Origin of the sequence: Desulfovibrio legallii, assembly GCF_900102485.1 — a bacterium.
Lineage (GTDB): Bacteria > Desulfobacterota > Desulfovibrionia > Desulfovibrionales > Desulfovibrionaceae > Desulfovibrio > Desulfovibrio legallii_A.
This window is the reverse complement of the sequence record NZ_FNBX01000005.1, coordinates 57,672-113,467: the sequence shown is the minus strand read 5'-3', so window position 1 is coordinate 113,467 and position 55,796 is coordinate 57,672. Positions and strand designations below refer to the sequence as shown.

Below are 55,796 nucleotides of genomic sequence, written 5' to 3'. Positions count from 1 at the left end.
AAAAACTTTTCTCTGCCCAGGCGGCGCGCGGGGTGGAGGGGTGTGCTTAAAGCCGCGCGCGGGCGTAAAAGCTGCAGAGCCGTTTTACTTTGAATTTGTCGTGGCGCGGGAGCAGCCGCGCGCCGTGCAGGCGTAAGCGCAAGGCATCTGCGCTGGTAAGCGCCGGAACGCGCGGGGCGTAGACCTGAGAATGCCTATGCTCAAAGGAAACCTGTTCCAGGAAAAGGGGGCGCGGGAGGCGACCCTTTTTCATAAGGATCCCTCCCCCGCAAATCCCGTGAGATAGTATCCTATGAAAAAAGTAGTTATCCATACGGACGGTTCCTGCCTGGGCAATCCTGGGCCCGGCGGCTGGGCGGCAGTGCTCTGCCTGGAGGACGCGGGGCCGCGCAGGGAGCTTTCGGGCGGCTACGCCCGCACCACCAACAACCGCATGGAAATTCTGGCGGTGGTGGAGGCCCTTGCGGCCTTGAAGGAACCCTGCGCAGTGGAGCTGTTTACGGATTCGCAGTATGTGCGCAACAGCGTGGAAAAGCGCTGGCTGTGGGGCTGGCAGAAAAAAGGCTGGATCAAGGCGGACAAAAAGCCGGTGCTCAATGTGGATTTGTGGCAGCGTCTGCTGCCCCTGCTGGAGCGGCATCAGGTGCGCTTCCACTGGCTGCGGGGCCATGCCGGCCACACGGAAAACGAGCGCTGCGACGTGCTGGCCCGCACCCAGGCCGGGCGGCGCGATCTCCCGCCGGACGTCGGGTATGCGGTGTAAGGTCGGGCTTTGCCGTGGCGTGTGTTGGGGCTTTGGGCCTGTGGCGGGCTTTGCGGCGCCGCGTTTTAGCGCAGATTAACGTTGAGAATATGCATTCTCAACGTTAATCTGCGCGCGCGTTCCGCGCATGTAACAGCGCAACTAAACTGCGCTTGCGCCTGTACGGCTGGCGTCTGCGCATACCACCGCCAGGGCATTGCAAAATTGAAATGCCCTGGACGGTTAGGGCAGAATGTTTCAGGAAGGTTTGATGGAAGAGCTTTCGTTTGCTGCAATCTGGAGCGCGCTGGGCCGGCCTTTGCTGCGTTTGCTGCTGGGGCTGGCCTTTGGGCTGCTGGTGGCCAATCTGCTGGAAGCCTTGCGCTGGACGCGGCATCTGGCCCGCCTGGCCGCGCCCTTGGCCAGGATGGCGCATTTGCGCGAAGTGGCGGGCGCGAGCTTTTCTCTGGCCTTTGTTTCTCCGGCGGCGGCCAACGGTCTGCTTTCGCAGAGCCATCAGCGGGGCGAAATTTCCGATCGGGAGCTCATGTTGGCCAATCTGTTCAACAGCCTGCCCGCCTACCTGGTACACACGCCCACCATTTTTTTGCTGACCTGGCCTGTGCTGGGCTTCCCCGCGCTGATTTATGTGGGCCTGACCCTGCTGGCCGCGGCCGGGCGCACGGGCCTTACCGTGCTGCTGGCCCGGCGCCTGCTGCCCGTGCCGCCGGCGGGCTGTCTGGTCTGCACGCAAGGGGAAGGCGGCCCCACGGATTGGCCCGCGGCCCTGCGCAAGGCCTGGCGGCGGTTTTTGCGCCGCCTGCCCAGGCTGGTCTGTTTTACCGCGCCCATCTATGTGCTTATGTACCTTTTGCAGCGCTATGGCTTTTTTGACCTGGCCGAGCAGTGGCTGGCCGCGCACATGGGCTGGCTGGATTTCCTCAAGCCGCAGGCCATGGGCATCATCGTGCTGCACCTGGCGGCGGAGCTAGGCGCGGCCCTGGGCGCGGCAGGCAGTGTGCTGCATACCGGCGGCCTGACGGCGCGGGATGTGGTGCTGGCCCTGATGGTGGGCAATATTCTCTCTACCCCCATGCGGGCCATCCGGCACCAGTTCCCGTCCTATGCGGGCTTTTTTCGCCCTGCGCTGGCCCTGCGGCTGATCCTGGCCAATCAGGGCCTGCGCGCCGCCAGCATGGCCCTGGTGACCGTGCTCTATTATTATGCCGGGCGGGCCTGAGCGCAGGCCTTGGCTGGGCGGCTGTAGTTTTTATAAATTTAATAAAATAAGAATATTATGATAGATGTGAGGAGCCTGTGAACACAGAACCCCTGACCGCAACGGCTTTGCCGCAGCCCAAGGTGCTGCGGCCGGAACACACGGGCGCGCGGGTGACCGTGCTGGTGCAGCCTGAGGAAAGCCTGCTTTCCCTGCCCCGGCCCAAGACGGCGCGGCAACTGCTGCAAGCCCTTGGGCTGGCTGAGGAGACCGCCCTGGTGGCCCGCGACGGCCAGCTGCTGACGCCGGACAGGCGCATCTGGCCGGGGGATGCCCTGCTGGTGCGCAAGGTTACGTCTTCCGGTTAGGGCAGATTCCCTTTGAGAATCTGCATTCTCAAAGTTTACGGTACGCCCATTTTGGCGCTTGCCAGCGCAAAAACATTGCGCTTACGCCTCACGGCGGGCGTCTGCTTACGCAGCTCGCTACGGCATTGCAAAATTGAAATGCCGTGGCGTTTTTGTCGGAGCAGCCGGCTTTGCCTGTCGAGGTGGGGCGCAACGAAGGCGCTGGGGGGCAAAGGCGGGCCGGTTTGCCGGAAGCCATGCGTAAACAAGGCCGGTGCGCTACGGGGCTTGCCGCACAGGCCGCATGCCGACGCGCCTTTGCGGCGGACGGTTTGCGCGCGCAGCCCTGCGCGGTTTTCGAGCTTATTCCGAATTTGCGCGGTTGCGGAGCGCCCGGCCCATCCATTGCCGCAATTGCTCCAGATCCGCCTGCTGCGTTTTTTCCGAAGCCTCCAGTAAAATGCGCAGATGCGCAACTTCCTGTTCCAGGGCCTGAGGCGGCGTGTTGTTCTGCGCCTGAGCGGGGGCTTGCGGTATTGCGGGCAGGCGCTCCGCCAGCAGCCGCAGGATGGCGGCGATGGCCTCCACGGCCACGGTCTGTCGCTCCAGCAATTGCAGCGCAGCCGCGGGGAATGCCGTAGCGGGCGGTTCCGGGGCGGCTGTAAGCGCCGCGGGGGACACGGCAAGCGCATTGCGGGCAAAGCGGGCCTGCAGGGCCTCCTCCACGGCCGCGGCCGTGCGGGATTTCTGCATCTGCTCCAGAATGGCGGCAATGACCTCCAGGGTCTCGCGGCGGTAGCGGCGTCGCCGCCCTTCGCCCACGCTGGGAATATAGGCGGCAAAGCGCTTGCAGTAGTAACGGGTGGTGGATTCCGGCAGGGAAAAATGGCGTGAAATATCCGCAATGCTCAACAGGCTTGCCGTTGCCGTGGCTTTGCGCGCCATACGTCCCCCTTGCGCCAGCGGTATTGCCCGTTTTCGCCCTACTGTCGGCCTTGCGGCACGGTATGCAGAACGCACCTGGATTACGCTGCTGCGTTTTTGAAAAACGTAAGCAAAAAGCTGTGCCTTGGCAAGCAGGAGGCCTTATTTTTTGCAGCTTGCTGTTGTTGGCGCTTTTTTCGGCTGCAGGCGGCATCCTGCGCCGGACGCAGTCGCGCAGCCGGGCTGCGTTTGCGCCCTTGCGCATATTGCCAGCGCGCAGGTTTCTTGTGCCCACGTTTTTTGCCTGAAAAAGATTGCGTTGTTGCTCTGGCGGCGAGCCCGGCGCAGCGGGTTGCCGCCCATGCGCGACGCGCCTGTGGTTTTGCGCTTTTGACGCGCCGGTGCGGCGTGCGGGGCAAGGATGCCCTGGGGGAAACGGCGTGGGGGGAGATCAGCGCACTACACGCCGCACGGAGATGAGCCTGCTGCGCCAGTAGGGAATATCCAGGTTTTCCATGCGCACTTTTTCGCCCTGACGGGGGCTGTGGATGAAGGAATTGCCCCCGGCGTAGATGCCCGTGTGCAGGCCGCGGGGGCTGGAGCCCGTGCGGAAGACCACAATGTCGCCAGGCCGCACCTGTTCGCGGGGTACGGGCTGCCCTACCCTGGCCTGGTCCACAGTGATGCGCGGCACTTTGACGCCGTTTTTGTTGTACACCCACCAGATAAGGCCGGAACAGTCAAAGCCTTTTTGCGGGGACGCGCCGCCGGAGCGGTAATTTTTGCCCATCTGGGCATACGCGGTGCGCACGACGCCCCTGGCGGCCTCTGGCGTGGGGCCTGTGTCCACATTCCGGCCCAGCAGACCGCAGCCGCTTAGCAACAGCGCACTGAGCCCCGCCGCTGCAGCGGAGCGCGCCAGTTTGGCAACCGCGTTTCTGTTCATGGCTCTTCCCTTCCTTTGCGTTATGCCCGCGGGGCCCCTTTCCCCGCCCCGGTCTCCGCCTGTTCCGTTTGCGACACGCCCTTCTGGCGGTCTGAAAGCCCCGCTCCCCCTGCGCACCTTGCGCAACCGGGCTGCGCTTGCGCCTTTGCGGCTGTGTCCGCCGCTGTCGGAGCATGGCGCTTGCTGTTGCCCCGCGTGCCGTTTCCCGCCGCTTGGCGCTGTGGCGGTCCGGCTTGCGTTTAGCGTCCTGGTTCCCCCGCATGGCGTCCCCAGTTGCCGCGCCCTGCGCTTAGTCTCGGCCCTGCGCCGGGCTGCTTGTTCACTGCGGCATTGCCCCGCAGTTGTCCCTTGCCGCACGGCACTGCGGGCGAAGGCCGTTGTGGGACAAAGCTCACGTCGTTTTTTTGACGACATCGCTTTTATGACAGATATAGCAATTCTCGTGCCGTGCTTTTTGCCTCTGGGAGACAGTCCTTCTTCCTATAAGCACCCCCTGGAGAAAAAGGTCAAGGGGCATTTTTCTAGAGTTTTGATATAGAAGTTGCAGAAACAAGGTGCGGTCCCCTCGCGCGCCGCATTGCTGCTGTAGCTTGCATTGTTTCTGCGGTCATATTTTTTTGAACCCTTCCTTTGCAACGACATTGCTGCGGTTGCGGCTCCCCGTATCCATTTTTTGTGGTGCGGCGGAACTTGGCCGAACGCCGTAATGGCCATAGGTTCCAGCGGTCTTTTGTGCGGGACGGGCCCCGCCCTGTTGCGGCAATGCAGTGTGGTCAGGCGGCGCGGGGCGGAATCCGGCCCGCGTGCGGGCAGCCCTCGCCGTGCCCGCGGGCAGTCAGTTTTCGGCATCAGGTTTTTTGCTTTCAGGACGTTTTTGCGCAATGGCAGCCGCAGGCCCCTGCAGCGGCCGTTGTTCTTTCCTGCATGGATTGCGTTGACTGCGACGCAAAAAGCCCCTGCGGCATGCCGCAGGGGCTTTGGCGTCAGGCTTGAGGTTTGGGCTTTGCCCGTGGCGTATGGCGAGCCTGTTGGCGTGCAAGGGCTTGCGCGCTGCGCAGCGGCGCGGTCCGCCGCTCTTGCTTGCGCTGTCTGATCCTTTGTCGTCTGCGTTGCGGGTATTTCGACGCGCCTTTTGCCGCCGGCTCTGCCCTATTTGGCGGGGTTTTTGAGGGCCATGTCAAGGGCGTCTTTGAAGAGATCCAGCGGCAGTGCCCCACGCACGACCATGTTGTTGACCAGGAAATACGGGGTGCCTTCCACGCCCAGTTTTTGCGCGTCTTCCTGATCTTCGGTCAGGATGGTTTTCACCTTTTTGCTGTGCAGATCTTTGGAGAGGCGCTTCATGTCCACGTCCAGCTTTTCGGCGGTCTTTTTCAGGAAGGCCTCGCCTTCCGCCACCAGCTGATCGCGGTTGGCGAACATGGCCCGGTAGAAGGCCCAGGCCTTATCCCCGCTCTGCAGGGAGATGGCCGTAAAATAGCCCGCGGCGGCTGCGCCCGGCCCTTTTTCATCCAGGGGCAGGTTTTTGAAGACCAGGCTCACGTCCTTGCCGTATTCGCGCAGCAGGGCATCCAGCGTGTGGGAAGCCTGCTGGCAGAAGTGGCAGGTAAAATCGGAAAAGGCCACGATCCGCACCTTGGCGTTGGCGGGGCCCAGGACCGGGCGGTCGGCCGTGCGCACGCTCTTGGGAGTTTTCATGTCCTCGGCCCACTGGGCCTCCATGCTCCGCTTGCGGCGGAGGTTGGAGCCCTGCTGGGCAATGTCCAGGACAGATTCGCTGTTGCGCCGCAGCACGTCCATCACCAGGTCCGGACGCTCCTGAAAGATTTTTTCCAGCGCCTGGGCCAGATTTTCATCGCTGAGGGGCGCGGCTTCCGCCGTCGGGCCGCACAGCAGCGCCGCCGTAACGGCGGCGGCCAGCGCCGTTGATTTTAACCACTGCATGCTTACTCCGCTCTGTTGCTTTGTTCTTATTTTTCTGCCGCTTCCCAGTGAGCGGCGCTCATTGTTCTGTAGGGCCTTCGGGCGACGCTGTCCAGCCTCCTTTGCGGAGCGCAGCGGTTGCCTTTGGGCCGGCAGCGCTTGCGCGTTTGCCCTGCGGCGTCTGCCGTGGCCGTATGGCCGGCAGGCCTCGCGCTGCGCCGCGCCCGCTGCCGGGCGCTGTTGTCTTGGTGGAAGGCCCCGCGCTCGTCCTGGCGTGTCGGGCTCTGTTGCCCGCAGGCCAGGCGGACAAGGCTTGCGCCATTGCGGCGAGCGCCAGCCGTTACAGCTATGGCAGCGCCGGGGTTGGCATCTGCTCAGGGCAACCGTGGACGCGCTTGCCCTGGTCTTGCCCCCCTCCCCTTCAGGGCTTTGCGCCCCTCGGGCTGGCGGCCTCGCCTTCAAGGCGGCTTTGGGTAACGGCGTCCTCCAGCTTGAAGATCAGTTCGTCCAGATCCACGGGTTTCATAAGATAGCCGAATGCCCCTTGGCTCATGGCCTGCACGGCCAGTTGCATGTCTGCGTGCCCTGAAAGCAGGATGACTTTAGTCCGCGGCCATTGGCTGTGAATGCGCTGGAGTGCGGCCATGCCGTCCAGCACGGGCATTTTTACATCCATGACCACCAGTTCAAAAGCCCCCTTGGCCATCATATCCAGGGCTTCCTGGCCATTGCCCGCCGCTGCGCAGGTATAGCCCCGCTTGCCCAGGCGCTTGGTCAGGATGCGGGTCACGTCGGGTTCGTCATCAACCAGTAAGATGCGTTCGGTCCCCATACTTGCTCCAGGTGCTGCTTCCTGTGGTTTCGTGCACGGCGCGCCAGTGTCGGACGGGCTGGCCGCGCCCCGCTCTTGAGCCTGTGTTCAGCCGCATGGCAGTGTGCGGCCTGTGCAGGTTTCCCGTTTGTGTCGCATGCCTCTGCGGCCCGGCACTGCGGCGTGTGTTGCGCGTGTATTGGGTCTGTTGTTTTGTACGCACAATGCCCTCTTTCAGCAAGGCCCCTTGCTGCCGCAGCCGGGCGGGGCTTGTGGCGGGCGGCCCGCGACCGCACTGCTGTTGGGCTGCTCCCTGCCCTCATCTGAACGAGCAGCATTGGCCTGCGCGCGATGATTTTTTGGTTTTGCAGGCGGCTCTGCCTTATACTTGTTCTGGGGGGCCTATTGTTCTGTTCAGTGCGCTTTGCGTTGCCTTTTTTGGGGGGCAGGCCTTGACGAATGCGCTTCTCTCTTCTACAAAGATTGTGTCCTGAGCTTTCTGGTTTCACGTGAAACCGGGGCGATGCAGGGTTTCACGTGAAACCAGAAAGCTCAGGGTTTTGATGGAGTGCTAATTTTTCTCTATGGTTATGTTGTGCGCAGCGTTGCCGGCAACACTGCGCACGAGCGGAATCCGTGTCCAGTCTTTTCACAGTGCGGCTGTCAGGCTCCGTGCCGCGGCCAGGAGGAATGCATGGCGCGCATTATTTCCATCGCCAACCAAAAAGGCGGCGTGGGTAAAACTACCACGGCCATCAATCTCTCCGCGGCCCTGGCTGTCATGGAAAAAAAGGTGCTGCTGGTGGATTGCGACCCCCAGGCCAACAGCACCAGCGGTCTGGGCCTGCAGCAGGAAAATCTGCACGGCGACCTCTACGGCACCTTTTATGAGCCGGAAAAGGTGCGCTACAGCATTGCCAAGACCCGCTCGCCTTTTCTGGACATCCTGCCCGCCAGCACCAATCTTGTGGCTGTGGAGCTGGAGTTGGTGGACAAAATGGCGCGGGAATTTTTTTTGGACGAGTGCCTGAAGCCCCTGCACCAGGAGTATGACTATATTCTTCTGGACTGCCCGCCTTCGCTGGGCCTGCTCACCCTCAATGCGCTCTGCGCCGGACGGGAGCTGCTCATCCCCTTGCAGTGCGAATTTTTTGCCTTGGAAGGAATTGTCAAGCTGCTGCAAACCTTTGAGCAGGTTAAAAAGCGTCTGAATCCCGATCTGCGCCTGCTGGGCGTGGTGCTCACCATGTACGATACGCGCAACCGCCTGACCCGCGAAGTGAAGAACGAAGTGCGGCGGTGTTTCCCCGACCATTTGTTTGAGACGGTCATTCCGCGCAACGTGCGCCTTTCGGAGGCCCCCAGCCACGGCAAATCCATTATCCACTATGATATTAAGTCTAAAGGGGCGGAAGCATACCTGGGGCTGGCCAAGGAAGTCGTGCTGCGTCGCCCTGCTGCGCAAAATCCTGTTCTGCAGTAATGGGTATGTCGCATCTCTGTGAACTTTAATGTTTTTTGACTATTTGTCCGCAATGCGTTGCGGTTTTTACAGGTTCTGGCGTTGCCCCCAGCGCGGGCGCTGACCAGGAAAAGAGCCCAGCTGTTTGGGGCTCGCAGTCGCAAACGCAATGCGCTAGCTGCTCACCGGCAGACGCGGGCCAGGAGCCATGTGCGGGGTGTCCGCGTCCAGATCAGGCCAGCCTTGCGCCGTGGCGGCGGCCTGGGGGCGCAGCCTCAGCAGTGGGGCGTGCTGTGCTCCAGCGCCCGATGGTCGCGAAAGTGCTTCTGGCGGATGGTGGTGCCGCAGGCCCGGCAATGAAAAACCAGCAGCCCGCCGATGTTGGCGTTGGTCAGCACAAAAGGCTTGGCCGGATCCGCGCGCCAGTCTTCCGTGGCGGCGCCGCAGTGGGGGCAGGCCACGGCAGGATCGTAGGGATAGCGAAAATCCCAGGTCCGCAGCAGCTCATCAAAATCGGCCAAAGGGCCAGGGGCCTGCTCCGGCGCAGCGGGCTGTTGCGGCGCGGAAAGCGCGGCGGCCTGCGGCTCCAGGCGACGCCAGAGATCCCAGGGCACCAGAACGTATTCCACCTGGCCCTGAGCGTCAGTAACATAACGAAGCGCGTCTTTATCCGGCATGGTTTCGCATCCTTGTTGGGTATGGGGCATAACTTGACGCGGGGCGCGGAAGAATGTCAAGGCCCTGGCGGCCGGTGCGCCGGAGAAACAAAAACGCATTGCGATAGTGCGCATACAGCAGCGGCCTGCACGGATAAGCGCATAATTCTGGCATGTTGCCGATATGCCTCCGGCCCCGTTTTTTTGTGGGGCAAGGCTGCGGCAGAGGTCGCAAACAATGCAGAGAGCGGAGGATCAGCCATGAGCGGCAGCGGTAAAGGACTGGGACGGGGCCTGGACGCCCTTTTTGCCGGATCGGCGGTGCAGCAGGAAAGCGAGGGCCCCGTCGCGGAGGTGGCGCTCAAGGATCTGCACCCCAATCCGCACCAGCCCCGACGGCGGTTTGACGCCGACGGACTGCAGGAGCTGGCCGCGTCCATCCGGATGCAGGGCATTATTCAGCCTTTGCTGGTGCGGCCTTTGCCCGGCGGCAAGGGGTATCAGATTGTGGCTGGCGAACGGCGCTGGCGGGCCGCGCAGCTGGCCGGGCTGGAGCGCGCGCCCGTCTATGTGCGGCAGATGTCGGAAAAAGAGGTCATGGCCGCGGCGTTGATTGAAAATCTCCAGCGCGAAGACCTGAACCCCATGGAAGAGGCCGAGGCCTTGCAGGCCCTGCGCCAGGCGCTGGACCTGACCCTGGAGGAACTGGCCGCGCGCCTGGGCCGCAGCCGTCCTTCAGTGAGCAATGCCTTGCGCCTTCTGCAGCTGAGCCGGGAAGCGCGGCAGGATTTGGAGGAAGGACGCCTTACCGCCGGGCACGCCCGCTGCCTGCTGGGCGTGGATGCCGCGGAAGCCGCGGAAAGCCTGCGCTGTCGCATTGTGGAGCACAACCTCACCGTGCGCGAGGCCGAGGAAGCCGCAGCCTATTGGCGCGGGCACAACGCCCTGCCCTGGGATGCTGCAGCGCCAGCGCCCGCCAGCGCCCCGGCCCCCCGCGCAGCGCGCAAAAAAAGTCAAGAAATAAAGGTGTTGCAACAGAACCTTTGCCGCAGCCTGGGCTGCCGGGCCAGAATCAGCGGGGACGAAAACGCCGGGCGCATTGCCCTGCCCTACTCCAGCCGGGAAGAGCTGGACGCCCTGCTGCTGAAGCTGGGGCTGACGCCGGGGCAGGAAGGCAGCGACGAGTAACCAGCCCGCGCGCCGACAGAGGCATGCGCGGGCTGGCGGCAGCTGTGCAGCACGAATGTCGCAGGCCAGGTTATGTGCCTTGGGTCTGACTTGAGATGCGATCGCTGATCCCCGCTGGGTTATTTGGGGGCAGGAGACATCATAGAAACGTTTTTTGACTTTAACTTTTTTTCAAAAAAAACTAAGGAATCATAAAACGTCATAGAAAATATGCTTTCAAAGCAATGTGTTGGAGGTATTTGTATCCCGTTGTGCTGGGCGTGGAGGATATCTAACAGTTCTTTACAAAATTCTATAAACGTCCCTGGTTTTTTTAGACCCCCACCCCAATCTGGCCAGTAGCAGGTATGCAAGTCTTCAACAAGATATACACCATTGTTGTTCAGCAAGGGAAACAAATACAAGAAAGAATTACGCATATCGTGCATTTTATGACTGCCATCGTCAATAACTATATCCGGTCTGCCAAATTCTTCAATAAGACTCTGTAAAAATTTTTTATCAGACTGATCCCCTATACGTACTTTATGGAATCTATTATCAAATTTAACGCAGCTCGGGTCAATGTCAATGCCAACAATGGTCGCCAGGGGGCCGAAATAGCGTGTCCACAAATCCAGCGATCCGCCTTTGGACACGCCAATTTCAAAAAATACTATTGATTTATTGATGTATTCGTGGAAATGGCGTTCATAAGCCGGGAAATAGTATTTCCATTTGTGAATAAGATTCCCTTTGTTTGAAAGAAAGTTTTCCCAAAGCATCTTGTTCCCTCCTTAGATTTTTCTTAGCCAGAGGCAAAAATGAAAAGTTTTCTCAGCGCCGCATGACCAGCACAAGCCCTGCCAGCATGCACGCCAGGCCCAGAGCCCGTCGCCCGTCCAGCGGCACAGAGGGAAGGCCGAACCAGCCAAAGTGGTCAATGACCGTGGCCATAAACAGATTGCCGAGGATCATGGCCACGCCCGTGGCCAGCGCGCCGATGCGCGGCACGGCCAGCACTGTGCTGAAGACCATACAGGCCCCCAGCACGCCGCCCACCCACTGCCAGGCGGGGGTTTCCGCCAGGCGCAGCACCTGCCCCTTGCCCAGAGCGAAACTCATAAGGCCCAGAAAAACGGCCCCCACGGTAAAGGAAATAAAGCTGCTTTCCAGCGTGCCCACGGTGCGGGCCAGGGCCGCATTGATGGGGGCCTGCAGGGCCACCATGCAGCCGGCAAAGATCATCAGGGCAAGGGTGGGCAGCATGGCGGCCTCCTGGCAATGCGCGTTGCGTGCGGCAAACGCCGCTCAGAATGCAGTCCCTTAGGCATTTCAGCCTTGAAATGCCCTGGCGGCTGCGCGCGCAGCCGCCCGCCGTGGCGGCGTAAGCGCACTGTATTTGCGCTGGCAAGCGCCGAAACGAGCGGCCCGCAACCTTTGGGCATGCCTGTTCTCAAAGTTAATCTGATCTAGAACCTGCGCAGGCTCTTCGGCGGGCACAGCCGCCCGGACCGCAGCGCGCCGCCACGGCGGGCGCGGCGGCAGCCGGGACGCCGCAGCGCAGAAGCCTGCACTGGCCTGATCCCCCCTGAAACGCCCTGATGCCTGCGCAAGGCGGGCACCCCGCAGGCTTACCGCGCAAAAGCCCTGGCAAACGCTGCGGGGCGCGTTCTGCCGGCCATTGCAGCGGCGCTCCTCAAGGGCCCCCTATGCGCTGGCAAGGGGCAGCGGCCCGAACGTCGCCTCATAGCGCTGGCGGAATTGCTCCGGCGTGTAGCTGTGCTCCTGGGTGCCCAGCTTTTCCAGCGCAAAGCTGGCGCTTACGGAACCGAGCCTGGCGGCCTCCGGCATGGAAAGGCCGTGGGTCAGCCCTTTGAGCAGGCCTGCGCGGTGGGCGTCGCCCGCGCCGGTGGGGTCCTGCACGGCGTCGCAGGGCACGGCCGGAATGCGGGTTTCCGTGCCGTCCGCGCCGCGCACCACGGCCCCGTCCGCGCCCAGGGTGGTCACCAGCCAGAGGGTGCGCCCCACCAGCTCGTCCTCGCTCTTGCCCGTGGCCTTGCAGATCATGTTCAGTTCATAGTCGTTGGTGATGCAGGCAAAGGAGCCTTCAATGGCGGCCAGCAGGTCCGCGCCCGAAAGCACGGGCAGCTGCTGCCCCGGGTCGTAGATGTAGGGCACGCCTTTTTCCCGGAAAAAGCCGGGCAGGCGGCGCATGTCCTCCACATTGCCGGGGGAGACGATGGCCATGTCCTTGTCCGGATCCAGATCGGGGAAGGCGTAGCGGGCGGGCAGGGCCATGGCCCCAGGGTAAAAGCCCGTGATCTGGTTGCTGTTGAGGTCTGTAGTAATGTAGCAGAGGGCCGTGAAGATGTCGTCCTCCCGGCGGATGCCCTCCAGGGGGAGGCCCAGCTGCTGCAGCGCTGCGGCATAAGGGCCGAAGTCCCGGCCGGCGGCGGAAACAATGACCGGCTTTTCGCCCAGCAGGGCCAGGGAATAGGCTATGTTGCCCGCGCAGCCGCCCCGCCGTTCGTCCATGGCGTCCACCATAAAGCTCACATTGATCATGTGCAGCTTGTCCATGAGAATATGGTCCTGAAAATTGCCGGGAAAGGTCATAATGCGGTCAAAAGCCAGCGAACCGGAAACGTAGATGGACATGGGCGCCTCATTGACAAAAGGACAAAGGTTAAGCGGCATTATGCCAACGGCCTGCTGTTGCGGTCTATCCAGCGCAAAAAAGGTCTGAGCCCGTCTTCCAGGGGCAGGGCCACCACGCACGGCAGCTGGTAGGGGTGCTCCTGGCGCACAAGGGCCATAACGTCCGCAAAAGCCGCACGGCTTACCTGGGCCAGCAGCAGGCACTCTTCGGCCTCCCGCACTTTGCCCTGCCAGCGGTATACGGAGAACGCGCCGGGCAGCACGTTGGCCCCGGCGGCCAGGCGGCGCTCCACCAGCAAACGGGCCAGGCGCAGGGCCGCATCCTTTTGCGGTACGGTCACATAGACAAGATAGGACACGCGCGCCTCCTGCGGCATCTTACACGGCGCGCGCGGAAAAACCAAGGGGTTGCGGGCCGTCGGAAGCAGCCGTCCGCGGCAAAGCGCACCCTTCCCTGTGCCGGCGCGGCGCATCCCTTTGCGCGGGGATCGGAAGGCCGTTGCGGCTGAAGGCCTCCCGCCAGGGCCGGCCCGCCCCTTGCGAGGCGTGCGCGCCTGTGGCATAGCAGGCGCATGAGTACAAAAAATGAGCGCAGGGAGCGGGCGGCGCGTACGCTTGCGGCCCTGCAGGCGCGCTACCCTGCGCCCCACACCCACCTGGACGCGCGCAACGCCTGGGAACTGCTGGCGGCCACGGTGCTGGCCGCCCAGTGTACGGACGCGCGGGTCAATACCGTGACCCCGGAGCTTTTCCGGCGCTGGCCGGACCCCGCCGCTCTGGCCGAGGCCGCGCCTGAGGAGCTGGAAGAAGTCATCCGGCCCACGGGCTTTTACCACAGCAAGGCCAAAAACCTGCTGGGCGCGGCGCGGCGGATCAGAGACCACTTCGGCGGCGCAGTGCCGCAGACCCTGGCCGAGCTGGTGACCTTGCCCGGCGTGGCGCGCAAGACGGCCAACGTGGTGCTGTTCGGGGCCTTCGGCATCAACGAGGGCCTGGCCGTGGACACGCACGTCAAGCGCATCTGCTATCGCCTGGGCCTTACGGACGCCACAGACCCCGTGGAGGTGGAGCGAGACCTTATGGCCCTGCTGCCGCGTGAGGAATGGGGGGATTTCAACCACCGTATGGTCTGGTTCGGCCGGGAGGTCTGCGCGGCGCGCAAGCCCCTGTGCGGCCAGTGTCCCCTGGCAGCTTTCTGCCCCCGGCGGGAGCCCCCGCGCGCGGGCGGCAAGGCAGGGCGCGCCCGCGCCGGGGCCTGATTTTTTTGGGGCAAAGCCCCTGGGGCGGCTTAAGAAAATCGCGGCCTTGCCGATGAGCTTTACAAGCTAACATCTGAACCTTCCCCTTGCGGAAGGTTTCAGGCCGCCGCCCGGCGCAGCCGGCATGCGGCGGCGCAACCCGCAAAGTTCCGGCCGCAGCGGCTGCGCGCGGCCACAGCGCGCCGCACGCGCAATGCTCCAGCACGGCACACAGGATGGGACGCCATGTCGCAGAACAGCTTGCTCAACGTCAGCAACAACGAACTGGAAATCATAGAATTCCTCATTGACGAAAAGCAGCCCGACGGCAGCGCCTACAGCGGGCACTACGGCATCAATGTGGCCAAGGTGCTGGAGATTATCCGCCTGCCCAGCATCACCAGCGTGCCCAGCAAGCACGATCCTTCCGTGCTGGGCACCTTTAACCTGCGGGGCAAGGTGCTGCCCCTGCTGGACCTTGCCGCCTGGCTGGGCAAGGAAATGGCCACGCGAGAAAACGCCAAGGTCATTGTTACGGAGTTCAGCGGGGTGCAGGCGGCCTTCCTGGTCTCTTCCGTCACCAGCATCCACCGCATGACCTGGGACCGCATTGAGCCGCCCAACCGCTATGTGCAGAACTACTCGCGCGAAAGCATCACCGGCGTGCTGCGCATCCAGGACCGCGTGCTCTTTATTCTGGATATGGAAAAGATCCTGGCCAATCTGGACAGCAGCCTGGACATGTCCAAGGTGGAGCTGGACAGCAGCCCCGTGGAAGGGGCCGGGCAGTTCCATCTGCTGGTGGCGGACGACTCCAGCTCCCTCCGGCACATCATCCGTTCCTCGCTGGAAAAATCCGGCTTTCAGGTCACGGCTGTGGGCAGCGGCCGCGAGGCCTGGGAATTTCTGCAGAAAACCCAGGCCGAGGCTCAGGCGCAGGGCAAGGAGCTTACCGACCTGGTCCACCTGGTGGTCTCGGACATAGAAATGCCCGAAATGGACGGGCACATGCTTACGGCCAAAATCAAGGAAGCCCCGGGCATGCACAACCTGCCGGTTATTCTGTTCTCGTCCCTCATCACTGAGGCCCTCTACGCCAAGGGGGTCAAGGTGGGGGCGGACAAGCAGGTCTCCAAGCCCGATCTGCCCGGCCTCAGCACCATCATCCGCGAGCTCATCGCCCAGAAGCTGCACAAATAGGGCATTTCAACTTTGAAATGCCCTGGCGGCTCGTGAGCAGACGCCCGCTGTGGAGGCGTAAGCGCAATTTATTTGCGCTGTTAAGCGCCGAAACGGGCGTGCCCTGAACTTTGAGAATGCATATTCTCAAAGTCAATCTGCTCTAGCGGGCGCGTCACCGCCCTTTTTCGCCAAGCCGTGCTGTCGCGTCCCGTGCCGTTGCCAACGGTGCGGGACGCGCAGTTTGTGGCGCGCAAGATAAAATTGTTTTGCTTTGGGGGTAGAAATACAATTTTGTATTAAAAAAAATCTGGAGCAATATTTTTATATATTAAAAACAGATGGATATGATATTTTCCGACTTGGCATGCGGCTTGCTTAAAAAGCGCATCGGCGCACCGCGACCCATGGGGGCCGGGCGCGTACACCCCGTGTTCCCAGGAGGAAAACAATGGTTAAAAAAATGTTGGCAATGCTGGCGCTTGCCCTGACGCTCTGCAGCGCTGCCGGCGCGCGCGCCGCAGATACCATCAAGGTGGGCATTCTGCACTCGCTTTCCGGCACCATGGCCATCAGCGAAACCACGCTCAAGGACGCCATGCTCATGCTCATCGACGAGCAGAACAAAAAAGGCGGCCTGCTGGGCAAAAAGCTGGAGCCCGTGGTGGTGGACCCCGCCTCCAACTGGCCCCTGTTTGCAGAAAAAGCCCGCGAGCTGCTGAGCAAGGACAAAGTGGCCGTGGTTTTCGGCTGCTGGACCTCTGTTTCGCGCAAGTCCGTGCTGCCCGTGTTTGAGGAGCTCAACGGTCTGCTCTTCTACCCCGTGCAGTATGAGGGCGAGGAATCCTCGCGCAACGTCATCTACACGGGCGCCGCGCCCAACCAGCAGGCCATCCCCGCCGTGGATTATCTGATGAACGACCTCGGCGTGAAGCGCTGGGTGCTGGCCGGCACGGACTACGTCTTCCCCCGCACGGCCAACAAGATTCTGGAAGCCTACCTGACCTCCAAGGGCGTGAAGAAGGAAGACATCCTCATCAACTACACGCCCTTCGGTCATTCAGACTGGCAGTCCATCGTGGCGGAGATCAAAAAGTTCGGCAGCGCCGGCAAAAAGACGGCCGTGGTCTCCACCCTCAACGGCGACGCCAACGTGCCCTTCTATAAAGAGCTGGCCAACCAGGGCGTTTCCGCCGCGGACATTCCGGTCATGGCTTTCTCCGTGGGCGAGGAGGAGCTTTCGGGCATCGACACCAAACCCCTGGTGGGCCACCTGGCGGCCTGGAACTACTTCATGAGCGTGGACACGCCCGCCAACAAGGAATTTATCAAGAAGTGGCACGCCTACATCAAAGACAACAAGCGCGTGACCAACGACCCCATGGAAGCCCACTACATCGGCTTCAACCTCTGGGTCAAAGCCGTGGAGAAGGCCAAGAGCACGGACGTGAACAAGGTGCTTAAGGCCATCGTGGGGCTGGAAACCCCCAACCTCACCGGCGGCATGGCCAAGGTGCTGCCCAACCACCACCTCACCAAGCCCGTGTTGATCGGCGAAATCCAGGCCGACGGCCAGTTCCAGGTGGTCTGGGAAACGCCCAAGGTGGTGCCCGGCGACGCCTGGTCCGACTACCTGCCCGGTTCCAAAGACCTGGAGGCGGACTGGACCGACCCCATCAACTGCGGCAACTACAACGTGAAGACCAAACAGTGCGGCGGCGCTTCCAAGTAAGGCCGCAGGCCCAAAGCTCATAGAGCCTCCAACCCGCAACCCGGGGGCCGACCCCGACCCGCGTCGGCCCCCGGCTTCCCCTTCGGCGTCCCCTCCGGCCCCGTGCCGGACGACCCCCCCGGGACAAGGATATGTTTATGCGCGCGGTGCTGTTCTTCCTTTTTCTCACCCTGTGCGGTCTGCCCCTGGCCATGCCGCCGTCCGCCCTGGCGGCGGACGCGGAGGCCGGAGCCGCGGCGTCGACTCCCGTCGCGGCTCCGGCGCCGCACCTCTCCCCCGCTGCCGCCGCCCTGCCGCCGGACCTGGTCCGCGCTCTGACGAGCCCCAAGGTCATGGACCGCGACAAGGCGCTGGATCTGCTGGGCGCGCTGCCCCTGGACCTGCAGGACCGCCTGCTGCGCGCCCTGCTCCACGGCCGCCTGCTGGCGGCGCCGGAAAGCGGCGAGCTTTTTGTGGCCGAGGGCGAGGCCGCCCGGCCCCTGCTCGCGCCGGAAGCCGCCCCCCGCCCCGCTGAGGGCCTGCGCCGCGTGGGCACCAGCAACCGCCAGCGCCAGCGCATGACGGATCTGCTCAACGCCCGGTCCCTCACCTCGCCCGACGTGCAGCGCCGCCGCGCGGCCGCGGCCGCGCTGATGGAAAACGCCGTCCCGCCCCTCAAGGCCCCGGCCCTGCAGGCCCTGCTGGCCGCAGAAAAAGACGCGCCCACCCGCGCCAGCCTGGAGGCCGCCCTGGCCCTGCTGACGGCGGCGGATCAAGCCGCCGCACCCGCCGATCTGCTCCGGGCCGTGGCGGCCCTGGATGCCAGCGGCGCGCCCACGGCGATCAACGCGCTCGGCAGCCTGGCGGAACATGCGGACCCGGCCGTGGCCAAGGCGGCGCAGGAGGCCCTCTACGGCCAGCGCGTGGCCGCCCAGTGGGGCGGATTTTTTGAAATGCTCTTCTTCGGCCTGAGCCTGGGCTCCATTCTGGTGCTGGCGGCCATTGGCCTGGCCATCACCTTTGGCGTCATGGGCGTCATCAATATGGCCCACGGCGAGTTCATCATGCTGGGGGCCTACACGGCCTGGGGCATGCAGCAGCTCCTGCCGGGCAGCCCCGGCCTGGCCCTGCTGCTGGCCGTGCCCGCGGCCCTGCTGGTCAGCGGGGGCATGGGCGTGCTGCTGGAGCGCACGGTCATCCGCTTCCTCTACGGGCGCCCCCTGGAAACCCTGCTGGCCACCTTCGGCGTGAGCCTGGTGTTGCAGCAGGCCGTGCGCAGCGTGTTTTCGCCCCTCAACCGGGCGGTGCAGACTCCGGACTTCATGAGCGGCGTGTGGCAGCTTACCCCGCACTTTGCCCTGACCTGCAACCGGGTCTATATCATGTTCTTCTGCCTGGGCGTTTTTGCCTGCATCCACGCGGCTATGCACCGCACCCGGCTGGGGCTGGAAGTGCGCGCTGTTTCGCAGAACCGGCCCATCGCCCGCTGCATGGGCGTGCGCGCCGCGCGGGTGGATGCCCTGACCTTCGGCCTGGGTTCCGGCGTGGCCGGCATGGCTGGCGTGGCCCTGAGCCAGGTTTCCAATGTGGGCCCCAATCTGGGGCAGGGCTACATCATCGATTCCTTCATGGTGGTGGTCTTCGGCGGGGTGGGCAACCTCTGGGGCACGCTGACGGGGGGCCTGGCCCTGGGCGTGGCCAACAAATTCCTGGAACCTGCGAGCGGGGCCATGCTCTCCAAAATTATCATCCTGGTCTGTCTTATCCTGTTCATCCAGAAGCGGCCGCGCGGGCTCTTCCCGCAGAAGGGCCGGGCGGTGGAGGCCTGATATGGGCGCGCTTGCTTCTTCTCTGAGCGTCACCGTCGCCCCCGCGGCCCCGCAGGATCCCCTGCCCCGCGAAGGCCTGTTCAACCGCTCTACCCGCACGTTCCTGCTGCTCACCGCGCTTTTTGCCCTGGCGGTCTGCGGCGGCAGCCTGCTGCCCCAGGGCAGCGCCCTGCATGTGCCGGGCTATATGGTCACCCTGCTGGGCAAGTACCTGACCTACGCCCTGCTGGCCCTTTCCGTGGATCTCATCTGGGGCTACATGGGCGTGCTCAGCCTGGGGCACGGGGCCTTTTTCGCCCTGGGCGGCTACGCTTTCGGCATGTATCTCATGCGCCAGATCGGGGCGCGCGGCGTGTACGGCAACCCGGATCTGCCGGACTTTATGGTCTTTCTCAACTGGAAGGATCTGCCCTGGTTCTGGACCGGCAGCGAATATTTTCTTGTGGCGGCGCTTCTGGTCATTGCGCTGCCCGGCCTGCTGGCCTATGTTTTCGGCAGGCTGGCCTTTGGTTCGCGCGTTTCCGGGGTCTATTTCTCCATCATGAGCCAGGCCATGACCTACGCCCTCATGCTGGCCTTTTTCCGCAACGAGATGGGCTTCGGCGGCAACAACGGCCTTACGGACTTCAAGTCCCTGCTGGGCTTTGACATCCAGACCGACGGCATGCGCACGGCGCTCTTCGCCTGTTCGGCGTTGGCCCTGATGGCGGCCTACTGCCTGTGCCGGGCCGTGACGGCCTCGCGCCTGGGGCGGGTCTGCGTGGCCATCCGCGACGCCGAGGACCGCACGCGCTTTCTGGGCTACCGGGTAGAGCGCTTTCAGGTGGCCGTATTTGCCCTTTCCGCCGTGTTGGCGGGCGTGGGCGGCGCGCTCTATGTGCCGCAGGTGGGCATCATCAATCCCGGCGAGTTCTCGCCCCTCAACTCCATTGAGGTTGTGGTCTGGGTGGCCCTGGGCGGCCGGGGGCGGCTGTACGGCGCGGTGCTGGGGGCCATTGCGGTCAACGCCTTCAAAACCTGGTTTACGGGCGTGTTGCCGGAGGTCTGGCTGTTCGCCCTGGGCGGGCTGTTTGTGCTGGTCACCGTGTTTCTGCCTCAGGGGCTTGCGGGCCTGCCGGCACAGGTGCGCGCCCGGCTGCGCCGCCACGCGCCTGAACCCCTTTCCCCCACCGGCGCAACAGGCCAGGGAGGCGCGGCATGAAACCGACACGAGATTATTTGCAGGGCCGCAGCCTGGAAGAGGTGGCTGCGGCGGCCAGGGCCTATGAGGCCAGCCACGCCCCTTTTGACAAACGCCCGCTCAAGGCGCGCGTGCAACCCCCGCGCGCCATGCTGGAAAAGCCGCGCATCGCCCTGTACCTGGAGCGCATCAGCGTGAGCTTTGATGGCTTCAAGGCCCTCAACGACCTCACTTTTTATGTGGACGAAGGGGAGCTGCGCTGCGTCATCGGCCCCAACGGCGCGGGCAAGACCACCATGATGGACGTCATCACGGGCAAAACCCGGCCCGATGCGGGCACGGCCTGGTTCGGCAGGGACTGCAATCTGCTCCAGATGGACGAGGTGTCCATTGCCCAGGCGGGCATCGGACGCAAATTCCAGAAGCCTTCGGTTTTTGCGGCCCTTACCGTGGCGCAGAACCTGGAGCTGGCCCTGGCGGGGCGCAAGAGCGTCTGGGGCGCATTCCTCGCGCGGCTCAGCGGCGAGCAGCGCGACCATCTGGAGGAAGTGCTCACCCGCATCCGCCTTACGGAGCAGGCCCGCACGCCTGCGGGCAGCCTTTCCCACGGGCAGAAGCAGTGGCTGGAAATCGGCATGCTGCTTATGCAGAAGCCTCGGCTGCTCCTCCTGGACGAACCCGTGGCGGGCATGACCCCGGAAGAAATGGACCGCACCATTGAGCTCCTGCACGAGCTGGAAGGCAAGCAGAGCATCATGGTGGTGGAACACGACATGGAGTTTGTCCGGGCCATTGCCCACAAGGTCACGGTGCTGCACCAGGGCAGCGTACTGGCCGAGGGCAGCATGGAAGCCATGCAGAACCACCCCGCCGTGGTAGAGGCCTACCTGGGCGAACCCTTGGAGTAATAGCCATGCTGCAGATAGAAGGACTTAATCAATATTACGGCTCCAGCCACATCCTGCGGGACGTGAATCTGGAGGTGGCGGCCGGTTCCTGCGCCTGCCTCATGGGGCGCAACGGCGTGGGCAAGACCACGCTTTTGCAGTGCATCATGGGCGTACTGCCCGCGCGCTCCGGTCATATTTTCCTGGAAGGGAAGGACTTGCTCCCGCTGCCTGTGGAGCGCCGCGCGGCCCTGGGCATAGGTTATGTGCCTCAGGGCCGCCAAATTTTCCCCTTGCTTACCGTGCGGGAAAACATGGAGCTTTCTCTGCCCATGCGCCGGGACGGGCTGCGCAGCATCCCGTCCTTCATTTTCGACTTTTTTCCGGTACTGGGCGAGATGCTCCACCGCCGGGGGGGCGATCTTTCCGGCGGCCAGCAGCAGCAGCTGGCCATTGCCAGGGCCCTGGTCCTGGAGCCGCGCCTGCTTATTCTGGACGAGCCCACCGAGGGCATTCAGCCCAATATTGTGCGTGACATCGCCGAAACCATCCGGCGGCTCAATGCGGAGATGGGCCTTACAGTGCTGCTGGTGGAGCAAAAGGTGCCCTTTGCCCGGCGCATGGCCGACGCCTACATGATTATGGACCGCGGCCACATTGTGGCCCAGGGGAGCATGCAGGGCCTGGACGCGGCTACCGTCAAGGCGTTCCTGAGCGTCTGAGGCCACGTCGTGCGCTCTCCCCTCCCCCCCGCGTCCGCCGTCTGCCGCGCCGTCGCGCCCGGAACGCCGGACGGCAGCGGCCACGCCTTTGGGCCCGATCGGCGCTGGAGCGCCGGGCTGGATCTGACCTTCAGCGTGCGCCAGGCCCGCAGCGTGCTTACCGAAATGGCTTTTCACGGCCCTCTGCGCGTGCAGCGGCCCTTTTACCCGGAAGGGCCGCTGCCGCAAACAGGTCTGGCCGAACCCTGCCACTGCTGCCTGCTGCACCCGCCGGGGGGGCTGGTGAGCGGCGACGAGCTCAGCATCACGGCCCTGGTGGCGCCGGGGGCCCACGCCCTGCTCACCGCGCCCTCGGCCACCAAGTGTTACGCCGCCGACGCCTGCCAGGTGCCCCATGCCCAGCGCGCGACCTTGCGGGTGCGCGGCGGCCTGCTGGAGTGGCTCCCGCGCGAGACCATCGTTTACGACGGCGCGCGGGCCGAGCTGTCGACGGATATTGCGCTGGACGCCGCGGCCCGCTGCCTGGGCTGGGAGGCTCTTTGCCTGGGGCGCGCGGCAGCCGGGGAAATGTTTACGCGCGGTCGCCTGCGGCAGCGCCTGAGCCTTTGGCGCGGGGGACGCCCCCTGCTGCATGAGGCGCTGGACCTGACGGCCGGAGAAGACCTGCAGCACGGCCCCTTCGGCCTGCAGGGCCAGGCCGTGTGCGCCACACTGTTCGCCGTGGGACGGGCGGGGGCGGATGGCGGCCCCGGCCCGGACCAGGAGGCGCTGGCGGCGGTCTGCGCCCGATTGCAGGCAGGGCTGACCCCGGAAAACCCCTGCACGCCCCAAACCGCCGACGGCCGGCCCGGTCCCGGTTTTGCCGCCGCGCTGACCCCGGCGTCGGGGCGGGCCGGGGCCACCCTGCGCCAGGGCGTGCTGCTGTTGCGCTACCTGGGGCCGGATATGGAGGCGGCGCGGCGGCTGTTTTTTCAGGCCTGGGCCCTGCTCCGCCCGGTGCTGGCGGGCCGCGCGCCCTGCCCGCCGCGCGTCTGGGCCGGAGCGTTCTGATTTCTTCCCCACCCGGCCAGGGTACGCCCGGCGCGTTGCCCGAGAGGAAAAAGTTTTTTGAAGGGGTGGGGGTGTGGGGGCGGGGGAACTTTTGTCCACAAAAGTTCCCCCGCCCCCACAAAAAAACGAAAAATAACAAAACTCTCCCGTCAAGGAGGCGTTATGGAACTGCTGCCCAGAGAGAAGGACAAACTTTTGCTGTTCACGGCCGGGCTGCTGGCGGAGCGGCGCAAGGCGCGCGGCCTCCGGCTCAATTATCCTGAGGCGGTGGCCTACATCAGCATGGCGGTGCTGGAGGGCGCGCGGGACGGCAGGAGCGTGGCCGAGCTTATGGGTTCGTGCCGCAACCTGCTCAGCCGCGAGGACGTGATGGAAGGCGTGCCTGAGATGGTTCGGGAGGTGCAGGTGGAAGCCACGTTTCCCGACGGCACCAAGCTGGTCACCGTGCACGATCCCATTTTGTAGCAAGGAGAGGGTGCAATGATCCCTGGCGAATATGTGTTGGCGGCGGACGAGGTAGTCTGCAACGCCGCGTCCGCGGGGCGCGAGGTGGTGCTGGAGGTGGCCAATACGGGCGACAGGCCCATTCAGGTGGGTTCGCACTACCATTTTTTTGAGGTCAACCCCGCGCTGGTTTTTGAGCGTGAGAAGGCGCGCGGCATGCGGCTGGACATTCCCGCCGGCACGGCTGTGCGGCTGGAGCCGGGCCAGAAGCGCACGGTGCGCCTGATCCCCTATGGCGGCCTGCGGCGGGTGTACGGCTTTCGGGGGCAAATCATGGGGCCGCTGGAGGACGCGGCCGGGGAGGAGCAGGCATGATCCGCATACCCAGAAGTCAGTACGCCGAGCTGTACGGCCCCACTACGGGGGACCGCATCCGCCTGGCGGACACGGATCTGTGGATTGAGGTGGAGCGCGACCACACGGTGCCCGGCGAGGAAGTCTGCTTCGGCGGGGGCAAGGTTATCCGCGACGGCATGGGCCAGAGCCAGCGCGGCAACGCTGAAGGGGCCATGGATACGGTCATCACCAACGCCGTCATTCTGGACGCGGCCCTGGGCGTGATCAAGGCGGATCTGGGCATCCGGGACGGGCGCATTGCCGGCATCGGCAAGGCGGGCAATCCGGACGTGCAGCCGGACGTGGACGTGATCATCGGCCCCGGCACGGAGATCATTGCCGGGGAGGGCTGCCTGCTCACGGCGGGGGGCATGGACGCGCACGTGCACTTTATCTGCCCGCAGCAGGTGGAGGAGGCGCTGGCCAGCGGCATTACCACCATGCTGGGCGGCGGCACGGGCCCGGCCACGGGCACCAACGCCACCACCTGCTCGCCCGGGCCCTGGCATCTGGAGCGCATGCTGGCCGCCACAGACCTGCTGCCCATGAATTTCGGCTTTCTGGGCAAGGGCAATGCCGCCCTGCCCGAGGCCCTGCGCGAACAACTGGAGGCCGGGGCCTGCGGCCTCAAGCTGCACGAGGACTGGGGCAGCACCCCGGCGGCCATCGACAACTGCCTGAGCGTGGCCGACGAGTACGACGTGCAGGTGGCCATCCACACGGACACGCTCAATGAAGCGGGCTTTGTGGAGGACACCCTGGCCGCCTTCCGGGGCCGCACCATCCACACCTACCATACGGAGGGCGCGGGCGGCGGGCATGCGCCGGATATCCTGCGGGCCTGCTCCCTGCCCAACGTGCTGCCCTCGTCCACCAATCCCACCAGGCCCTATACGGTGAACACCGTGGACGAGCACCTGGACATGCTCATGGTCTGCCACCACCTCAATCCCTCCCTGCCGGAGGACGCCGCCTTTGCGGATTCGCGGATCCGGCGCGAAACCATTGCCGCGGAGGACATTCTGCAGGATATGGGCGTCATTTCCATGATTTCTTCGGATTCCCAGGCCATGGGGCGGGTGGGCGAGGTCATCATCCGCACCTGGCAGACGGCCCACAAGATGAAGGTGCAGCGCGGCCCCCTGCCGGAAGACAAGGATCACGGCAACGATAACTTCCGCGTGCGGCGCTACCTGGCCAAATACACCTGCAATCCGGCCATTGCGCACGGCCTGGCCCACGCCGTGGGTTCCGTGGCGCCGGGTCTGCTGGCGGATCTGGTGCTCTGGAAGCCGGCCTTTTTCGGGGTCAAGCCTTTGTTGGTGATCAAGGGCGGGCAGATAGCCTGCGCCCCCATGGGCGACGCCAACGCCTCCATCCCCACGCCCCAGCCCATGCACAGCCGCCCCATGTTCGGGGCCCTGGGGCAGGCGGCGGCCGCGGCCAGCCTGAGCTTTGTTTCCCGCGCCTTTATGGAGAACGGCGGGGAAGGACGGCTGCGCGAGCTGGGCCTGCTGCGCGGGCTTTCGGCCTGCCGGGGCACGCGCGCCCTGCGCAAGAGCGATATGCTCCTCAACAGCGCCACCCCGGCCTTGTCCGTGGATCCGCAGACCTATGAAGTGCGCGCCGACGGCGAAATCCTGACCTGCCCTCCGGCGGAGGTTCTGCCCATGGCGCAGCGCTATTTTCTGTTTTAGGGCATTGCAACCTTGCAATGCCCTGCGGCTGCGTGAGCAGACGCCGGTTGTTGCGGCGTAAGCGCAATGCATTTGCGCTGTTAAGTGCAGAAACGAGCGTGCCGTAACCTTTGAGAATACATATTCTCAAAGGTAAGCCGCTCTGGGGGGCAGCGGCAGGGATGACAGAGAGGGCGCGCGTTCGCAGGTTGCCCCAGGCCGGGGTACGCCCGTCGCACAGCCTGAGGAAGAAATGCTTTTGAAGGAAACAATCCCACTGAAGGAGCGCTTCCATGCTGGAGTTTACAGAGAATCTGGGCCACCGGGAAGATCTGCAGCCCACGGAGCAGGTTACGCTGACCTATGAGCAGCGCGGCAAGTGCCGACAGCGGCTCCGGCTGGACAGCGGCCAGGAGGCGGGGCTGTTTCTGCAGCGGGGGCAGGTGCTGCAGGAAGGGGACGTGCTGCGCGCGGGCGAAACGCTGGCCGTGGTGCGCAATGCCGCGGAGCCGGTGGTGACGGCCGTGGCCCCCAACTGGGAAACCCTGGCGCGGGCCTGCTACCATCTGGGCAACCGCCACGCGCCCCTGCAGCTGGGGCACAAGTGGCTGCGCTTTACGCCGGACCATGTGCTGGAGGAGCTGGCGGAAAGCCTGGGCCTGCGCCTGCGGCGGGAAGAGGCGGCCTTTGTGCCGGAGGGCGGGGCCTATGGCGGGCGCCACAGCCATGCCTGAAGCCGATCCGGCCGCGGAGGCGGCGGGCGCGTGGGCCGGGCCGGATCCTGCCCTGCTGCCGCTGCTCTATCTGGCCGGGCAGACCTTGCCTGTGGGCGGCTTTGCCTGGTCTCAGGGGCTGGAGTCCGCCGTGGAGCTGGGCCTGGTGCGCGACGCGGCGGGCCTGGGGCGGTGGCTCAAGGGCGTGCTGCGCTACGGCCTTGCCCGCAACGATCTGCCGCTGCTGCTGCGGCTGCACCGGGCGGCGCTGGCCGGGGACGCGGCGGGGCTGGCCTTTTGGAACGACCGGGTGCTGGCCGGCCGCGAAAGCGCGGAGCTCTGGCAGGAGGAAGCGCAGATGGGCCGGGCCCTGCGGCGGCTGCTGACGGATACGGGTCTGCTGCCGTCGGGATGCCCGCCAGCGCGGGACACGCCTGCCCCGTTGCGGGTGTGGCCGCCGCTGGTGGCTTTGCCCGAAGAGACGGGCTATACGGCCTGTTTTGCCGTGGCGGCGGCTTTGCTGCAGGTGCGGGCTGCGGGTGCGTTTCCCAGGCCGGAGCGCGCGGCGCGCTGGGGGCGGAACGCGGCCTGCGCCTATGCCTGGAGCTGGCTGCAGAACCAGACCGCCGTAGCCTGTAAAACCGTGCCTCTGGGCCAGACGGCCGCGCAGAAGACCTTGCTGGAATTTTTGCCCCTGCTGCCGCAGGAAGCGGCGCGGGCCGCGGCCTTGGACGACGCGGCAGTGGGGGCCTCCCTGCCGGGGCTGGCCCTGTGCAGCGCCGCGCACGAGCGGCAGTATTCACGTTTGTTCAGGAGCTGAAACCATGACTGCAAGACCCTGCCTGCGCGTGGGCGTGGGCGGCCCGGTGGGTTCGGGCAAAACCGCCCTCCTCCGCCACCTCTGCCTGCGGATGCGCAAAGACTACGACATGGCCGTGGTCACCAATGACATTTATACCCGCGAGGACGCGGAATTTCTGCTGCGGCACAACGCCCTGGAGGCCGACCGCATCATCGGCGTGGAAACGGGCGGCTGCCCGCACACGGCCATCCGCGAGGACGCCTCCATGAACATTCAGGCCATTGAGGAGCTGCAGCGCCGCCATCCCGGCCTGGAGCTGGTGCTGGTGGAGAGCGGCGGGGACAACCTTTCGGCCACCTTCAGTCCGGAGCTGGCGGACCTGACCCTCTACGTCATCGACGTAAGCGGCGGGGACAAAATTCCCCGCAAGGGCGGGCCGGGCATCACCAAGTCCGACCTGCTGATCATCAACAAGGTGGACCTGGCCCCCATGGTGCACGCTTCGCTGGACGTTATGGAGCGGGATACGCGCAGAATGCGCGGGCAGCGGCCCTATGTGCTGACGGAGCTGCTCTCCGGCGCGGGGGTGGAGGCGGTGGTGGCCTTCATCATCCGGGAGGGCATGCTGCGGCCGCCCAAACGCGCGGCGTAGCGGGGCGCGGCGGCCTTGGCGCGGCGCTGCCGAGGCAGGTGCAGACGGGGCCAGCCCCACCGCCCGCGGGCAGCGCATGCTTGATCTGCCGGGGCGTTATCAGAAACCGTATATGGCTCCTCGTCCGTCGGCGCGGCTGAGCTCGCACGCCGCGCTTGGCAGATACAAGGCCCGCTCCGGCCGGGGAAATGCATCCCGGCCCGAAGCGGGCCTTGGCGCAGATGGGGGCGGCCGCCCCCATCTTACCGGATACGCAGGATCAATAGCGGTACATTTCGCTTTTGTACGGCCCTTCCACGGGCACGCCGATGTAGTCGGCCTGCTCCTGCGTCAGGGTGGTGAGCTTGACGCCCAGGCGGGCCAGGTGCAGGCGGGCCACCTCTTCATCCAGTTGCTTGGGCAGGGTGTAGACCTTGTTTTCCAGCTTTTCGGCGGCCAGCTTCAGCTGGGCCAGGGTCTGGTTGGTGAAGCTGTTGGACATGACAAAGCTGGCGTGGCCCGTGGCGCAGCCCAGGTTCACCAGCCGCCCTTCGGCCAGGATCAGGATGCTGCGGCCGGATTTGAGGGCCCACTTGTCCACCTGGGGCTTGATGTTGGTCTTGACGACGCCGGGGGTGTTCTCCAGGTAGGTCATTTCGATTTCATTGTCGAAGTGGCCGATATTGCAGACAATGGCTTCGTCCTTCATGCCTTCCATGTGCTTGCCGGTGATGACGTGGTAGTTGCCCGTGCAGGTGACGTAAATATCGCCGTAGGGCAGGGCCTCCTCAATAGTGGTGACTTCATAGCCTTCCATGGCGGCCTGCAGGGCGCAGATGGGGTCGACTTCCGTCACCAGCACGCGCGCGCCGAAGCCGCGCATGGACTGGGCGCAGCCTTTGCCCACATCGCCATAGCCGCAGACCACCACCACCTTGCCGGCCACCATGACGTCCGTGGCGCGCTTGATGCCGTCAGCCAGGGATTCCCGGCAGCCGTAGAGGTTGTCGAATTTGGATTTGGTTACCGAATCGTTGACGTTGATGGCCGGGAAGAGCAGCTTGCCCGCGGCGGCCAGCTGGTAAAGCCGGTGCACGCCGGTGGTGGTCTCCTCGGAGACGCCGCGCACCTTGGCGGCCGCCTTGTGCCAGTGCTGCGGATCGTCCTTCTGCCGCAGCTTCAGGCGGTCCAGCACGCACTGAAATTCTTTGCTTTCGGCTTTTTGGTCCAGCAGGGAGGGGGTGTCCTCGGCCTGCACGCCGGTGTGGATGAAGAGGGTGGCGTCGCCGCCGTCGTCCACAATGAGGTCCGGGCCGCTGCCGTCGGGCCAGGTGAGGGCCATTTCCGTGCACCACCAGTAATCTTCAAGGCTTTCGCCCTTCCAGGCGAAGACCTTGGCCAGGCCCTGCTCCACCACGGCGGCGGCGGCGTGGTCCTGGGTGGAAAAGATGTTGCAGGAGGCCCAGCGGATGTCCGCGCCCAGGGCGTGCAGGGTTTTGATGAGCATGGCCGTTTGAATGGTCATGTGCAGGGAACCCGTGATTTTGAAGCCCTTGAGGGGCTTGGACGGCCCGTACTTTTTGATGCATTCCATAAGGCCGGGCATTTCCCGCTCGGAAAGCTGCATCTCTTTGCCGCCGAAGGCCGCCAGGCTCATGTCCGCCACTTTGTGCTTCAGGGTCAAATCCAGTGCTTTGGTCATAACAATCTCCTCCATGGGAAGTTGCTTGTGCGTGTTGGTTGTCAGTGCGCGGGGCCTTCTGTTGCCGTCGCCTGCAGCAGCAGCAGGGTCAGGCCCCGGCCTACGGGCTTGCGGACCGTGCTCTGGAGGGCAAAGCCCGCTTTGCGCAGGTCGGCGGTCAGGGCGTCCTCGGCAAAGCCCAGCCAGCGGTCGCCGTAACGGTTGCGCATGGCTTCATCCGTGTGGCGCAGAAAATCCGCCACAAACAGCCGTCCCCCTGGGGGCAGGATGCGCCGGATCTCGTCCAGAGCTTCGGCGGGCTGTGAAAGGTGGTGCAGCACAAGGTTGATGCAGGCAAAGTCCGCCTCGTGGTCGCGCAGGGGCAGGTGGCTCAGGTCGCCAATGCGCAGGGAAACGCGCTCCGCCGCCAGATCCTGCGGGGAAAAGCGGCGGCGGCAGATTTCCAGCATGCGGGCCGAGCCGTCCACGCCGATGACCCCGCCGGCCAGGGGCAGCAGCCGCTCCAGCACGGCCCCGGTGCCGCAGCCCAGGTCCACGGCCGTGCCGCAGCCCTGGGGCACCGCGGCGCAGACGGCTGTCGGCAGATCAAAATCGCCCAGCACCGCGTTGTTGAGCTCATCCCAGTTTTCGGCAATGGCGTTGAAAAACTGGCGGGTCTTGCGGGCGCGTTCCTCCAGCATCTGGGCGGCCATGGCAAGGTCCGCCCGCATGTGGGCGTCCGGCTGCACAAAGCGCAGCAGGGCGCCCAGCAGATCGTGCTTTTCGCCCGCCTTGGGCACGGCGTAAAAAACCCACAACCCGTCCCGGCGCGAGGCCAGTAGCCCCGCTTCGGTAAGGATCTTCAGATGGCGCGACACGCGCGACTGGCCCATATCCAGAATGTGGACCAGTTCGTTGACCGAAAGCTCATAATGCAGCAGGATATGCACCAGCCGCAAACGGGTTTCATCGGAAAGCGCCTTGAAGCAGAGCAGGGCCGTGCCATTGTCCATATGTCTGTTGTCCCGGAGGGGTTGGGGTTGCGCGCGGGCTGCGCGCCCGGCCGCTGCGCGGCCTGCGGCTGTAAGGCGGGCCTGGGGAGCCGTGAGATGGATGCACATATCAAGATATACGCATATAGTCAATGGGGCGGCCTTGCATCCCGCCCAGGGGGGCGTACCGGTGGCCCGCCGCAAGCGTAAGCGCACGGCGGCGTCGGGGCCTGTGCCCGTGGGCGAGGCCCTGGCCGGGGTGTTTGCCGGGCTGGGGCTGGACCCGGCCGCAGCGGCGCAGCGCGCGCGTCTGCAAAGCCTGTGGGAGCATTGGGAAGCCGTCATGGGGCCGGATCTGGCCCCCCTGGCGCGGCCCCTGGGGCACCGGCGGGATCTGCTGCTTGTCGGCGCGGAAGACGCCATGCTGGCGCAGGATCTGCACTATCTGAGCCCGGAGCTGCTGGAGCGGGCCAATGCGTTTATGGAAGCGCCCGTGTTTCAGAGCGTGCGCGTCTCTCTGCTGCTGGGCAAGGACGGGCTGGACGTGGCGGCCGCAGCCCCCTTGCCGCCCTCGCGCACCAGGCCCGTGGGGCGCAGCGTCCCCCTGCCCCGCCCCAGCGGCGACCGCCTGGCGGGCATGGACCCGGCCTCGCCCGTGGCGCGGGCCTATGCCCTGTTTGCCGGGCGCAGGCCGCGCGGGCGGGGGTGATGCGGCCGTTTCCGCGGCTTTGCGGGCGGATAGGCGGCTGACCCCTGCAGCCCCGTGCGACAGGGGGCATGCAGCAGGGGGCGCCGCTGGCATCCCGGCGCTTGCGGGCGCACGCGGCAGCGTTGGCCGTGGGGCGGCCTGATCCGCCTTTTCTGCCCGGCGGCGCAGCTGCTGCCACAAGACCGCAATGCGCACTTGTCGTTGGTCCGCCCCTTCGGTCCATTCCGGAAGCTACCGCAAGCCGGGCTGTGCTGCGGCAAAAAAAATTATCAATTGTTTCAGTTGAGTAAAAAAAATTCCCGCGCCGATCGCCTGCGCCCTTGTTGTTCGCTTGCTGCGGTTATTGACAACGCTTGAGCTGCAGTGCTAGCTTGCTGCCAGCACCGTCCGCCAGTGCCGGACCGGACGGAAGAGCGCGGAGGATGGAATGCAGATGCGGAAAGTCATGGAAGACATTTGTCTGAAACACGACAATGGCTGCGATTTCACCTTTCGCGGTCGTCTGTTCTCCGAATGCTCGTGGTACGACGAAGGCCTTGGCATGCTCACCCGTCAGAAGCTCTACGTGACCGATCACAACGAACAGGTCTACTACATTGTCCGCTCCAGCGGGCAAGAGCGCAGCCGTCACGCCTATAAGCTGCGCATGCACGGCGATAACTGCATTATCGACAACGGCGTCAGCGAAATGGCCCTGCAGTTTGATATGCTCATGCTTGCCGTGCGCGGTCTCTGCGGGCTGGACGCCACCGCCACCCCCACGCTTTCTATGGTGGAAGAAATGCTCAAGGCCGCCAACGCCTAGTCGCGCCACGCGCCGTCAAGCCATGCCGTCCCTCCAACCAGGCGGCAGCAGCCTCCACAGTAAAGGCCCCGCAAGGGGCCTTTTACTTTCTCTTGCCTCCTCTTGTGTTCCCGCTGTGCTCATACATTGAACAAGCAAAACGCCCTGTGTTTTCTTTTGTGACACGCGGAGCCTGTCTGAAGCGGAAGTCAGCGGTTTTTTTTGTTTCAAAACAGCTGGTTATAACGTCAAAGTTGTTTGGGCAATATTCTTGCATAGGTTGTCATATCCCCACACGCTGTCGCTTCTCCGGAGCGATTGCGTGTGCTCTGCCGTCGCGCACAGCACGTCCCGGCGGCAAAAGGCCGCGCCGTGCGGGCGACGCCGGGCGCGGCTTTGCCGTGGTGGCCGACGAAGTGCGCAAGCTGGCCGAAAAAACCATGACCGCCACCAAACAGGTGGGCGACGCCATCCACGACATCCAGGTTGGCACGCGCCAGAACGTGGATAACGTGACCCAGGTGGCCGAACGCATCGGCAAAACCACCCTTATGGCCCAGAAATCCGGCGAGGCCCTCCAGGAAATCGTGGCCCTGGTGGAAACCACAGCCCAGCAAGTGCAGTCCATAGCCGCTGCAGCCGAAGAACAGTCCGCCACCAGCGAGGAAATCAACCACTCCATCGAAGACGTCAACCGCATTGCCGCCGAAACCGCCGCAGCCATGCGCCAGTCCGCCCAGGCCGTGGGCGACCTGGCCCGCCAGGCCCAGGCCCTGCGCAGCCTCATAGAGGATATGAAACGGGCTTAGAGCAGATTAACGTTGAGAACAGGCATTCTCAACGTTTACGGCACGCTCGTTTCGGCGCGTAACGGCGCAAATAAATTGCGCTTACGCCTCCACATGCGGCCCTGCTTTCGGAACGCAGGCAACCTGGAGCTGGTCTTTTGAAAAATGGGGGGCGTGGAGGGCCGGGGGGCTGGCAGCAGCAAGTCCCTCGGCCCTCCGCAAAAGGCGGTCTGCCGCTCAACGCACCAGCAGTTTGAGGAAACGCTTTTTGCCCAGTTTGACGACGTAGGCGCCGGGGCTGAAGGGGGTGAGCGGGTCGTCGCAGCGTTGACCATCCACGGAGAGCGCGCCTTCTTTGATCAGGCGCTTGGCTTCGCCGCGGCTTTTGACCAGCCCGGCGGCTTCGAGGAAGGCTGGGGGGGTGCTGGCTTCGCCCTTGTCGCAGGCGTGTTCGGGCATGGCGTCGGGCACCCCGCCGCCGGCAAACACGGCGTTGAAGCCCTGCTGGGCCTCGTCCGCATCTTTGGGGCTGTGGTAGCGGGCGACCATCTCGTGGGCCAGGGTTTCCTTGGCGGCCTTGGGGTGGACGCGCCCGGCGGCCACGTCAGCCTTAAGGGCGGCGATATTTTCCAGGGATTTGCTGGAGAGCAGCTCATAGTAGCGCCACATGAGATCATCGGAAATGGCCATGACCTTGCCGAAAATCTGGTCGGGGGCCTCGTCGATGCCAATGTAATTGCCGTAGGATTTTGACATCTTGCGCACACCGTCCGTGCCTTCCAGCAGGGGCATGGTGAGGATGCACTGGCTTTCCTGGCCGTAGTGGGCCTGCAGGGTGCGGCCCATGAGCAGGTTAAACTTCTGGTCCGTGCCGCCCATTTCCACGTCAGCCTTGAGGGCCACGGAATCGTAGCCCTGGCAGAGGGGGTAGAGAAATTCGTGGATGGAGATGGGGCGCTGCTCGCGGAAGCGTTTTTCAAAGTCGTCGCGTTCCATCATGCGGGCCACAGTGCAGCAGGAGGCCAGGCGGATGAAGTCCGCGGCGTTCATGGCGCCCAGCCATGCGGCATTGAAGGCCACTTCCGTCTTTTCCGGATCCAGAATTTTGAAGACCTGTTTTTTGTAGGTCTCCGCATTGGCTATGACCTGCTCTTCCGTGAGGGGGGGGCGGGTTTCGGAACGGCCGGAGGGATCGCCGATGCGGCCGGTGAAATCGCCGATGAGGAAGATGACCTGGTGGCCCAGCTCCTGAAAATGGCGCATCTTGTGCATGACCACGGTGTGGCCCAGGTGCAGGTCCGGGGCGGTGGGGTCAAAACCCACCTTCACGCGCAGGGGCGTGCCGCGCGCCAGTTTTTTGCGCAGTTCGCCCTCGTCGATAAGTTCGGCCACGCCACGCTTGATGGTGGCCATCTGGCGGTCGATATCCGTCATGGGTCTGTCCTTGTGGAAAAGCGGTTGATGCCGCCGCGAACGCGGCGCACGGCCTCCATTGATAGCTCCGGGGCCGGACGCTGTCAAACCGCGGGGCGCGGTTGCGTTCCGGGTGCGAACGGGGCATCCCCCGCATATCCTCATATGGTCTTCTGCAGCCTACTCCGGCAGCAGGGAAAGGGGGCTCTGCAGACGGCGGCGGTGGGGGGTAAGGGCGCTGGCGCGGCAGAAGCGGCGGATGTCTGCCAGAAAGGGCGAGGGCGGCAGGCGCAGGGTTTTGCCGTAGAGGACGCGCTGGCGGCAGTGGCTGACGCAGAGCATGCGGGCCGCGCGGGTAAGGCCCACATAGAGCAGGCGGCGTTCTTCGGCCAGGGCGGCCTCCGCGCCCGCAGGCGCTGCGGCGTTGTGGATCGCAGGCGCGGCGCAGGCGGATGCGGATGGGCCCGGCGCTGCGTTTGCGGGGCCGGGCTTCTCCGGCGTGGAGCCTTCTGGCGCGGTAATCAGGCGTTCCCGGCGCAGGGGCAGCAGCCCGTCCTCCAGGCCAGGAAGAAATACCGCCTGAAATTCAAGGCCCTTGGATGCGTGCAGGGTCAGGATCTGCACCTGCTCGGCCTTGCCCCGCACAAGCTCGGCTTCCTGCAGCCAGGCCAGTTGGGCGAAAAAGGCGGGCCAGGAACCGGCCTGCCCCCACAGGCGGCAGAGCTGCCGCCAGGCCCGGCCCTGCAGGCAGGGTTCCCCGGCCCAGGGCTGCGCGCCAAGCCAGGCGCGCATTTCCTGCGGCGCTGGCGGCGCAGCGTCCCACGGCCATATCGCCGCCGTTGCGGCCTCGCTGTCTTCCGGCGCAGGCCATTCCGCAAAACCGCAATGCGTCGCCAGCAGAGTCAGCAGCCGGGCGCAGGCCGTATCCTGCCAGAAGCTGTCTTCGGCCGGGGTGGCGCAAGGCACACCGGCCTGTTCCAGGGCGGCGCGCAGGGGCGGCATCTGCGCTTTAAGGCGCACCAGCACCGCAATGTCGCCGGGCGTGAGCGCGCCCGCCAGGCCGGCCATGTCGTCGGCTTTGGCCTGGTCCATAAGGGTGTGGGCTGTGGCTCCCAGGAGGGCGCGCACGCGCTGGGCCACCCAGCGGGCTTCGGCTTTTTCGTCCGGCGCGCTGAACAGACGCAGTTCCGCAGAAAGGTTTTGCGCGGCCGTGAGCGCGCCGCAGCGGCCCGTGCCGCCCAGCAGGCCCTGGGCCATGTCCAGCACGCGCTGGCTGGCGCGGTAGCTCCGCCCCAGGCGGCGCGTGCGCAGGCCGGGCCAGATGCGCCGCAGGCTGTCTTCGCTTTGTCCGGCCACGCCGCGAAAGCCGTAGATGGCCTGGTCCGGATCGCCTATGCCGAAAAAGCCCTGGCCGTCGGCAGGCAGAAGCGCCCGGAGCAGCTCCAGCTGGACGGGCGAAAGATCCTGTACTTCGTCCACCAGCAAGTGGACGGTTTTTTGCGATTCCGGCAGTTGCCGGGCCTGTGCCAGCCACCATTCCAGCAGGTCGGCATAGTCCACGAAGCCGGGGCCGGCCGCTTTTTTTCGTTCCGTGTAGCGGGCCAGGGCCGTGGCCGGGTCCGGCAGCGGGGGGGCCGCTGCGGCGAAGGGAGCGCCCAGGGCCGTATTTGCCGGGGCTGTGGCGCCCGTTTCCCGCGCCAGGCTGCAGGCCGCCCACATTTCGCGGGCCGCGCGGGCCGTAAGTTCCGGATTGGCGGCGCGGAACAGCCCCAGGGCCGCGTCCTCGCCCAGCAGGGTGGGGGCCGCTGCGCCCAGTTCCTCGCGCATACGGCTCCAGGCTAGGCCGTGCAGCGTGTCGCAGCGCGGCGGCGCAGGCAGGTCCGGCAGGGCTGCGGCCAGACGCTCGCGCAGCTCCCCGGCGGCCCGACGGGTGAAGGTGACGGCCAGGATATCCTGTGGCCGGGCCCCCTGCTCCACCAGCCAGGCCAGGCGGCCTACCAGCACGCGCGTCTTGCCCGCGCCGGGGCCGGCCAGGACCAGGGTCGGTTCCGGCCCGGCCCGCAGGGCGGCGGTCTGCTCCGGGGAAAAGGTCATGGGCCGCGCGGCCGTTGCAGCGGCGAAGGGCGCGGCCGCGGGGCCAGACAGGGGCTCTGCCTGCCCCATGCCGTGGGCTTTGCCTGTCGGCGGCGTGTGCGCGTCCGAGCGCGTCGGTGCGGATGTCGCCTGCGCCACGTCGCCGGCCTCACGGGCGCGGGTGGGGGCGCTGGCCGCGGTTTCCGTCCGCGCCGCGCGTTTGCGGCTTGTCGACTTGAAGCCCGGCAGGAGCGCGCCGCCGCGCAGGTCGGTCAGTTCTTCGGGCGAAAAGACGCGCACTACGCCGTATTCGCCGTCATAGCCGCCCTGGCGAATAACCCGGCCGCTGCGCATGCGGGCCACGGCCTCGCCCAGGGGTTCCCAGTGGGCGCGCAGGTCCGCTTCGGGCAGGCGGCAGAGGATGTCCAGCTCCGGCCCCAGGGCGCGCAGCAGGGCGGCGTAGCGCTCCCGCACCTTGCGCGAGCCCGCGCCCACGCCCAGAATTTCGCCCAGCACCTCAGGCAGCGGGATGACGGAGCGCGCCTCAGGTTCGCGCGTGAGCCTGGCCGGGGCCCCGCGGTCGGCGAGATCCAGCACGCGGTGCAGCACGCCCACGGTGAGCGGCTTGCCGCACACGGGGCAGATGTCGCCCAGTTCCCGCGCCTCGCGCGGCTCCAGCACCACATGGCAGGCGCGGTGCCCGTCCAGGTGGTATTTGCCTTCATCCGGATAAAATTCCACCGTGCCCAGGAAGCGGCAGCTAAGGCCGCCCTGGTCCTGACGCCGGGCGGCGGCGCGCAGGGCCGCAAACAGGCCAGCATAGGAGGGCTGCCCCGCAAAAAGATTGGCCTCGCGCCCCAGGTTGGCCCCGGAATGGGCGTCGGAATTGGAAATGAGCGCGTAGCCGTCCAGGGCGCTGACCATGCGGTTCATGGCCGGATCGGAAGAAAGGCCCGTTTCCAGCGCAAAGATATGGTCGGAAAGGTCGCCGTAGCAGTCTTCCAGCCGGTCAAAGCCGGATTTGGAACCGAAGAGCGCGAACCAGGGCGTCCAGACGTGCGCCGGGATCATGACCCCGGCGGGCGCGCATTCCAGCACAATTTCCAGCAGGTCGCGCGAATCCAGACCCAGGATGGGGCGACCGTCCGAGGCCAGGTTGCCGATCTGCGCCAGGCGCAGGGAAAGGCGCTCCGCATCCTCCAGGGTGGGCACAAAGACCAGGTTGTGGATTTTGCGCACCTGCCCCAGGCGCTTGTAGATGGAGCTGATTTCCGTCTGGAGCAGAAAGAGCGGCCCCTGCCCCGCCCCTGCCGCGCCCAGGTCTTCTGGCAGGCCCTCCAGGGCTTCCGGCGCGCTCCGCAGTCGGTACAGGCCGCTGGCCGCGTCCGGTTCCAGCTGTTCCGCCAGTTCCGCCCGCCATTGGGGGTGGGTGAAATCGCCGGTGCCCAGAACGTCAATGCCCTTGCAGCGCGCCCAGGCCGCCAGGTGCCGGGGCGTGAGCGCCTTGCTTGTGGCCCGTGAAAAGCGCGAATGGATGTGCAGATCCGCAATAAACGTCATGCCTGAGCCTTATCCCAAATCCCCCTGCCGGTCCAGCCAGGGGCAAAATCGTCGGGCCGCCGCCGTCCAGGCCGGCCCAGAGGCTTCGGATCCGGTTCCGCTGCACCCTGCCCTTGCGTCTGCGCCCCTGCCTGCGGCCGGGCCTTGTTTTGTCGGCGCGGGCCCACGGTGCAGGGTCAGCGGCGCTTCCAGGCGCAGATCGTCCGCCGCGCCCTTCTGCGCCGCCGCCAGCACCAGCCAGGCCGGGTCCGTTTGCCGCGCCCGCACGGGCAGCGCCAGCCGCAGGCCCAGGCCCGCCGCGCGCAGGGCCTGGCACAGCCGCGGCAGGGCCCGCGCGTCATAACAGCAGAAAAAATGCCCTTTGTGCCGCAGCAGCAGCCCGGCGGCGCGGCAGAAAACCTCCAGCGCCGCACCGTTGTCGGAACGCAGGGCCCGCTCCCGCAGCGGGTCCGGCGAAGGCCGCCCGGCCTGCTCATAGGGCGGATTGGCCAGCACCACGTCCGCACGGGCGCAGAGCGGTTGCCCTTCCGGCCCCCGCAGGGCCCGCAGGGCCGCAACATCCTCCAGCTCCAGACAGCGCGCGCGCATGCGTGCCGTCAGCCCCAGCCTGGCAATATTCTCTTCCGCGGCGGCCGCCAGGGCGGGCTCGCGCTCCAGGCCCAGCCCCCACACCCGCGGCGAGCCCAGCCCCAGGCCCAGCAGGGCCGCCCCGCAGCCGCAGCCCAGATCCACGGCCGCGAGCCCGCGCCGCCCCGGCCAGGCCCGCAGCCGCCGCACAACAAAGGCCGCCAGCAGCAGCGCGTCCAGCCCGAAGCGCAGCCCCCCCGCAGGTTGCGTCAGTCCACGAGGATAGCTGCAGGCGGCGGAGGGCGTGAGCGGCGCGGGGGCGGCGGGAGCAAGGGTGCCCGCGGGGGAAAAAGCCTTTTGAAGCAGGGCCCCCGCACCCCCACCCCCTGAAACTCTTATTCCACGTTCTGACATGCTGAACCTCAAAAGATACCGACGACAGGCGGCGCGCATCATGGCTCTGGCCGCAACGCCTTTTCTTTGCTCAGGCGACGTTCTGCGCGTCTCCTGAGCAGAGGAAGGTTTTGGCTTTCGTTGCCGTCAGGAATTTATTCGCCCCCGCGGTCCAGGACGCGCAGGGAGACGGCTTCGGCCAGGTGGTCCGGGGTGATGCGGTCGGCGGCTTCCAGGTCGGCGATGGTGCGGGCCATGCGCAGGACGCGGGCGCAGGCGCGGGCCGAGAGGCCCAGGCGGTTGACCGCGCCTTCCATAAGGGCGTGGCCTGCGGCGTCCAGGGCGCAGTGTTGTTCCAGCAGCCGGCCGGAGAGCTCGGCGTTGCAGCGCGGGCCTTCAGGGCCGTAGCGTTGGCGCTGGCGTTGCCGGGCGGCCAGCACGCGGCGGCGCATGGCGGCTGAATCGGCCCCGGAGCTGTTGGCCTCGCGGAAGTCCGCATAGGCCACGGCGGGCGCTTCCACATGCACGTCGATGCGGTCCAGCAGAGGGCCGGAGAGGCGTGCGCGGTAGCGGGCCCGCTGGTCCGGGCGGCAGGTGCACTGGTGGGTGGGGTCGCCGTAGTAGCCGCAGGGGCAGGGATTCATGGCCGCCACCAGCATGCAGGCCGCGGGGAAGACCACGCGGTGGCTGGCGCGGGCAATGGCCGCCGTGCCGTTTTCCAGGGGCTGGCGCAGGGCTTCCAGGGCGGTTTTGTGGAATTCTGGCAGTTCGTCCAGAAAGAGCACGCCCCGGTGGGCCAGGCTCACTTCGCCGGGCCGGGGCACGCTGCCGCCGCCCACCAGGGCCACGTCCGAAATGGTGTGGTGCGGCGCGCGGAAAGGCCGTTGGCGCACGATGCCCGCGTCCGGAGGCAGCAGGCCGGCCACGCTGTAGATTTTGGTGACTTCCAGGGCTTCTTCAAAGCTCAGGGGCGGGAGGATGGTGGGCAGGCGCTGGGCCAGCATGGTCTTGCCGCTGCCGGGGGGGCCCAGCAGCAGCACGTTGTGCCCGCCTGCGGCGGCTACCTCCAGGGCGCGCTTGGCGGCCTCCTGTCCTTTGACTTCGGCGTAGTCCAGGCCGCAGATCGGGGCGGGCTGTCCCTCAGGGGGCGGGGACAAGGGCTCCAGGGTTTCGGCCCCGGCCAGGAAGGCGGCGCACTGGGCGAGGTCGCGCGGGGCAAAAACCTCCAGGCCGCGCACTACGGCGGCTTCGGCGCTGTTGCCGGGAGGGACGAGGATGCCGCGCGCCCCGCGGGCGCGGGCCAGCAGGGCCAGGGGCAGGATGCCGCTTACGGGGCGGATCTGGCCGGAGAGGGAAAGCTCCCCGGCCAGGTAGAGGCCGGTGCAGCGCTCCGCAGGCAGGAGGCCCGCGGCGGCCAGCAGACCCACGGCCAGGGGCAGATCGTAGTTAGCGCCGTTTTTGCGCCGCCAGGCCGGAGCCAGGTTGACGGTGATGCGGGCGGGCGGCAGGCGGAAATTGGCGGCGCGGAGCGCGGCGAAGACGCGGTCCTTGGCCTCGCGCACGGCGGCTTCGGCCAGGCCCACCATGGTGAAGCCCGGCAGCCCCTGGCGCACGCAGTCCACTTCCAGCTCCACGGGGTAGGCGTCCACGCCCTCCACGCCGCCGCTCAGCAGCCGGACCACCATGCGCGCTCCTATTGAATTTTTTGCCCCAGGCGGCTCCAGCGGATGTCGCTCAGCCCGCCCCAGGACCAGTAGATGCGCCAGGCCTTGGCCCGGATGGCGGCGCGGTCCACAAAGCCCCAGAAGCGGGAATCCCGGGAGTTGTCGCGGTTGTCGCCCATGACGAAGTATTTGTCCGGCGGCACGGTGACGGGGCCGAAGTTGTCCCGCACGGGCTCCACAATGCCGGGCTGGGTAAAGCGGATATAGCTTTCGCGCACTGGCTGGCCGTTGCGGTAAAGCTGTTTGTTGCGCACTTCAATGACGTCGCCGGGCGTGCCGATAATGCGCTTGATGTAGTCCACGCTAGGGTTATTGGGGTACTCAAAGATGATGACGTCGCCCTTTTGCGGGTCGTCCCCCCGCCACACATAGGTGTGGGTGAAGGGAATCTTGACGCCGTAGGCGAACTTGCTGGCCAGCAGGTGGTCGCCCACCTGTAGGGTCTCAAGCATGGATTCGGACGGGATCTTAAAGGCCTGCACGATAAAGGTGCGGATAAACAGCGCCAGGACCAGGGCCACCAGAAGGGCCTCGCCATACTCGCGCCAGAGCGGCTTTTTGGGGCGTACGGACGATTGCAGCAGCGTAGCCATGCGGATTCCTCATGAATAGTTTTTGTCAAACGCCTTAGTATGCCCGCAGGCCCGGGCAAAGGCAAGGCGCGCTACCCGAGCCGCAGGGCAAAGTTGACCACAAAGCAGCCGGCAATGATGAGCATCATTGGGTTCACGTCCCGAAAGCGTCCGGCCAGGAGCTTAATGCCCACCCAGCTCACGAAGCCGAAGCCGAAGCCCGTGGCGATGTTGAAGGTAAGCGGCATGCTCATGATGGTAAGAAAGGCGGGCAGGGCCACAGTAAAGTCGTCAAAATGGATGCGCCCCACCTCCTGCATCATGAGCGCGCCCACGATGATGAGCACCGGGGCCGTGGCGTAGGCGGGCACCAGGCCCACCAGGGGCGTGACGAACAAGGCCAGAAAGAAAAGCGCGGCAATGGTCACGGCCGTAAGGCCGGTGCGGCCGCCTTCAGCCACGCCCGCAGCGCTTTCCAGATAGCTGGTGGCCGTGGTGGCCCCCAGGGCCGCGCTGGTCATGGTGGCCAGGGAATCGGTGATCAGTGCGCGGTCCAGATTTTCGATATGCCCGTCCTTGCGCACAAAGCCCGCCTTCTGCGCCAGGCCGATAAGCACGCCCATGTTGTCGAAAAGGTCTACCATGGTCAGGGTGAAGATGATGGAGATAAGCCCGTGGTGCAGCGCACCCTTGAGATCCATCTGCAGAAAGGTTTCCGTAGGCAGGGGCAGGCTGAAAGAAAAGACGCTGTCTTCGGGCAGGCGAGTGATGCCCAGGGCGATGCCGAGGAGCGTGACGGCCAGAATGCCGATGATCATGGCGCCGGGCACGTTGAGCGCCAGCAGGCCGCCGATGAGAAAGATGCCGAGCACCGAAAGCAGGGTGGAAGGCTGGGCCAGATTGCCCAGGGTGACAAAGGTGGAGGGGCTGTCCACCACAATGCCGCAGCTCTTCATGCCGATAAAGGCGATAAAGGCCCCGATGCCCACCACGATGGCGTATTTGAGGTCCATGGGCACGGCCTTAATGATCATCTGACGCACGCGGGTCACGGTAAGGAGCAGAAAGACCACGCCGGAGATGAACACCGCGCCCAGGCCCGTCTGCCAGGTATAGCCCGCGGGGCCGCAGACGTAGTAGGCGAAAAAGGCCGTAATGCCCAGGCCCGGCGCGACGCCCACGGGAAAGCGCGCCCAAAGCCCCATGATCAGGGTGGCAATAATGGTTACCCAGATGGTGGCGGCCACGGCCCCTTCGCGGGGCATGCCCGCATCCGCCAGCATGTTGGGCACCACAAAGATGAGGTAGCACATGGCCATAAAGCTGGTCAGCCCGGCCAGCAGCTCTCGTTTTACCGTGCTGCCTTTGGCCTCAGGACGGAAAAAAGTTTCCAACAGGCTCATGTCGAACCCTCCGTTTGTTCTGTCGATTGTGCGCCCCGCCGGGCGGGCCGGGGCCGGAAACGTCACCCCAGAAACGCGCGGATGCCCGTAAAGATCACCTGCGCGGCAATGGCCGCCAGCAAGAGGCCGGTGAGTTTGGAAAGCACGGCAATGCCCGTGCGGTGCAGGGCGCGCACCACCGTATCGGCCATGCGCAGCAGGGCGAACATGCCCAGGGCGGCCAGCAGCAGGGAAAGCACCCCCACCAGGGTCTGCTCCAGCCCCTTGGCCGAAGCGCCCATAACCATGACCGCGCCGATGGAGGCCGGCCCCATGCCCAGGGGAATGGCCAGGGGCACCACGCTGATGTCGCCGTCTTTGCCGGCGGTCACTTCCTTGCCGTCGTCGTTCATGAGGGAGACGGCGGTAAGAAAGAGCAGCACGCCCGCGCCGATGCGGAAGGCGTCCAGCGTAAAGCCGAACAGGGAGAAAAGGTGCGGCCCGAACAGGAAGAGCGTTACGCCGATGCAGAAAATGGCCGTGGAAGTTTTGGCCGCTACGGCCGCTTTTTGCCGACGGTCAAAGGTGCGGGTGCCGCTGATAAAGGCGCTCAGCACGGCCGGGGGCGTCATGAGCGCATAGATTTTGATGCTGGTGCCCACCACGTCGGCCAGGATGTCCATCGGCTTCCCCGCATAAGCAGACTGGGGCGCAGTGTCGAGAGCGCCCGCGCCCGGAAAGGCGGCATTATGTCATGCCGGATTTTTTCTGTCCAGAGGCCGGGGGACGGCCGCTCATCCCCGGCAGGGTCGGCGATTGCGCCCTCGCGCCGCACCACCGCCACAGGAATAACGCGACGTTGGGCAACAAGGGGATGCTTTCAAGGTGCGCCTGTTGCGTCCCCTTGGGGGAGAAAAGTTTTTTGAAGGGGATGGAGGGCGTGGGGGGAAGGGGAAACTTTTGTTCACAAAAGTTTCCCCTTCCCCCCACAACTAGAGCAGATGCAATGCCCTAATAAAAAATACCCCCCTCAGCGCGCGCCTTTGGGGAAGAGGACCACGCCGATGGTTTTGAGGATGATGTGGATATCCAGCAAGATGGACATATTTTTGATGTAATAGAGGTCGTATTCCAGTTTGCGGCGGGCGTCTTCCACGGAAGCGCCGTAGGGGTAGCAGACCTGGGCCCAGCCGGTAAGGCCGGGTTTTACGGAGTGGCGCACGCTGTAGTAAGGGATGGTTTTTTTCAGTTCCTGAACAAAGGCCATGCGTTCGGGGCGGGGGCCGATGAAGCTCATGTCGCCCTTGAGGATATTCCAGATCTGGGGCAGCTCGTCGATGCGGACCTTGCGGATGAAGCGGCCGAAGCGGGTGACGCGGTTATCGTGGGCGCTGGCCCAGACTGCGCCGTCTTTTTCGGCGTCGGCGCGCATGGAGCGGAACTTGTAGACGGTGAATTCCTTTTCAAACAGGCCCACGCGCTCTTGGCGGTAGATGACCGGGCCGGGGGACTCCAGGCGGACGATGAGCGCGGTGAGCAGCATGACGGGCGTGGCGGGGATGAGCAGAATCAGGGAGATGAACATGTCCAGGGCGCGTTTGAGGCGGCGCAGGGAACCGCGGGTATTGAGGGAGAAGCCCTCGTTCTGGATGAGCCATTCGTCCGTGATCTGCGAGAGGGGCAGGCGCTGGACCACATGTTCGTAGAAGCTGCGGATATCCACCACCATGCTGCCGCGCAGCTTGGCTTCCAGCAGCTCGTGGGCGATGTCGTCGTCGATGGGGGCGTCCGGCAGGAGGAGGATCATGGTGGCCTTTTTTTCCTTGGCGATATCCAGGGCCAGGAAGGGCGCGCCCAGGCAGGGGCCGGCGTCGGGGCCCTGGTCGCGCTCGCCCACATAGCCCAGAATTTCGGCCTTGGGCAGGCCCTCGGCCAGGAGCTGGCGCACCTTGCCCGCGCGGTCCACGCCCACCAGCAGGATGCGCAGGGGGTGGGTTATTTTGTCGGCGTTCAGGTAATAGAGCAGCCGCCAGCCCAGGCAGAAGCAGAAGGAAAGGGCAAAGAGCAGGACGACGGTTTCGCGGTCAAAGCGCCAGTGCTGAAAGGCGTAGGAAGCCGTGGCGGAGGAGATGATGCCCAGAAGGCAGGCCACCAGCACGCGGCCCACGGTTTCGCGGATGTCTTCGCTGCCCACGCTGTAGGCGTCCAGAATGTAGAAAAAGAGCAGGTAGAAAAAGACGGTAAAGAGCGAAGCGCCCGTGTAGTCGTGGAACACGCTCAGGTCCGGCGCGATGCTCAGCATGCCGGAAACGGCCAGGGCGAGCAGAATGCAGAAAAAGTCCAGCGCCTGCAACAGCGCCATACGATAGGTGCTTATCATGCTTGACTATCCTCATGGGCGGCGGGCACGCGCATATCTTCAAGGATGCGTGCGGCCACCGTGTGGGCGTCCAGTTCGCGCAGGGCCAGCTCGCGGCTGGCGGCCCCCATGCGCAGGATGTTCTGGGGCGTGGTGATGAAGGTTTCCATGGCGCTGGCCAGGGCCTGCGGGTCGCGCAGGGGCGTAAGCCAGCCGTTGACGCCCTGGCGCACCACCTCGCGGCAGCCTGGGGCGTCGGTGACCACGGCGGGGCGGCCCATGCTCATGCCTTCCATAATGGCCGTGGGCGTGCCTTCCCGCCAGGAGGGCAGCACCAGCACATGGGCCGCGGCCACATAGGGGCGCACGTCGCTGGTTTCGCCCAGGTATTCGATGCTGCCCTGGGCCTCCCAGGCCTTGATCTGGTCCAGGCTCACGCTGCCCAGGCCGTGTTCCGGCGGGCCCAGCACCTGAAAGCGGGCCTCAGGGCGCCTGGCCTTAAGCAGACGCGCGGCGGCCGCGTATTCCGGCAGGCCCTTGGCCTCCAGCAGCCGGGCCACCAGCAGGAACACGGGCGGGCCCGTCAGCGTGCCGTCCTCGGCAAGGTTGGGGAAAGGGGCCGGGGCAAAGCGGGCCGTATCCACCCCGGTGCCGCGCGCGGTGAGCACGCGGGCGCGCGGGCCCAGAATGCCCGCCTTGCGGAAGACGCGGATGTCGTCCTGATTCTGAAAAAAAACGCCTTCCGCGCCGGAAAGGGCCGCGCGGTAGAGCAGGCAGCTCAGCTTATTGACGGCTTTTTTAAAGAGGCTGTCGGCCTCAAAGGCGTAGCCGAGCCCGGTGATGGTGGCGTAGATGTGGGGCACGCCGGCCGCGCGCGCGGCTATGCAGCCGTAAATGACCGGCTTGATGGTGGAGGCGAAGAGCAGGTCGGGCTTTTCTTCCTTAAAAAGCCGCACCAGCGCGCCCAGGGTGCGCACGTCGCGGATGGGGTTGAGGCCCTTGCGGTCCAGTGGATAGGTGCGCAGCCGCGCGCCCAGGGCCGTGAGCGCGGCGTTGGCGACATTGTCGCCCGGCGGCGCGCAGCAAAGAACCTCATGCCCGGCGCGGCGCATATGGGCGACAAGCACGCTCCAGAAGTTGCGCATGGCCTTGGCCTGATTGCCCAGAACGACGATCTTCATCCCGGTTTCTCCTGGAGCCTGGTTGTGGCGCTGCGCGCCCCGGCAACGCGCTTCAGGGCGGAGAGCCCCCGGCGCGGCGGTGCGGCGTGCACGGGCTGCCGCCCCGGCCGGTCGGCTGCCGCGTCCTGCCCGCCTGTGGCGGGAGCCCCGATGGTAGCAGCTCCGCGCCGTTCTGAAAAGGCCCGGCGCGGCCCCGCGGCGCAGCGGCAAGCCGACGGCGGCAGGAATGCGGCATGGCCGCGGAAGGGACGACGCCGGGCGGCAGACGCAGGACGGGGAAGGGCCCCCCGCAGGCGCAGGCCCTTCCCCGTAAAAAGCGGCGTCGGTGGCCGGGTTATTCCGCGGCCAGCTGAATGCGCTCGAAGCCGGTGACGGCAATGGCGTCGCCCACGGCCTTGCCCGTTTCGCGCACCAGATCGCTGATGCTCTTTTTGTCGTCGCGGATGTAGGGCTGCTCCATAAGGCAGACTTCCTTCTGGAACTTCTTCACCGCGCCGTCGGCGATTTTGTCCACAATCTGGGCGGGCTTGCCTTCGTCCAGGGCCTTCTGGCGGTAGACTTCACGCTCGCGTTCCACGGCGGCCTGGTCCAGGCTGGCGGCGTCCAGGGCCACAGGGTTGGCGGCGGCCACCTGCATGGCCAGGTTTTTGGCCAGGGCCAGCACTTCAGGGTTGGTCACGCTTTCGGCCTTGCCGCAGGTCAGGAAAACCAGGGTGCCGATTTTGCCGTTGGCGTGCAGGTAGTGGCCCACCACTTCCTTCTCGCTTTCCTTGCTGTGGCGGGCAAAGCCGCCCAGCTGCATATTCTCGCCCACCGCGGCGATGAGCTGGGTCACGGCCGGGCCCATGGAGGCCTCCAGGGCGGCGGCGTCGGCCGGGGCGTTGTCCAGCACGGCCTGCGCCACCTGGGCGGCCATGTTCTGGAACTGGTCGCCGCGGGCCACAAAGTCCGTCTCGCAGAGCAGGGAGGCCAGGGCTACATGTTTGCCGTCGTCGCTCACGGCCAGGGTGACCAGGCCCTCGCTGGTGGCGCGGCCGGACTTTTTGGCGGCCTTGGCCATGCCCTTCTGGCGCAGCCAGTCCACGGCCTTTTCCATGTCGCCGTTCACTTCCACCAGGGCTTTTTTGCAGTCCATCATGCCCGCGCCGGTCATTTCGCGCAGTTCTTTTACCATCTGTGCGGTGATAGCCATAATATCTACTCCACATGCGTCCGGCCCGGGGCCGGGGTTGTGCTGCTGCGGCCCGGAGGGGGCGGCGGGCAAGCCCGCGCCCCGCAACCGGGCGGGGGCAGCGCGGCCGGTTCTGCAAACAGGTTGCGCTGCCCCCGGAACAGGGAAAAGGATGCGCCGGGCTTACTGGGCGGGCGCGGCTTCCGGAGCCGCTTCCTGCGCGGGGGCCGCCTCGGCGGCCTTCTGCAAGGCGGCCTCGGCGTCTTCGCTCTTGTGGTCCTTGCCCATGGCGTCGCCTTCCAGGCAGGCTTCGGCAAAGGCCGTCACAAACAGCTTGATGGCGCGGATGGCGTCGTCGTTGCCGGGGATGATGAAGTCAATGACGTCCGGATCGCAGTTGGTGTCGGTCACGGCCACGATGGGGATGCCGAGCTTGCGGCATTCCTTCACGGCGATGTCTTCGCGGTGCGGATCGATGATGAAGGCCAGCTGGGGCAGGCGGTCCATGTTTTTGATGCCGCCCAGGGTCTCCTCCAGCTTGTGCATCTCGCGCTCCAGGAGGAGGATTTCCTTTTTCTGGTAGCGGTTGATGGTGCCGTCGGCAAACATGCTTTCCAGCTTCTTGAGGCGATCAATGCTCTTCTGGATGGTGACGAAGTTGGTGAGGGTGCCGCCCATCCAGCGGTTGGTCACATGAAACTGCCCGGCGCGGCCGGCTTCGGCGGCCACGGCCTCCTGGGCCTGGCGCTTGGTGCCGATGAAGAGCACCTTGCCGCCGCGGGCCACGGTATCCACCACCTTGTCGTAAGCCACGCGGAACAGCTTGACGGTCTGCTGCAGGTCGATGATATGGATGCCGTTACGCGCTCCGAAGATGTAAGGACGCATTTTGGGATTCCAGCGGCGGGTCTGGTGCCCGAAGTGCACGCCGGTTTCCAGCATCTGCTTCATGCTGACGTACGCCATGAAAAAGCCTCCAAAGGGTTGTGATCTTCCACTCCGGCTCCAGGCCCTGCAACCCGGCCCCCTGGAACGTTGCGCCGCGGACGGCCCGGACGGCGGAGCGCGTGGCTCCGGCCGCAAAGGCTGTTTTTCCGCAACGCGGCATTCCCCTCCTGGGGCGAACAAAGGGCGGTAAACCGCCGCCGGGCACCCCGGGCCGCTGCCAGGGTGTGCTTGATGAGAGGGAACGCATACACCATTGCGCCGCGTCTGGCAAGCCTTGGCGCGGGCAGGAACACGTTTTTTGCGGACGCGACGGCCGGGACGGCTTCCTGCTGCCAAGGTTTTCATCGCCGCGCTGGCAGAGCCCCGCCACCAAAATGCACGCGCCGTTCGGGGCGTTTATCCGCCTTTAAAAAAAGGCGTTTCAAGGGCGCTGTGCCCTGTGGGCGCGGCGCGCCCCCTGCCGCGGGCATTCTTGCCTTGCGTTTTTAAAAAGGATAGAGCAAAGGCGTTTTGCGGCGGACGGGCCGCCACGGACGGCGTTGCGGCGCGTCCGGCGGGATGCGGCGGCCGTCACAGTTTTTGCGCGCCACCGCGCCCTGAGGTTGCCCATGTCACATTCCCCCCAGCCTTCCCCCGTGGCGGAAGGCCTGCGGCGCGCTCTGCCCATTGTGCTGGGCTATGTGCCCGTGGGCTTTGCCTTCGGGGTGCTGGCCGTCAAAAATCAGATTCCCCCGGCCCTGGCCGTGGGCATGTCCGTGCTCATGTTCTCCGGCTCCGGGCAGTTTGTGTTTGCGGGCATGTGGGGCGCGGGCGCGGGCGCGGCTTCCATCATCGCCGCCGTGGGCATTGTCAACCTGCGCTATCTTCTGCAGTCCGCGGCGCTGGCCCCCTGGTATGCGGGTCTGGCGCGCTTCCCGCGCCTGCTGCTGGGCCTGGGCATTACGGATGAAACCTTCGCCGTGCACGTCACGGCCTTCCAGAACGGCTGGCGGCGCAGCCTGACGACCCTTTTTGTCTGCAACCAAACCGCCCAGCTGGGCTGGGTGGCGGGCAGCGCCCTGGGGGCCTTCTGCGGGGAGCTGATCAGCGACGTGAAGCCCCTGGGCCTGGACTACGCCCTTACGGCCATGTTTCTGGCCCTGCTGGTGCCGCAGTGCGTGGGCCGCCTGCATGTGCTGGTGGCCGTGTTTACCCTGGGGCTTTCCATCGCCCTGCGCGCCCTGGGCATGAGCCAGTGGAACATCGCCCTGGCCACAGTGGCGGGCGCGAGCTTGGGCACGTTTCTGCTCTGCCGGCGGGAAGGCCGCACGGCGGCTTCCGCCCCCGCCGCCCCCCATACGGGCGAGGAGGCGCGGCCATGAACGCCTGGTGGTCGCAGAACACCCTTTTGCTGCTCTGTCTGCTGGGCGGCGTGGTCGTCACCCTGCTGCCCAAGGTGCTGCCGGTCACCCTGCTGCGCGGGGACAGCCTGCCGCCGCTTTTGCGGCGCTGGCTTTCCTTCGTGCCGGTGGCGGTCATGGCGGCCCTGGTGGGGCCGGACGTGTTTTTTTACGAGGGCCGCTTCAGCGCCGGACCCTCCAACCTTTTTCTTATGGCGGCCCTGCCCTCGGTTCTGGTGGCCTGGTGGGGCAAAAACTACTTTCTCACCATCGCCTTCGGCCTCGCTTTGGTGATCGCCGCCCGTTGGCTGGGATTTTACTGATCGGAATCACGCCGTTATGACCTGCCGCCCTTTGCCGCTTGCAGCGCCGGAGCCCGCCACGGGCGCGGAAGCCCCGCCGAAGCCGACGCCCCCGGCCCTGCAGGCGCAGCGCCGCCCGCGTCCGGCCGCGCCCGCCGCGCCCCGGCGCAGCGCCTGCCTTTTGCTGCGCATGGCCCCGGAGCATGCGGGCCTCTTTCGCCGCCTGCTGGAAGCCTACGACAACCTGGCCTATTTTACGGCGCTGGAAACGGATACGGCCCTCTTCAAACTCGTGTTTTCGCCCCACATGGCCGCGGAAACGCACGCGGCCCTGGCCGCCATAGCCCGCAGCGTGCCGTTTGCGGCGCAGCCCTGGCCCCTGGCAAACGGCGGCCCCGCCCCGGCCGCCGGGCCGGAGCCGCCCGCAAAAAGGCTTTGAGGCCGGCGCGTTTTCTGCTATGACTGACCCGTTGCGGCGTGGCCCGCCTGTGGGCGCGCGCCGTGCTCCAACCCTCCAGCACCATCCCAAGGCGGTAGCATGGCCCCACTCAAATACAAGCGCGTGCTGCTCAAACTGAGCGGCGAGGCCCTGGCGGGCGAACACAAAACCGGCATTGACCCTGAAACGGTGGACGCCGTCTGCCGCGAACTGGGCACGGTGCTCGAAATGGGCGTGGAAATGGCCCTGGTCATCGGCGGGGGCAACATCTTTCGGGGGCTTTCCGGCTCGGCCAAGGGCATGGAACGCTCCTCCGCGGATTATATGGGCATGCTGGCCACGGTGCTCAACGCCCTGGCCGTGCAGGACATGCTGGAAAAGCACGGCTACCCCACCCGCGTGCTTTCGGCCATTACCATGCAGGAGGTCTGCGAGCCCTTCATCCGCCGCCGTGCCTTGCGTCATATGGAAAAAGGCCGGGTGGTCATCTGCGCCGCGGGCACGGGCAACCCCTACTTCACCACCGACACCACGGCGGCCCTGCGCGGCATGGAGCTCAAGTGCGACGCCATCATCAAGGCCACCAAGGTGGACGGCATTTATGACAAAGATCCGACCCAGCACGCCGACGCCGTCAAATACGCCAGCCTGAGCTACGACGAGACCCTGGCCCGCCATCTGGGCGTTATGGACGCCACGGCCTTCGCCCTGGTGCGCGACAACAACGTGCCCATCATCGTTTGCCGCATGTTCGGCGGCGACATCCGGCGCGTGCTGCTGGGCGAAGCCGTGGGCACCATCGTCCACAATTAGGCCGCACAGCCCTCTTCAAGGAGACCATTGATGGATACTGACAGCATTCTTCTGGACGCCGAAGAACGCATGGAAAAGGCCCTGACCGCGCTGGAGCGCGAATTTGCCAAACTGCGCACCGGCCGCGCCACCACCGCCCTGGTGGACGGCATCCGCGCCGACTACTACGGCACGCCCACGCCCATCAGCCAGATGGCCTCGGTGGCCGTGCCGGACAGCCGCACGCTCACCATCCAGCCCTGGGACAAAGGCGGCCTCGCCGTGGTGGAAAAAGCCATCCTCAAGTCCGACCTGGGTCTCACCCCTGTCAACGATGGCCGCACCATCCGCATCGTGCTGCCGCCCCTGACGGAAGAACGCCGCAAGGATCTGGTCAAGGTGGCCCGCAAGTACACTGAAGACGCCAAAGTGGCCGTGCGCAACGTGCGCCGCGATGCCAACGACGGGCTGAAAAAGCTGGAAAAAGACAAAACCATCACCGAGGACGCGCAGAAAAAGGCCACGGACGACGTGCAGAAGCTCACGGACAAATATGTGGCCGAGGCCGACAAAAAATGCGCGGCCAAAGAAAAGGAAATTATGGATATCTAGCGCCGCGAGCCTGGGCGGCGACCCCGCGCCGGGGCTTTGCGCCGCCTGAATCCCCCGGCGGCATGGCCCGCGCCGTGCGGCGGCGGACGGCCTGCGGCGCGCTCGCATCTTGTCTCTTCATGTGGCGCGGCGTTCGCGGCGGCCGACGGTCGCCGGGGACGCCGCGCCCATACCGTGCAGGCTGAGGTCTCATGAACAACGAACTTCCCATGCTGCCCCGTCACCTGGCCATTATCATGGACGGCAACGGCCGCTGGGCCCAGCAGCGCGGCCTGCCCCGCGAGGCCGGGCACCGGGCCGGGGCCGAGGCCGTGCGCGTCGTGGTGACGGAATGCCGCGCCCTGGGCATAGGGCATCTCACCCTGTACACCTTTTCCAGCGAAAACTGGAACCGCCCCAGAACCGAAATCAGCGCCCTGTTTTCCCTGCTGCTGGAATTTTTGCGCAAAGAAGTGCCCCTGATGGAGGAAAAAGGCATCGCCCTCAAGGTGCTGGGCGATCTGGACGGCCTGCCCGCAGCCCAGCGTACGGCCCTGCGCCACGCCATCAAACGCACGGAAGCGGGAAGGGGCATGACGCTCAACCTGGCGCTCAACTACGGCGGCCGCGGCGAGCTGGTGCGCGCGGTGCAGACCTTTTTGCGCGAAGGCGCAAAGCCGGAGGACGTCACCGAAGCGAGCCTCGCTGACCGTCTTTACACTGCCGGGCAGCCCGATCCGGATCTGCTGGTGCGCACCAGCGGCGAGCTGCGCCTGAGCAACTACCTGCTCTACCAGTGCGCCTACAGCGAACTTTACTTCACCCCCGTGCTCTGGCCGGACTTTGACGCCAAAGAACTGCACGCGGCCCTGCGGGCCTATGCCGCCCGCTCGCGCCGCTTCGGCAAAACAGAGGAGCAACTCCATGCCCATTGAACCCGCAACGCATCATCCCATGGATTTTCGACGCATCGTCACGGGCCTTGCCCTGGCGGTGGTGCTCCTGCTGGTGCTCTGGCACAGGGGCTGGCCGCTGCTGCTGGTCATCCTGCTGGCCTCGGCCCTGGGCCTGTGGGAATTTTACTCCCTGTTCTGGGGGCACAAGGGCCGCGTCTCCAGCCGCGTCTGCGCCATTGTCCTCGGCTGGGGCATGCTCTGCCTGACCTGGCTGCACCGGCCCCAGGACGCTCTGGTCTGCCTGGGCGCGGGCTTTGTGCTGGCCGCCATGAGCTTTCTCTTCCGCTGGGACGTGGTGGAAGAGGACAACGCCTTTGCCTCCAGCGGCATCTTTATGGCCGGGCTCGCCTATGTGCCCCTGCTGCTCCTGCCGGCCACCTACCTTTCCACCACCAAGCTCATCTTCATCATCGCGGCGGTGGCCATCTCGGATACGGCCGCCTACTTTGTGGGCACGCGCTTCGGCCACCACAAGCTCTGGCCCCGCGTGAGCCCCAACAAAAGCTCCGAAGGCGCGGTGGGCAGCCTGGCGGGCTGCGTGATCTTCTGTGCCGTTTACGGCGCAATCTACGGCAAAACCGGCTGGTTTTCCTTCGCCCTGCTGGGCATTGCGGTCAACGCCTTCGCTCAGCTGGGCGACCTGTTTGAATCCGCCCTCAAACGTTCGGTTAATGTTAAGGATTCCGGGCAGATCCTTCCAGGGCACGGCGGTATGCTGGACCGGGCGGACAGCCTGCTTTTCGCCATGCCTATGTTTGCCGTGGTGGACCAATGGTTCTTCTTCTTCTAAAAAATTGCGTCTTTTTGAGTCTTGGGCTGCGTCAGACGCGCGGGCGCGCCGCAGGCTGCAACGGGCAGGCGGAAACTGCCTCCGGCGGCTTGGGGGGCACGGCCCCCCAAGGCCCCCGTTCTCAGGCCGCGCTGCGGGTGGCCGGTTGGGGGTGGCGGCAGCGTTCCCTGGGCAGTAATGCCGGACGCTGGCGGCTCCATAACGACGGCAGCGAAGCGCCCAAAAAATGTTAGGGGGTGGGGGCGCGGGGGAGGCAACCTTTTGCAAAAGGCTTCCTCCCCCGCAAAACCCCCTCCATCCCCACGGGACACAATCCATGACGATACTTTGGCCGGGCCGGGGCGGCCCGCAGGTTGACTACATTTCCGGGCCGCCGGCGGCGGCGTGGCGCGAGGCCTGGCCGCGCAGTCTGGCCTTGCTGGGCTCCACGGGTTCCATCGGGACCAGCGCGCTGGCCGTGGTGGAACGGCATCCGGATCTGTTGCGGGTGGTGGGGCTTTCCTGCGCGCGCAACGTGCAGAAGCTGGCGGCGCAGGCCGCGCGCTGGCGGCCGGAGTGCCTGGCCGTGCTGGACGCGGCGGCGGCGGAGGCCCTGCGGGCCCTGCTGCCGACGGGTTACGCGCCGCGCATCCTGGTGGGACGCGAGGGCTACGCCGCCCTGGCAACCCTGCCGGAGGCGGACGCCGTGCTTTCGGCCCAGGTGGGGGCGGCGGGGCTGGCCGGCACCCTGGCGGCGGCCCTGGCTGGCAAGGTCATCTGCCTGGCCAACAAAGAATCCCTGGTCCTGGCCGGGGATCTGCTGCGGCGGGTCTGCGCGGCCAGCGGCGCGGTCATCCTGCCGGTTGATTCGGAACACAACGCCATTTTTCAGTGCCTGGCCGGGCACGGGCAGGATGTGGACCGGCTGATTCTCACCGCTTCGGGCGGCCCCTTCCGCGGCTGGCCGGCGGAGCGGCTGGCCCAGGTCACGCCGGAGCAGGCCCTCAGGCACCCCAACTGGAGCATGGGGGCCAAGATCACGGTGGATTCGGCCACCCTGATGAATAAAGGGCTGGAGGTCATTGAGGCTTTTCACCTTTACGGCGTGCCCCTGGAGCGCATTGACGTGCTGGTGCACCCGCAGTCGGTGGTCCATTCGCTGGTGCAGTTCCGGGACGGCGCGCAGCTGGCCCAGCTGGGCACGGCGGACATGCGCCTGGCCATTGCCCATTGCCTGCTCTGGCCGCGCTGCGAGGCCGGGGACGTGCCGCCGCCGGACCTGACGCGCACCCCCCTGACCTTCGAGCGGCCGGACGTGGCGGCCTTCCCCTGCCTGGACCTGGCCCGGCGGGCGCTCCGGGCGCGCGGCGGACGCTGCGTCACCCTCAACGCGGCCAACGAGGCGGCGGTGGATCTGTTTTTGTCCGGGCGCTGCGGTTTTGCGGATATCCCCCGGCTTATCGCCGCCGTGCTGGAGGCCTACGAAACCGAACACCCCGGACACGAAATTTTTTGCGCGCCCCCGGCGGCCACGTCCGCCCCTGGCGCGTTCACGCCCGCCGCCCTGGCGCGGCAGGCCCATACCCTGGCGGCCCGGCTGGAAGAGCTGGACCGCCTGAGCCGCGAGCGGGTCCGTGCGCTGGTCCGCCCCGGAGGATGCCTGTGCTGACAACCGTTATTGCTGTGATCGTCGTTCTGGGCGGTCTGATCTTTTTTCATGAATTGGGGCACTTTGCCGTGGCCAGAAGTCTGGGCATGGGGGTCTCCACCTTCTCCCTGGGTTTTGGCCCCAAGATTCTCAAATATAAGAAGGGCAAGACGGAATACGCCCTTTCTCTCGTTCCCCTGGGCGGCTATGTGGCCTTGGTGGGCGAAAGCGACGCCAGCGAAATCCCTGAGGGCTTTACGGAGCAGGAAAGTTTTGCCCTGCGCCCGGCCTGGCAGCGCCTGCTGGTGGTGGCGGCCGGGCCCGCAGCCAACGTGCTGCTGGCCTGGCTGCTTTGCTGGGTGATGGCCTGGGGCTGGGGCACGCCCGTGCTGCTGCCTCAGGTGGGCGGCGTGGTGGCGGCAAGCCCCGCCGCCCGCGCGGGGCTTGCGCCAGGCGACACCATTCTCTCCATCGACGGGCGGCCCCTGGACAGCTGGCAGGCCATGGCCGCGGCCATCAACCGCAGCGGCGGCCGCACCCTGCAGCTGGAAGTGCTGCGCCCGGACACGGCCCCCGACGCTGCCCCGCAGTCCGCGTCCGCTGCGCCGGGCCTGACCGCGGGCGGCATGCGCATCAGCCTGGAGCTGACCCCGGAGCGCGCTACCCGCAAAACCATTTTCGGCGAGGAAGAAGAAGCCTGGCTTATCGGCATCCGCAATTCCGGCGGCGTGCGCCTGGTGGAGCACGGCTTTGTGGACGCGGCCGGCGCGGGCCTCAGCCAGACGGCGGAGATGGTCTCCCTTACCTGGCAGAGCCTGGTCAAGCTGGTGGAGCGCGTGGTGCCCCTGGATCAGGTGGGCGGGCCCATCATGATTATGCAGATGGTGGGTCAGCAGGCGCAGGAAGGGCTGGCCGGGCTTCTGGCGCTGACGGCGCTTATCAGCATCAACCTGGGCATCCTCAACCTGCTGCCCATCCCCGTGCTGGACGGCGGGCAGATTTTTTTCTGCCTCTGGGAGATGCTCTTCCGCAGGCCCCTCAGCTCCAAGGTGCAGGAATACGCCATGCGCGCGGGCCTGGCCCTGCTGGTGACCCTTATGCTGCTGGCCACTTATAACGACATCTGGCGCATCCTCAAAAACACGGGCTGGTTCGGGAGCGGCTCATGAACGCGGGCACGGGCCTGGAGCTGATCCTCAACGCCGCCGAAGGCGCGCTGCAGATCGTCGTCACCGAGGACGAAACCCTGCTCTGCGCCCAGGAATGGCGGCGGCCCGAACGCGCCACGGAAATCCTGGCTCCGGCCC

Annotated in this window: 53 protein-coding genes and 1 pseudogene (1 of these 54 only partly in view); 32 read left to right on the top strand and 22 right to left on the bottom strand. The window is 65.6% G+C overall.

Annotated features, from left to right (window positions below; genetic code table 11):
- Nucleotides 1-292: 292 nt before the first annotated feature.
- The 3 genes from rnhA (at nt 293) to BLS55_RS04740 (ending at nt 2,329) form a co-directional block, all read left to right on the top strand.
- Nucleotides 293-763, top strand: a complete 471-nt coding sequence (gene rnhA / locus BLS55_RS04750) for a ribonuclease HI (RefSeq protein WP_092153213.1) — start codon at nt 293-295, stop codon at nt 761-763.
- A gap of 250 nt (nt 764-1,013) precedes the next feature.
- A complete protein-coding gene (locus BLS55_RS04745) occupies nt 1,014-1,982 on the top strand; it encodes a hypothetical protein (RefSeq protein WP_092153212.1) in 969 nt (322 codons plus the stop codon).
- 77 nt (nt 1,983-2,059) lie between these two features.
- Entirely contained in the window at nt 2,060-2,329 is a 270-nt protein-coding gene (locus BLS55_RS04740) for a ubiquitin family protein (protein WP_257243134.1), read from the top strand.
- Between the two features lie 342 nt (nt 2,330-2,671).
- On the opposite strand, the gene BLS55_RS04735 is transcribed toward BLS55_RS04740, so the two are convergent.
- From BLS55_RS04735 to BLS55_RS04720, 4 genes are all read right to left on the bottom strand, one after another.
- On the bottom strand, nt 2,672-3,253 hold the full coding sequence (locus tag BLS55_RS04735; RefSeq protein ID WP_092153211.1) for a MerR family transcriptional regulator: 582 nt from the start codon (nt 3,251-3,253) through the stop codon (nt 2,672-2,674).
- Between the two features lie 430 nt (nt 3,254-3,683).
- A complete protein-coding gene (locus BLS55_RS04730) occupies nt 3,684-4,178 on the bottom strand; it encodes a C40 family peptidase (RefSeq protein ID WP_092153210.1) in 495 nt (164 codons plus the stop codon).
- A 1,149-nt stretch (nt 4,179-5,327) separates the two neighbouring features.
- Nucleotides 5,328-6,122: a DsbA family protein gene (locus tag BLS55_RS04725; RefSeq protein WP_092153209.1), complete on the bottom strand. Its 795-nt coding sequence runs from the start codon at nt 6,120-6,122 to the stop codon at nt 5,328-5,330.
- Between the two features lie 400 nt (nt 6,123-6,522).
- Nucleotides 6,523-6,933 carry a response regulator gene (locus BLS55_RS04720; RefSeq protein ID WP_092153208.1) on the bottom strand — a complete coding sequence of 137 codons (411 nt, stop codon included), beginning with the start codon at nt 6,931-6,933 and terminating at the stop codon, nt 6,523-6,525.
- Between the two features lie 673 nt (nt 6,934-7,606).
- On the opposite strand from BLS55_RS04720, the gene BLS55_RS04715 reads away from it, so the two are divergent.
- Nucleotides 7,607-8,395, top strand: coding sequence for a ParA family protein (locus tag BLS55_RS04715; RefSeq protein WP_092153207.1), 789 nt, complete (start codon nt 7,607-7,609; stop codon nt 8,393-8,395).
- Between the two features lie 254 nt (nt 8,396-8,649).
- Here the strand turns inward: BLS55_RS04715 and BLS55_RS04710 are convergent, their stop codons facing one another.
- Entirely contained in the window at nt 8,650-9,051 is a 402-nt protein-coding gene (locus BLS55_RS04710) for a hypothetical protein (protein ID WP_092153206.1), read from the bottom strand.
- A gap of 240 nt (nt 9,052-9,291) precedes the next feature.
- Here BLS55_RS04710 and BLS55_RS04705 point away from each other — a divergent pair, with 240 nt between their 5' ends.
- The gene (locus BLS55_RS04705) at nt 9,292-10,218 is read left to right on the top strand and encodes a ParB/RepB/Spo0J family partition protein (RefSeq protein ID WP_092153205.1); all 927 of its coding nucleotides are present in this window, start codon (nt 9,292-9,294) and stop codon (nt 10,216-10,218) included.
- 119 nt (nt 10,219-10,337) lie between these two features.
- Here the strand turns inward: BLS55_RS04705 and BLS55_RS11860 are convergent, their stop codons facing one another.
- The 4 genes from BLS55_RS11860 to cutA all read right to left on the bottom strand — a co-directional run bounded on the left by BLS55_RS11860 (nt 10,338) and on the right by cutA (nt 13,217).
- The gene (locus tag BLS55_RS11860; protein ID WP_143339519.1) at nt 10,338-10,982 is read right to left on the bottom strand and encodes a class I SAM-dependent methyltransferase; all 645 of its coding nucleotides are present in this window, start codon (nt 10,980-10,982) and stop codon (nt 10,338-10,340) included.
- 52 nt (nt 10,983-11,034) lie between these two features.
- Entirely contained in the window at nt 11,035-11,466 is a 432-nt protein-coding gene (locus tag BLS55_RS04700; protein WP_180365398.1) for a DMT family transporter, read from the bottom strand.
- Between the two features lie 441 nt (nt 11,467-11,907).
- A complete protein-coding gene (locus tag BLS55_RS04695) occupies nt 11,908-12,858 on the bottom strand; it encodes a carbohydrate kinase family protein (RefSeq protein ID WP_092153252.1) in 951 nt (316 codons plus the stop codon).
- Nucleotides 12,859-12,896: 38 nt separating this feature from the next.
- Nucleotides 12,897-13,217 carry a divalent-cation tolerance protein CutA gene (gene cutA / locus BLS55_RS04690; RefSeq protein ID WP_092153204.1) on the bottom strand — a complete coding sequence of 107 codons (321 nt, stop codon included), beginning with the start codon at nt 13,215-13,217 and terminating at the stop codon, nt 12,897-12,899.
- Nucleotides 13,218-13,430: 213 nt separating this feature from the next.
- Here cutA and nth point away from each other — a divergent pair, with 213 nt between their 5' ends.
- The 14 genes from nth to ureG all read left to right on the top strand — a co-directional run bounded on the left by nth (nt 13,431) and on the right by ureG (nt 27,337).
- Nucleotides 13,431-14,117 carry an endonuclease III gene (gene nth, locus BLS55_RS04685; protein ID WP_092153203.1) on the top strand — a complete coding sequence of 229 codons (687 nt, stop codon included), beginning with the start codon at nt 13,431-13,433 and terminating at the stop codon, nt 14,115-14,117.
- A 225-nt stretch (nt 14,118-14,342) separates the two neighbouring features.
- On the top strand, nt 14,343-15,296 hold the full coding sequence (locus BLS55_RS04680) for a chemotaxis protein (RefSeq protein WP_092153202.1): 954 nt from the start codon (nt 14,343-14,345) through the stop codon (nt 15,294-15,296).
- Between the two features lie 430 nt (nt 15,297-15,726).
- The gene (gene urtA / locus BLS55_RS04675) at nt 15,727-17,007 is read left to right on the top strand and encodes an urea ABC transporter substrate-binding protein (protein WP_092153201.1); all 1,281 of its coding nucleotides are present in this window, start codon (nt 15,727-15,729) and stop codon (nt 17,005-17,007) included.
- Nucleotides 17,008-17,144: 137 nt separating this feature from the next.
- Complete coding sequence (urtB, locus tag BLS55_RS12375; RefSeq protein WP_218970732.1) at nt 17,145-18,815, top strand: urea ABC transporter permease subunit UrtB; 1,671 nt, start codon at nt 17,145-17,147, stop codon at nt 18,813-18,815.
- Nucleotide 18,816: 1 nt separating this feature from the next.
- On the top strand, nt 18,817-20,016 hold the full coding sequence (urtC, locus tag BLS55_RS04665) for an urea ABC transporter permease subunit UrtC (RefSeq protein WP_092153200.1): 1,200 nt from the start codon (nt 18,817-18,819) through the stop codon (nt 20,014-20,016).
- Nucleotides 20,013-20,903 (top strand): urea ABC transporter ATP-binding protein UrtD, encoded by an 891-nt coding sequence (gene urtD / locus BLS55_RS04660; RefSeq protein ID WP_092153199.1) that lies wholly within the window; start codon nt 20,013-20,015, stop codon nt 20,901-20,903. Before urtC ends, urtD begins: the two co-directional genes overlap by 4 nt.
- 5 nt (nt 20,904-20,908) lie before the next feature.
- Nucleotides 20,909-21,604 (top strand): urea ABC transporter ATP-binding subunit UrtE, encoded by a 696-nt coding sequence (gene urtE, locus BLS55_RS04655; protein WP_092153198.1) that lies wholly within the window; start codon nt 20,909-20,911, stop codon nt 21,602-21,604.
- A 9-nt stretch (nt 21,605-21,613) separates the two neighbouring features.
- Nucleotides 21,614-22,654 (top strand): urease accessory protein UreD, encoded by a 1,041-nt coding sequence (locus BLS55_RS04650; protein ID WP_218970731.1) that lies wholly within the window; start codon nt 21,614-21,616, stop codon nt 22,652-22,654.
- 162 nt (nt 22,655-22,816) lie between these two features.
- A complete protein-coding gene (gene ureA / locus BLS55_RS04645) occupies nt 22,817-23,119 on the top strand; it encodes an urease subunit gamma (RefSeq protein ID WP_092153197.1) in 303 nt (100 codons plus the stop codon).
- Between the two features lie 15 nt (nt 23,120-23,134).
- On the top strand, nt 23,135-23,473 hold the full coding sequence (locus tag BLS55_RS04640; protein ID WP_092153196.1) for an urease subunit beta: 339 nt from the start codon (nt 23,135-23,137) through the stop codon (nt 23,471-23,473).
- The gene (gene ureC, locus BLS55_RS04635) at nt 23,470-25,191 is read left to right on the top strand and encodes an urease subunit alpha (RefSeq protein ID WP_180365397.1); all 1,722 of its coding nucleotides are present in this window, start codon (nt 23,470-23,472) and stop codon (nt 25,189-25,191) included. The genes BLS55_RS04640 and ureC overlap by 4 nt, the downstream gene beginning before the upstream one ends.
- Before the next feature lie 272 nt (nt 25,192-25,463).
- A complete protein-coding gene (ureE, locus tag BLS55_RS04630; RefSeq protein WP_092153195.1) occupies nt 25,464-25,904 on the top strand; it encodes an urease accessory protein UreE in 441 nt (146 codons plus the stop codon).
- On the top strand, nt 25,879-26,703 hold the full coding sequence (locus BLS55_RS04625; RefSeq protein WP_218970730.1) for an urease accessory protein UreF: 825 nt from the start codon (nt 25,879-25,881) through the stop codon (nt 26,701-26,703). The genes ureE and BLS55_RS04625 overlap by 26 nt, the downstream gene beginning before the upstream one ends.
- Before the next feature lie 4 nt (nt 26,704-26,707).
- On the top strand, nt 26,708-27,337 hold the full coding sequence (ureG, locus tag BLS55_RS04620) for an urease accessory protein UreG (protein WP_092153194.1): 630 nt from the start codon (nt 26,708-26,710) through the stop codon (nt 27,335-27,337).
- Nucleotides 27,338-27,596: 259 nt separating this feature from the next.
- Here ureG and ahcY read toward each other — a convergent pair whose 3' ends face one another.
- On the bottom strand, nt 27,597-29,018 hold the full coding sequence (gene ahcY, locus BLS55_RS04615; protein WP_092153193.1) for an adenosylhomocysteinase: 1,422 nt from the start codon (nt 29,016-29,018) through the stop codon (nt 27,597-27,599).
- Between the two features lie 41 nt (nt 29,019-29,059).
- Nucleotides 29,060-30,010 carry an ArsR/SmtB family transcription factor gene (locus tag BLS55_RS04610; RefSeq protein ID WP_092153192.1) on the bottom strand — a complete coding sequence of 317 codons (951 nt, stop codon included), beginning with the start codon at nt 30,008-30,010 and terminating at the stop codon, nt 29,060-29,062.
- 100 nt (nt 30,011-30,110) lie between these two features.
- Here BLS55_RS04610 and BLS55_RS04605 point away from each other — a divergent pair, with 100 nt between their 5' ends.
- The 3 genes and pseudogenes from BLS55_RS04605 to BLS55_RS12290 form a co-directional block, all read left to right on the top strand.
- Nucleotides 30,111-30,698: a DciA family protein gene (locus BLS55_RS04605; protein WP_092153191.1), complete on the top strand. Its 588-nt coding sequence runs from the start codon at nt 30,111-30,113 to the stop codon at nt 30,696-30,698.
- 433 nt (nt 30,699-31,131) lie between these two features.
- Nucleotides 31,132-31,503, top strand: a complete 372-nt coding sequence (locus tag BLS55_RS04600; protein WP_092153247.1) for a hypothetical protein — start codon at nt 31,132-31,134, stop codon at nt 31,501-31,503.
- A 350-nt stretch (nt 31,504-31,853) separates the two neighbouring features.
- Nucleotides 31,854-32,291, top strand: a pseudogene (locus tag BLS55_RS12290) (methyl-accepting chemotaxis protein); the annotation flags it as partial.
- A gap of 216 nt (nt 32,292-32,507) precedes the next feature.
- On the opposite strand, the gene tyrS reads toward BLS55_RS12290, so the two are convergent.
- The 11 genes from tyrS to rpsB form a co-directional block, all read right to left on the bottom strand.
- A complete protein-coding gene (tyrS, locus tag BLS55_RS04590) occupies nt 32,508-33,704 on the bottom strand; it encodes a tyrosine--tRNA ligase (RefSeq protein WP_092153189.1) in 1,197 nt (398 codons plus the stop codon).
- A 159-nt stretch (nt 33,705-33,863) separates the two neighbouring features.
- Nucleotides 33,864-37,316, bottom strand: a complete 3,453-nt coding sequence (locus BLS55_RS04585; RefSeq protein WP_092153188.1) for a UvrD-helicase domain-containing protein — start codon at nt 37,314-37,316, stop codon at nt 33,864-33,866.
- Nucleotides 37,317-37,325: 9 nt separating this feature from the next.
- Nucleotides 37,326-38,297, bottom strand: coding sequence for an N-6 DNA methylase (locus BLS55_RS12080; RefSeq protein ID WP_180365396.1), 972 nt, complete (start codon nt 38,295-38,297; stop codon nt 37,326-37,328).
- A 134-nt stretch (nt 38,298-38,431) separates the two neighbouring features.
- Nucleotides 38,432-39,961 carry a YifB family Mg chelatase-like AAA ATPase gene (locus BLS55_RS04575; RefSeq protein ID WP_092153186.1) on the bottom strand — a complete coding sequence of 510 codons (1,530 nt, stop codon included), beginning with the start codon at nt 39,959-39,961 and terminating at the stop codon, nt 38,432-38,434.
- A gap of 8 nt (nt 39,962-39,969) precedes the next feature.
- Complete coding sequence (gene lepB, locus BLS55_RS04570; RefSeq protein WP_092153185.1) at nt 39,970-40,593, bottom strand: signal peptidase I; 624 nt, start codon at nt 40,591-40,593, stop codon at nt 39,970-39,972.
- 71 nt (nt 40,594-40,664) lie between these two features.
- Nucleotides 40,665-41,975, bottom strand: coding sequence for an NCS2 family permease (locus tag BLS55_RS04565; RefSeq protein ID WP_092153184.1), 1,311 nt, complete (start codon nt 41,973-41,975; stop codon nt 40,665-40,667).
- Between the two features lie 62 nt (nt 41,976-42,037).
- Nucleotides 42,038-42,637: a MarC family protein gene (locus tag BLS55_RS04560; RefSeq protein ID WP_092153183.1), complete on the bottom strand. Its 600-nt coding sequence runs from the start codon at nt 42,635-42,637 to the stop codon at nt 42,038-42,040.
- A 347-nt stretch (nt 42,638-42,984) separates the two neighbouring features.
- Entirely contained in the window at nt 42,985-44,334 is a 1,350-nt protein-coding gene (locus tag BLS55_RS04555) for a sugar transferase (protein WP_092153182.1), read from the bottom strand.
- Nucleotides 44,331-45,494 (bottom strand): glycosyltransferase family 4 protein, encoded by a 1,164-nt coding sequence (locus BLS55_RS04550; RefSeq protein WP_092153181.1) that lies wholly within the window; start codon nt 45,492-45,494, stop codon nt 44,331-44,333. The genes BLS55_RS04555 and BLS55_RS04550 overlap by 4 nt, the downstream gene beginning before the upstream one ends.
- 334 nt (nt 45,495-45,828) lie before the next feature.
- Complete coding sequence (gene tsf / locus BLS55_RS04545) at nt 45,829-46,686, bottom strand: translation elongation factor Ts (RefSeq protein ID WP_092153180.1); 858 nt, start codon at nt 46,684-46,686, stop codon at nt 45,829-45,831.
- Nucleotides 46,687-46,848: 162 nt separating this feature from the next.
- Nucleotides 46,849-47,631, bottom strand: a complete 783-nt coding sequence (rpsB, locus tag BLS55_RS04540) for a 30S ribosomal protein S2 (RefSeq protein WP_092153179.1) — start codon at nt 47,629-47,631, stop codon at nt 46,849-46,851.
- Between the two features lie 590 nt (nt 47,632-48,221).
- Here rpsB and BLS55_RS04535 point away from each other — a divergent pair.
- The 10 genes from BLS55_RS04535 to tsaB form a co-directional block, all read left to right on the top strand.
- The gene (locus BLS55_RS04535; RefSeq protein ID WP_092153178.1) at nt 48,222-48,974 is read left to right on the top strand and encodes an AzlC family ABC transporter permease; all 753 of its coding nucleotides are present in this window, start codon (nt 48,222-48,224) and stop codon (nt 48,972-48,974) included.
- Nucleotides 48,971-49,315: an AzlD domain-containing protein gene (locus tag BLS55_RS04530; RefSeq protein WP_092153177.1), complete on the top strand. Its 345-nt coding sequence runs from the start codon at nt 48,971-48,973 to the stop codon at nt 49,313-49,315. The genes BLS55_RS04535 and BLS55_RS04530 overlap by 4 nt, the downstream gene beginning before the upstream one ends.
- Nucleotides 49,316-49,331: 16 nt before the next feature.
- Nucleotides 49,332-49,733 carry a DUF4911 domain-containing protein gene (locus tag BLS55_RS04525; protein WP_092153176.1) on the top strand — a complete coding sequence of 134 codons (402 nt, stop codon included), beginning with the start codon at nt 49,332-49,334 and terminating at the stop codon, nt 49,731-49,733.
- Nucleotides 49,734-49,832: 99 nt separating this feature from the next.
- Nucleotides 49,833-50,546, top strand: coding sequence for a UMP kinase (gene pyrH / locus BLS55_RS04520; RefSeq protein ID WP_092153175.1), 714 nt, complete (start codon nt 49,833-49,835; stop codon nt 50,544-50,546).
- Nucleotides 50,547-50,576: 30 nt separating this feature from the next.
- On the top strand, nt 50,577-51,137 hold the full coding sequence (gene frr, locus BLS55_RS04515; protein WP_092153174.1) for a ribosome recycling factor: 561 nt from the start codon (nt 50,577-50,579) through the stop codon (nt 51,135-51,137).
- 191 nt (nt 51,138-51,328) lie between these two features.
- Nucleotides 51,329-52,051, top strand: coding sequence for an isoprenyl transferase (locus BLS55_RS04510; RefSeq protein WP_092153173.1), 723 nt, complete (start codon nt 51,329-51,331; stop codon nt 52,049-52,051).
- On the top strand, nt 52,041-52,862 hold the full coding sequence (locus BLS55_RS04505; RefSeq protein WP_092153172.1) for a phosphatidate cytidylyltransferase: 822 nt from the start codon (nt 52,041-52,043) through the stop codon (nt 52,860-52,862). Before BLS55_RS04510 ends, BLS55_RS04505 begins: the two co-directional genes overlap by 11 nt.
- Before the next feature lie 316 nt (nt 52,863-53,178).
- Nucleotides 53,179-54,510, top strand: a complete 1,332-nt coding sequence (dxr, locus tag BLS55_RS04500; RefSeq protein WP_092153171.1) for a 1-deoxy-D-xylulose-5-phosphate reductoisomerase — start codon at nt 53,179-53,181, stop codon at nt 54,508-54,510.
- Complete coding sequence (gene rseP / locus BLS55_RS04495) at nt 54,504-55,658, top strand: RIP metalloprotease RseP (RefSeq protein ID WP_092153246.1); 1,155 nt, start codon at nt 54,504-54,506, stop codon at nt 55,656-55,658. The genes dxr and rseP overlap by 7 nt, the downstream gene beginning before the upstream one ends.
- Nucleotides 55,655-55,796, top strand: the start of a protein-coding gene (gene tsaB, locus BLS55_RS04490) for a tRNA (adenosine(37)-N6)-threonylcarbamoyltransferase complex dimerization subunit type 1 TsaB (RefSeq protein WP_092153170.1). 719 nt of this gene lie beyond the right edge of the window; the window shows 142 of its 861 coding nt (coding positions 1-142); it begins with the start codon at nt 55,655-55,657; the stop codon falls past the right edge of the window. Before rseP ends, tsaB begins: the two co-directional genes overlap by 4 nt.

Coding starts and splice junctions, on each gene's coding strand:
- BLS55_RS04705 (WP_092153205.1), top strand. CDS start 9,292: ATGAGCGGCAGCGGTAAAGGACTGGGACGGGGCCTGGACGCCCTTTTT.
- tsf (WP_092153180.1), bottom strand. CDS start 46,686: ATGGCTATCACCGCACAGATGGTAAAAGAACTGCGCGAAATGACCGGC.
- BLS55_RS04530 (WP_092153177.1), top strand. CDS start 48,971: ATGAACGCCTGGTGGTCGCAGAACACCCTTTTGCTGCTCTGTCTGCTG.
- BLS55_RS04505 (WP_092153172.1), top strand. CDS start 52,041: ATGCCCATTGAACCCGCAACGCATCATCCCATGGATTTTCGACGCATC.
- BLS55_RS04550 (WP_092153181.1), bottom strand. CDS start 45,494: ATGAAGATCGTCGTTCTGGGCAATCAGGCCAAGGCCATGCGCAACTTC.
- BLS55_RS04680 (WP_092153202.1), top strand. CDS start 14,343: ATGTCGCAGAACAGCTTGCTCAACGTCAGCAACAACGAACTGGAAATC.
- BLS55_RS11860 (WP_143339519.1), bottom strand. CDS start 10,982: ATGCTTTGGGAAAACTTTCTTTCAAACAAAGGGAATCTTATTCACAAA.
- BLS55_RS04535 (WP_092153178.1), top strand. CDS start 48,222: ATGTCACATTCCCCCCAGCCTTCCCCCGTGGCGGAAGGCCTGCGGCGC.
- urtE (WP_092153198.1), top strand. CDS start 20,909: ATGCTGCAGATAGAAGGACTTAATCAATATTACGGCTCCAGCCACATC.
- nth (WP_092153203.1), top strand. CDS start 13,431: ATGAGTACAAAAAATGAGCGCAGGGAGCGGGCGGCGCGTACGCTTGCG.
- urtB (WP_218970732.1), top strand. CDS start 17,145: ATGCGCGCGGTGCTGTTCTTCCTTTTTCTCACCCTGTGCGGTCTGCCC.
- BLS55_RS04735 (WP_092153211.1), bottom strand. CDS start 3,253: ATGGCGCGCAAAGCCACGGCAACGGCAAGCCTGTTGAGCATTGCGGAT.
- BLS55_RS04720 (WP_092153208.1), bottom strand. CDS start 6,933: ATGGGGACCGAACGCATCTTACTGGTTGATGACGAACCCGACGTGACC.
- BLS55_RS04725 (WP_092153209.1), bottom strand. CDS start 6,122: ATGCAGTGGTTAAAATCAACGGCGCTGGCCGCCGCCGTTACGGCGGCG.
- rnhA (WP_092153213.1), top strand. CDS start 293: ATGAAAAAAGTAGTTATCCATACGGACGGTTCCTGCCTGGGCAATCCT.
- BLS55_RS04640 (WP_092153196.1), top strand. CDS start 23,135: ATGATCCCTGGCGAATATGTGTTGGCGGCGGACGAGGTAGTCTGCAAC.
- ureA (WP_092153197.1), top strand. CDS start 22,817: ATGGAACTGCTGCCCAGAGAGAAGGACAAACTTTTGCTGTTCACGGCC.
- BLS55_RS04745 (WP_092153212.1), top strand. CDS start 1,014: ATGGAAGAGCTTTCGTTTGCTGCAATCTGGAGCGCGCTGGGCCGGCCT.
- BLS55_RS04555 (WP_092153182.1), bottom strand. CDS start 44,334: ATGATAAGCACCTATCGTATGGCGCTGTTGCAGGCGCTGGACTTTTTC.
- BLS55_RS04560 (WP_092153183.1), bottom strand. CDS start 42,637: ATGGACATCCTGGCCGACGTGGTGGGCACCAGCATCAAAATCTATGCG.
- BLS55_RS04695 (WP_092153252.1), bottom strand. CDS start 12,858: ATGTCCATCTACGTTTCCGGTTCGCTGGCTTTTGACCGCATTATGACC.
- frr (WP_092153174.1), top strand. CDS start 50,577: ATGGATACTGACAGCATTCTTCTGGACGCCGAAGAACGCATGGAAAAG.
- BLS55_RS04605 (WP_092153191.1), top strand. CDS start 30,111: ATGCACATATCAAGATATACGCATATAGTCAATGGGGCGGCCTTGCAT.
- pyrH (WP_092153175.1), top strand. CDS start 49,833: ATGGCCCCACTCAAATACAAGCGCGTGCTGCTCAAACTGAGCGGCGAG.
- ureE (WP_092153195.1), top strand. CDS start 25,464: ATGCTGGAGTTTACAGAGAATCTGGGCCACCGGGAAGATCTGCAGCCC.
- urtD (WP_092153199.1), top strand. CDS start 20,013: ATGAAACCGACACGAGATTATTTGCAGGGCCGCAGCCTGGAAGAGGTG.
- BLS55_RS04700 (WP_180365398.1), bottom strand. CDS start 11,466: ATGCTGCCCACCCTTGCCCTGATGATCTTTGCCGGCTGCATGGTGGCC.
- rpsB (WP_092153179.1), bottom strand. CDS start 47,631: ATGGCGTACGTCAGCATGAAGCAGATGCTGGAAACCGGCGTGCACTTC.
- BLS55_RS04625 (WP_218970730.1), top strand. CDS start 25,879: ATGGCGGGCGCCACAGCCATGCCTGAAGCCGATCCGGCCGCGGAGGCG.
- BLS55_RS04600 (WP_092153247.1), top strand. CDS start 31,132: ATGCGGAAAGTCATGGAAGACATTTGTCTGAAACACGACAATGGCTGC.
- BLS55_RS12080 (WP_180365396.1), bottom strand. CDS start 38,297: ATGTCAGAACGTGGAATAAGAGTTTCAGGGGGTGGGGGTGCGGGGGCC.
- BLS55_RS04610 (WP_092153192.1), bottom strand. CDS start 30,010: ATGGACAATGGCACGGCCCTGCTCTGCTTCAAGGCGCTTTCCGATGAA.
- BLS55_RS04510 (WP_092153173.1), top strand. CDS start 51,329: ATGAACAACGAACTTCCCATGCTGCCCCGTCACCTGGCCATTATCATG.
- ureG (WP_092153194.1), top strand. CDS start 26,708: ATGACTGCAAGACCCTGCCTGCGCGTGGGCGTGGGCGGCCCGGTGGGT.
- dxr (WP_092153171.1), top strand. CDS start 53,179: ATGACGATACTTTGGCCGGGCCGGGGCGGCCCGCAGGTTGACTACATT.
- BLS55_RS04585 (WP_092153188.1), bottom strand. CDS start 37,316: ATGACGTTTATTGCGGATCTGCACATCCATTCGCGCTTTTCACGGGCC.
- BLS55_RS04575 (WP_092153186.1), bottom strand. CDS start 39,961: ATGGTGGTCCGGCTGCTGAGCGGCGGCGTGGAGGGCGTGGACGCCTAC.
- lepB (WP_092153185.1), bottom strand. CDS start 40,593: ATGGCTACGCTGCTGCAATCGTCCGTACGCCCCAAAAAGCCGCTCTGG.
- BLS55_RS04565 (WP_092153184.1), bottom strand. CDS start 41,975: ATGAGCCTGTTGGAAACTTTTTTCCGTCCTGAGGCCAAAGGCAGCACG.
- BLS55_RS04710 (WP_092153206.1), bottom strand. CDS start 9,051: ATGCCGGATAAAGACGCGCTTCGTTATGTTACTGACGCTCAGGGCCAG.
- ureC (WP_180365397.1), top strand. CDS start 23,470: ATGATCCGCATACCCAGAAGTCAGTACGCCGAGCTGTACGGCCCCACT.
- urtA (WP_092153201.1), top strand. CDS start 15,727: ATGGTTAAAAAAATGTTGGCAATGCTGGCGCTTGCCCTGACGCTCTGC.
- urtC (WP_092153200.1), top strand. CDS start 18,817: ATGGGCGCGCTTGCTTCTTCTCTGAGCGTCACCGTCGCCCCCGCGGCC.
- BLS55_RS04525 (WP_092153176.1), top strand. CDS start 49,332: ATGACCTGCCGCCCTTTGCCGCTTGCAGCGCCGGAGCCCGCCACGGGC.
- ahcY (WP_092153193.1), bottom strand. CDS start 29,018: ATGACCAAAGCACTGGATTTGACCCTGAAGCACAAAGTGGCGGACATG.
- tyrS (WP_092153189.1), bottom strand. CDS start 33,704: ATGACGGATATCGACCGCCAGATGGCCACCATCAAGCGTGGCGTGGCC.
- BLS55_RS04715 (WP_092153207.1), top strand. CDS start 7,607: ATGGCGCGCATTATTTCCATCGCCAACCAAAAAGGCGGCGTGGGTAAA.
- BLS55_RS04730 (WP_092153210.1), bottom strand. CDS start 4,178: ATGAACAGAAACGCGGTTGCCAAACTGGCGCGCTCCGCTGCAGCGGCG.